Below are 56915 nucleotides of genomic sequence, written 5' to 3'. Positions count from 1 at the left end.
CGGTACGACCGATGCGGTGCACGTAATCTTCCGGCACGTTTGGCAGCTCGTAGTTCACCACGTGCGGCAGCTCAGAAATATCAATCCCACGCGCGGCGATATCCGTCGCCACCAGCACGCGAATTTTGCCTTCTTTAAAATCGCTCAGTGCGCGGGTACGAGCGCCCTGGCTCTTGTTACCGTGAATCGCTGCGGCTGTGATGCCGTCTTTGTTCAGCTGTTCAGCCAGGTGGTTAGCACCGTGCTTGGTCCGGGTGAACACCAGCACCTGCTGCCAGTTATCACGGCCAATCAGGAAGGAGAGCAGTTCCCGTTTACGCTTTTTGTCGACGAAATGCACGTGCTGCGTAACCTGCTCGGAAGCGGTGTTACGACGGGCCACTTCAACCTGCTCAGGGTTGTGCAGCAGTTTTTCCGCCAGGCCTTTAATCTCATCAGAGAAGGTGGCCGAGAATAGCAGGTTCTGACGCTTCGCAGGCAGCTTGGCCAGCACGCGACGGATATCATGGATAAAGCCCATATCCAGCATACGGTCGGCTTCATCCAGCACCAGAATCTCCACCAGGGAGAGATCCAGCGCGTTCTGATGCTCCAGATCCAGCAGGCGGCCAGGGGTGGCAACCAGCACATCCACACCGCCACGCAGCTTCATCATCTGCGGGTTGATGCTGACGCCGCCGAACACCACCAGCGAGCGCAGATCGAGATATTTAGAGTAATCGTGGACGTTTTCACCGACCTGAGCCGCCAGTTCGCGGGTGGGGGTCAGGATCAGCGCACGAACCGGACGGCGCCCTTTCGGGTGCGGGTTCGCGCTGCTGAGCAGCTGCAGCAGAGGCAGCGTAAAACCGGCCGTTTTACCGGTACCGGTCTGCGCGCTGGCCATCAGGTCGCGGCCCGCCAGCACCACAGGAATAGCCTGCAGCTGGATTGGCGTTGGCTCGTTATAACCCTGTTCTGCAACAGCACGCAAAATGTCGGCGTTCAGGCCGAGAGAATCAAATGACATAAAATTGACTGACTCCGGATCCGCCCTGACCGCAATAAGCGGTGTAGTTTCCAGGGGGAGAATATGACGCCAGGCTTCGCCTGACGTTTGAAAGGGAGCACAAACCACGGTGCGTAAGGAGCGGATTATAACAGACATTACATCAGCACCGGGAGTGTTTCTTTTGGCGGGGGGAAAATCTCTCTTTTACCAGCGAGGGAAAAGCGATTCCGTCACACAGCCTCCGCAAGATTCTGAGCCATCTCCCGCAGTTGCCCGGCACTGCTATGACCAATCAGCATAAATTTGTAGTGCTGCTGCCGCCAGTAAACCACGTTCATCCCGCGCCGCTTTTCCTGGCTGAAGGCGGTATCTTCAGGTTGTGAAGCGGCAGTGATACAAAGCGCCAGCGGGCCGGACTGCCGGTCCTGCCAGACAATCTGCGCAATCGACACGCCGTCATAGTCGAGCATTCTCGCTCCTTTGAATTCGCTGTCTGAGAGGGTTAATACTGTGGCATTCAACTGCAGGCCAAGGCGCTGGCTGACCAGAGCGAGCTGTTCATTCGCAGCAGCAGGTGTCAGGCTGCTGCCGCTCAGCGTTTCACGGGTGTACAGCGCCATATATTGCGCCACGGTATCACGCCAGCCATCGTCGTTATCGAACAGGCGCCTGCCTTTCATTCCCCCCACCAGGCCGATTGCCAGTGCGGAAACGGTAGCGGCAATCAGCGTGCGGCGGCTGATCCCCTGTGGGGCTTGTTGCGGGTGGATTGTCAATTTTTCCTGCATCGATTTGAGCGGAGCCTCATCCAGCAGCGGGGAAAACGCCGCCGCAAAATCGACGCTGGCAGAATCCAGCTGATTCAGACGCATCACCAGCTCCGGATCTTCATTTAGCATCTTTTCAACCTGTTGCGACTGGCTGTCGTTAAGCTGATTGTCGAGATAAGCCACCAGCATTTCGTCTGAAAGCGGTGCGTTGATAATCCAGCTCATAACTGCCCTCCTTTTCTGCGCTGCTGTTGCAGCCCCGGGTCTTTTGCCAGCGCGAGGCGGGCATTCGCCAGCCTGCTCATGATCGTACCGATGGGGACGGTCAGCGTGTCGGCCGCTTCCTGATAGGTAAACCCTTCGACGTAGACCAGAAAAACCGCATTGCGCTGCGCTTCCGGCAGCCCGTTAACGCGGTCGCGCACCTGTTGCGCCCATAGCCGGTCAACGTCACTCTCCGCGACCTGAAACTCCTGCCTGTCCAGCTCGTCTATATTTTGCTGACGGGTCAGGTGGCTGGCACGAACCTGATTGATCCAGATGGAGTGCAGGATTGAGAACAGCCAGCGATCGAGCCGCGTGCCCGGCGTAAACTGGCTGCTTTTTTCCAGCGCCCGCAGGCAGGTTGCCTGCACCAGATCTTCCGCCACGTCGCGTTTGCGGGACAATACCAGCCCGTAGCGCCACAGCCGCGCCAGATAGAGAGGGAGTTCGCCACGAATATCCACGCTGTTACTCACCCGGACTCCTTAAAAGCATCCCTTAAGCCCCTTTTTTACGGTGCCCCGGGAGAAGATAAAAGCCACGTCAGCGGATTTTCAGCCCGGGGATCATTCTTCTGAGTGTAGGATCCTTCAGCGCATAGTGGTGAAACAGCGCCACCAGCGCATGGCCCCCGGCAAGGACAATAATCCCCCAGGCATTGTAGTAATGCAGGGTTCCCAGCAAATGGCGCAGAGAGCCATCAACATAAATCAGATCGGACATGTCGCCAAATCCAAAAAAGGCAAACTCTTCGCCCTGCGCCCAGCGGAACAGGAAACCGAGCACCACCTGCGCAATCAGCATCAGATAAAGCAGCCCGTGTACCGCTTTTGCCCCAATGTGCAACGCGCGTGAAGGCGTCGCCGGAGGCAGACGACGGCCTTTACTGACCCGCCAGACAATGCGCGCAATCATCAGCACTGCCAGCAGAATGCCGAAGGAGATATGCCAGGACTGCAGGCTGTGACGAAGTGGCGTGCCACGCTCCAGTCGTGACCAGACCTGAAAACTGGCAAAGAGAAAAATAACGTCGATCGCGGTCAGCCAGTGCAGCGTGATGGATAAGCGATCGTAGTGCGACGAAGTGGAAGTCTGGCGCATGGTGCGTTCCCCTGAGTGATTTACAGAGTGAACAGTTCAGAACGGGATCTTATTCAGTTTATTTTGAAAAAAAGAAGGGGGAGATAAAGAACGGGCCACCCGACGGCGGCCCGTAGTGCATCAGCGGTGACGCTGGCGAGCGCGAACAGGCTCTTTAGCCAGCAGAGAGACCACGGCGGGTCCGGTCAGCATCAGCACACCTACAACACCCAGTAGCAGGTTGTTGTGGATCACGCGGGACAAAAGATACAGCACCAGCATGGCGGCCCCAAAGTAATACGTGGTGGTGACATCTTCCAGGAAGTCGCCAACACGACGTAAACGAGGGCTGCGTTGAGTCATCAGCATCGCGGCAAATACGCTGGCATACATCGCCAGAAATACCGTACTGACCTGCAGCAGTGTCTGGTGCTTCCATCCCCACACCAGTCCGGCAATCAGCAGGAGGTGCAGCGTGATATGTACACAGGTTTGTCCGGTGACAATCTGAATACGATTAGACCATTTCATTGTTTTCTCCTGGCAGACCCAACAGAGGTCGCCCAGCCTTGTTACCACAGTAGCGTGATAACGAATTTCCTCAGACTAACGTAGTTTTCGGATAATGCCGCAAAGATCGCGGCTTGCCGACACTCTTTTGTGACAAAGACTACACTTTACTCTTTGTCTGTCGAAAAGGAGAGCGCGCACAGTATGTCACAAAACGCGCAAGGATTTTCATTAAAAGTCCTGACGATCAATACACACATGGGTTTTAACGCTTTTAACCGACGTTTTATTCTGCCTGAACTGCGTGATGCCGTCAGGGCCACCTCAGCGGATATCGTCTTTCTCCAGGAGGTGATGGGTGCCCACGCGGTCCACAAATTGCAGGTGGAAAACTGGCCCGACACGCCTCATTACGAATTTCTTGCCGACACGATGTGGCATGATTTCGCCTATGGTCGCAATGCGGTCTACCCGGAAGGCGACCACGGCAACGCCGTCCTGTCCCGTTTTCCCATTATGGAGTATGAGAACCGTGACATTTCAGTGCAGGGCACGGAAAAACGTGGCCTGCTGCACTGTAAGGTGACCATTCCCCATACTCAAACCACGCTGCATGCAATCTGCGTACATCTGGGGCTGCGTGACGCCCATCGCGCGGCACAACTGACAATGCTTTGCGAACTGATTAACAGCCTGCCTGAAAACGCACCGGTGGTGGTGGCGGGTGATTTCAATGACTGGCAGCAGAAAGCCAACGCGATCTTAAAACGGGGAGCCGGGATGGAAGAAGTTTTCAGCCGCAAGTCCGGTCGCCCGGCGCGTACCTTCCCTGCCCGCTTTCCCCTGCTGCGGCTTGACCGCATCTATGTTCGTAACGCCGGGATCAGCCACCCGCAGACCATTCCCCTGCGCCCCTGGTCACACCTGTCCGATCACGCGCCACTGGCGGTGGAGATTCACCTATGAAAATGGAATGGCGTGACGGTAACCGCCTGCGACTGCTTGCCAACGGAGAGCAGTATTTCCCGCGGGTGTTTGAGGCAATCCGTCGCTCAAAAGAGACGGTGCTGCTGGAGACCTTTATTCTGTTTGAAGATCAGGTGGGAAAACAGTTGCACGCTGTGCTGCTGGAAGCGGCTCAACGTGGCGTGAAAGTGGAAATGATGCTGGATGGCTACGGCTCCAACGATCTTTCCGACGAGTTTATCAGCACTCTGACTGCTGCTGGCGTGCGTTTCCTTTATTACGATCCCCGCCCGCTGGTGCTGGGTATGCGAACCAATATCTTTCGCCGCCTGCACCGTAAAACCGTGGTCTGCGACGGGGTGATTGCCTTTGTCGGCGGCATCAATTTTTCGTCAGAGCATAACTCCAGCTATGGGCCGGAAGCCAAGCAGGATTATGCCGTTGAGGTGCGCGGTCCGATTGTTGATGACATCACCCGCTACGTCCGCCAGGCGATCAGCAGTCAACAAGTGCCACGTCGCTGGTGGGGTGGCCGATCGCACCGCCCGGCACACAATGCCACGCCGGGCGACGCACAGGTACTGTTTGTCTGGCGTGATAACGACGAGCACCGGGACGATATCGAGCAGCACTACATTACGATGCTGCGCGAAGCCAAACAGGAAGTGATCATCGCCAACGCCTATTTCTTTCCCGGTTACCATCTGCTGCGGGAGATGCGCAGTGCGGCGCAGCGTGGCGTCACGGTGAAGCTGATTGTGCAGGGTGAACCGGATATGCCGATCGTCAAGGTCGGAGCCGAGTTGCTGTACAACTATCTGGTCGGCGGCGGCGTGGAGATTTATGAATATATCCGCCGTCCGCTGCACGCCAAAATCGCGGTGCAGGACACTCAATGGTCGACGGTTGGATCCAGCAATCTCGATCCGCTGAGCCTGTCGCTCAACCTGGAAGCAAACCTGATGATCCACGACCGCGCCTTTAATCAGGTGCTGCGTAACGAGCTGAACCGGTTACTGGCTGAAGAGTGCCAGCGGGTGGAAGAGAGCCAGTTGCCAAAGCAAAACTGGTGGCAGTTATCAAAAAGCGTGGTGGTGTTTCACTTCCTGCGCCACTTTCCGGCCATTGCTGGCTGGCTGCCCGCTCATACGCCGAAGCTGGCACAGGTGCCGCCGCCGGTGCAGCCTGAAATGGAAACCCAGGATCGTGTGGATCCCAAAGAGAGAGTGAAACCCTGATGGCTGAAGGACATTCCCACTGGAAGTGGGTAAAGAAAGCCCTCACCTGGCTGTTTTTTATTGCCGTGATTGTGCTGCTGGTGATTTATGCCCGCAAAGTGAACTGGCATGACGTGATCAACGTGATCGGCAACTATAACCGCGTGGCGATTTTCGGCTCCGTGGCGCTGGTGGTGGTCAGCTATCTGACTTATGGCGTCTACGACTTGATTGGTCAGGCGTACTGCGGTCATAAACTGCAAAAACGTCAGGTGATGCTGGTCTCGTTTGTCTGTTACGCCTTCAACCTGACGCTGAGTACATGGGTTGGCGGCGTGGCTATGCGCTACCGGCTCTACTCCCGTCTGGGGCTGGAGGGCAGCACCATTACGCGGATATTTTCACTGAGTATCGCCACCAACTGGCTGGGCTATGTGCTGGTGTCCGGTGTGGTATTCAGCGCCGGGATGGTACCGATACCTGCCGGATGGTTTATCGGCGAGGGAACGCTGCGCACCATTGGCGCGGCGCTGCTGTCCTTCGTGGTAATTTATCTGGCGCTGTGTGCCTTCTCCAGGCGCCGTCGCTGGACGGTCAAAGGCCACAAACTGGCGCTTCCCTCGTTTCGTATGGCGCTGCTGCAGTTTGCCGTTTCCAGCGCTAACTGGCTGGTGATGGGCGCGATTATCTGGCTGCTGCTGGCAGAGAAAGTCGATTATCCGCAGGTGCTGGGAGTGTTGCTGATCAGCAGTATCGCCGGGGTGATTATCCATATTCCGGCGGGGATTGGCGTGCTGGAGGCGGTATTTCTGGCGCTGCTGAGCGGCGATCATCTGTCGCACGGCACTATTATCGCTGCCCTGCTGGCTTACCGGGTGCTCTATTTTATCGCCCCGTTGCTGCTGGCGCTGGTGCTCTATCTGTGGCTGGAGAGTCGGGCCAAAACCCTGAAGCAGAAAAATCAGCGGAAGATGCAGAAATCTTAAAAAAAGGCGGAATAAATTCCGCCATATCGATTCGTACCAGTCATTGGCCGGCCGGAATAGATTCCTCCCCGGCCCTTCGTGCATGCCCTTACAGCGGGCGAACTATTCGCCCGCCAGTTCAGCACCTAGCGGCGGTTACCGAAGATACGCAGCAGCATCAGGAACAGATTGATGAAGTCCAGATACAGCGTCAGCGCTCCCATAATGGAGTAACGACGCAGGTTCTCTTTATCATCAGTATTGATGTTCTCACCGATGTTTTTCAGCTTCTGCGTGTCGTAAGCGGTCAGGCCCACAAACACCACCACGCCGATATAGGTCACCGCCCACATAAGTGCCGTACTTTTCAGCCACATGTTAACCAGTGAAGCCAGCACAATACCGATCAGCGCCATAAACAACATGCTGCCCATGCCGCTCAGGTCACGCTTGGTGGTGTAACCCCAGAAGCTCATCGCACCGAACATCCCGCCGGTGACCAGGAAAGTACTGGCGATTGAAGAGTAGGTGTAGACCAGGAAAATGCTCGCCATGGTCAGCCCGGTGAGCGCCGAGTAGAGCATAAACAGGCCGGTCGCCGCCGCGCCGCTGAGTTTATGCACCATGCCTGACAGCACAAAGACCAGCCCAAGCTGGACGATGATCAGGCCAAAGAAAGTGATGCGGTTAGCGAAAACCAGCTCCATCACCGCCGGTGTGTTAGCGGCAAACCATGAAACAAATGCAGTCAGTAACAGACCACAGGTCATCCAGCCATAGACCTGAGCCATATAGGTCTGCAGCCCGGTACCAGCCTGCGAAACAATTGAACCGTTGGAACGTGGATATCGATCCATGATGCTCCCCTTATAAAGGTTAAATTTAACGTTGGTAGCGATAAGTCTGGCACATTCAGGTCTGGTTAAGCCAGCCCTGCAGACCGTTTTTCGCAGGCAGTTAGCCTGAGGTTGAAGTCCGGTACGCAAAAATGGTTCAGCCGGAGATAAAGATTGGGCGGTTGCTGCCGATAGTCAGAATACAGGGAGACCGCCTGACAGGAAGTTCTATAAACGTAGCACCTCCTATTACACCGGGGAATCCTGATGAACAGCCAGCCACGCCGCACGCGGAAAATGAGCACCCGCACCCTGATGCTCCTGACTGGAGCGCTTACCATCACTCTTGGTTTCACCGTTACCATTGGTTTGCTGAGTTGGCAGTCCAGCCAACAACAGCGCATGCTGGCCGAAGAGTACCTCGGACAAATCGCCGAAAGTAACGCGCTGGGAGTGCAGAAAGATCTGGAGTACGCCCGCACCGTCGCTAAAGATCTGGGACAGAGCCTGATTGCCCTTCCCGGTGCCGGGATCGCCGACCGTAAGGTCGCTGAAGACCTGATGAAATACTCCCTCAAACAGAACCCGGATTATCTGTCGATGTCGGTGATTTTTGAAGCCAACGCTTTCGACGGCAAAGATGCGGAAATCGCCCAACAGCCGGGCGCAGCGCCACAAGGCCGATTTGCGCGCTTCGTCGACCGCGACAAAAACGGCAATTTTGCCCTGCATAACCTCGACTCATTCCTGACTCCGGGCTAGGGAGACTACTATCTGATCCCGCAGAAGCTGCAGAAAGACGTGCTGATTGAACCCTACAGCTATGCCTATAACGGCGTGGATACGCTGCTGACCTCGGTGGCTGCGGTGGTGATTGACGATAACAAACTGAAAGCGGTGATTACCTCCGATATTTCCCTCGCTTCGCTGCAGCAAACCGTTGGAGCGATCAAGCCGTGGAAAGGCATTGGTTATGCTCTGCTGCTGTCGAATAAAGGCCTGGTGGTTTCCAGCCCCGATAAAGCGCAGTCGGGTAAACCTTATCCCGGAGAAACCGACAAATTCAGCCAGAACATTACCGAGCACTACGACAGTGTACTGGGTGAAAACGTGCTGGAAACCTGGCGTCCTGTGAAGATCGGCAACAGCGAACTGCCGTGGTATCTGGGTATTGTCACGCCGGTTAAGGCGGTGATGGCCATCGCAAACCGCCAGCTGATGAGCGCGCTGATTATGATGGTGCTGAGCATTGTGATTGTCTGTGCCGTTCTGGGCCTGCTGTTCAGCCGGAAAGTTGCCCGCCCTATCGGTGGTGAACCAGCTCGGGCCGCCGAGATCGCCCTTGGCGTGGCGGAAGGCGATCTGACGGCAGAAATCCCGGTTGGCGCAAACGACCGCCAGAGTATTTTCTTTGCCATGCAGACCATGCAGCAGCAATTGCGCACCATGGTTGGCGAAATCATTTCCGCCAGTGATTCAGTGCGCCAGGGCGCTGGCGAGATTGCCTCGGGCAACCTTGATCTTGCTTCGCGAACTGAGCAGCAGGCAGCCGCGCTGGAACAAACAGCCGCCAGCATGGAGCAACTGACCGCCACGGTGAAGCACAACGCCGACAATGCGCATCAGGCAAATTCACTTACTGAAAATGCCACTGATATCGCCAGACGCGGCGAGCAGCTGGTGCAGCAGGTGGTGACGATTATGCAGCAGATCGATGAGAGTTCGCGCAAGATCGGCGCAATCACCAGCATTATTAACGGTATTGCTTTCCAGACCAACATCCTGGCACTGAATGCCGCGGTTGAGGCAGCACGGGCCGGTGAACAGGGTCGTGGCTTTGCCGTAGTGGCAGCAGAAGTGCGCAGCCTGGCTCAGCGCAGCGCCAATGCGGTGAAAGATATCTCCGCACTGATCAGCGAGTCCACCCAACGTGTTGATCAGGGCGTCACGCTGGTTCAGGATGCCGGGAAAACCATGCAGGAGATGACCTCGGCGGTGAATTCAGTGAAAACGATCATCGGCGAGATTATGCACGCTTCTGACGAGCAGTCGCAGGGAATTGGTCAGGTGACGGTAGCAGTTAATCAGATGGATGGCGCCACTCAGCAGAACTCCGCGCTGGTGCAGCAGATGTCGGCCGCCGCCGCCTCGCTGGAAGACCAGGCGCAGCAGCTGGCACAGACCGTGCAGTTGTTCCGGCTGGATGGCGCGTAACATAGCCCCCGGATATTGCGTAGTGAAACGACCCGGATCGCTGGATTATCAGGCGCGGGAATTGTTCAGGGATAGCCGTTCCCCGTCCGCCAGCCTGTTTATGAAACTCAATGCGGATACGCAGTGGCTGCAGCCCGGTCAGATTCTGATTGTTGCTGACCCGGACACGCCAGCTCAACTTACCCTGCAAATGCTGAACGCGCTCAGGCAGGCGAAGCAAAAAACCAATGCGGCTTTTATCGGCGTAAATGCCGAAGAGGCCGGTGTTATGCGAAAGCATTACGGGGCGATTGCCGCGCTGACCAGCGTCGGGGATAAGGTTTTCAGTACAGCCGGAGATGCCGGTGAAAAATATTTTAATACTATTGAGCAAACCCTTAAAAAAATCGAGGCCAGCTATCAGAATCAGTTCCGCACCCAGGGGACGCTGATCAGTCAGCAGTTCTTTATTGAACGTAATCAGCTGCTGAATCAGTTAAAGGGTCTGGTTAACAAACCGCTGTTAAAATCACTTTCCCGCCATACGGTGAAATTCCGGGAGTATGAAAATATGAAGCGGGCGTTAAATCTCTCCAGCCGTTCGATTGTGCATGAGTAGTCCACTGTGGGGATGGGTGGGATACCAGGATATTCATACTATGTTGGCAATGCGGCCAAAGCGGCTCGTTTCCTCAAGGCCGGAGGCTATATTGGTATTGGTTTCTCTTTTGCGGGAACGACTAATGACGTGGTGGATGCCTGTAGTAAAGGGCGTGAAGATGAATGCAAGAAAGTGGCTTACAGAGAATATTCAAAGTTCGGTACAGGAACTTTAGCAGGATTAGGCACTGGAGCAATAGGTGCTGCTGCTGGACTGGGAGTATGTGCAGCAATTGGTATCGCCACAGCAGGTGTGGGAGGAGTTGCATGCGCAGCAGTCGGTTCAATAGCCGCGGGCTATGCGGGTAGTCAGGTAAGTGATTCTCTGATTGATGCTTTTTTTGACTATTTCGAGAAATAAAAAATGAAATCCATAGCAATGTTTATTGCCATTATCCCATTAATTTGTTTGATTGCGTGCATTTTATTATATAATTTAAATAGAAAAAATTATCATAACCTGCTCAATGAATTACAAAAGGAAAATGTCCTGCCTGTTTTTTATTCATATCATTCAAGTATGGGTTTTTTTGGCGCACCCGTAATGGCTTATTTATTCCTGAGAATAAAAAACAACAAAAAAATATTTTTCATTAATGAGGGTAATGATATTTATAACTTTACCAATAAAAATAACAACAAGGATCTCATTAATGGAATAATACCGTTTTACTACACTTTCCTGACAGGATTAGGATTCACCTGCATCCTGTGTTTTATTGGCCTGATGATTAAATTACAAACTGCGTTTATCTCGTAGTGCGCGCAATCTTAAGGGCGGCATACAACCGCCCCGCTCTCTTATTTCCCGCGGGCCAGACAGCTCTGATAGCGCCCCTCAACCCGCTGGGCAAACCAGGCTGTGGTCAGATTTCGGGTGATTTTGGGGCTCTCCAGCTTGATGCCCGGCAGCATCTCACGCGGCTGCTGCTTCCCGGCATTTTTATCCGCCAGCGCAAACACCTGCCGCCATAAATCCGTTTTCTCAAAATCCTGCGTCTGCCCTTTCTCCAGTGCTCTGCGGATCGCGCTGTTACTCATATCCAGACGTTTACCCAGCGTCCGGACCGCCAGCTCGGTTGAACCGGCCACATCCGAACCGTACTGGATCAGATCGCCATCCAGCGCCAGTTTGATTCCACTCAGACGGGCAACGGCAGCCTGGAACGCGGCGTTACGGCTGGAGTACCACCCTGCGTTGTAATCGGCAAAGCGGTATATAGCCCGGCTGTAATCCGCCGGATAGCCAAGCAGATGCATAGTGCCAAACCAGACGCCGCCCCGGCGGGTGAACACTTCACGGCGGATGCTACCATCAACCGGATACGGATAGCCTTTGGCGTGCGCTTCGGCGAAGTCGATGCTGACCTGCATCGGGCCACCGGTATGAATCGGATTAAGGTTGCCGAACAGCTTCTTCCCCATCGGCACCATGTTGATGAAATCATCAAAAATAGCGCTAAGCTCTTTTTCGCTCTTCACGTGATCCAGCCGATCGGTATAGCTCTTGCCGTTAGGGGATTTGATCATCAGCGCGGTGCGCACCACAAAAGAAGGGATATGCAGCTTACCGGCACGACGGTCAATCTCGCCCCATGCAATTTTCGGCAGCCCCGGAATCGTGGCATCGGCGTTGAAACCGGATTCCTGATCGGTGATGGCGATGACCGAGCACAGATTACTGGCTGAAGGGTCGATACCCTGGCCGTTAAACGCCACAAAGAGGGCTTCGGTCCAGGCCTGGCGATCGCTGACCTTCGCCGGCAGCATCTGGTTTATCTGCGATTTTACATCAGCTGGTCGTCGTTCCGGTGCCTGTGAAGTGGGCTTGCTGCTACAGCCTGCCAGCACCAGTAGCCCCAGCAGTGACAGACGCTTAATTGCGGAGTAATTCATTGCTTTCCATGTTATTCAACAGCGCTCGCCGCCTGGTACAGATACGCGCGCGTCAACGCAACCAGCTGCAGGCGGAAAGCGTCTTTATCTTCCAGCTCAAACCGCCCTTCGAGGAACAGACGCACCGGGCCGTAGATAGCGCCCAGCGTCATTAATGACACCATCGACAGAGCCTTAAACTTGCCATCGCTGGCGGTCTCCAGCAACGCAGAAACCGACATCAGCACCCGCTTCTGCGGTGACTTAATCAGCTCGGGTGCCGCATAGTTCTCAGCAATGGCATACAGCGCCCGCGACAGCACCGGATCGCCGAACTTGGACTTCAGCCAGCCCGCCACCAGCCCCTGCGCCATCTCATCCAGCGACAGATGATGACAGGCTACGCAGGATTCATCGACATCGTCCGCCACCGCGTGCAGATGGCGCACCAGCACCGCCGTCAGCAACGTTTCCCGGTTGGGATAATACTGGTAGAGCGTGCCGACGGAGACGCCAGCCCGTTCAGCTACACGGGTAGTGGTGCAGCGGTCGATGCCCTCACGCAATAAAACCTGGATGGTGGCATCAAGAATGGCGTCCACGGTGGCAATGGATCGCGCCTGAACCGGGGATTTACGCGGGATATTCAGGTCTGGCTGCTGGCTCACTGGCTACTCCCAGCGTGAGGCGGCCTGCTGGTCGCTGTCGCGTGGTTCCACCCAGCGATCGCCTTCAGGGGTCGCTTCGCGCTTCCAGAAAGGTGCTCGGGTTTTCAGGTAATCCATAATAAATTCGGCTGCGGCAAACGCGCCTGCCCGATGAGCTCCGCTGACACCAACCATCACAATTTCATCACCGGGAAACAGTTCTCCGATGCGATGGATGACCGTGACTCGTTGCATTGGCCAGCGTTCCCGGGCTTCAGCGACGATCTCTTCCAGCGCTTTTTCGGTCATGCCCGGATAGTGCTCCAGGGTCAGAGCGGCCACCTGGTCACCCAGATTATGATTACGGACTTTGCCGGTGAAGGTTACCACTGCACCGTCTTTATCACAGGCCGACAGCCAGCGGTACTCACTGGCCATATCGAATGGCGCAGATCCGACGATAATTTTCGTTTCCAGGTTATCCTCCGGTCACCGGCGGGAAGAAGGCGACTTCATCCCCGGATTTAAGTGGATGCTGAGGAGAAACCAGCGTCTGGTTTACCGCAGCCAGCAGCTTGCCGGACTCCAGCGCCAGCGCCCAGCGGTCGCCTTTGGCAGCCAGGGCGGCACGCAGGGCTTCCACCGTGGCGTACTCTTCCGTCATGGTGACGCTGCCGGTCCCCACCAGCTCACGCACCTGGGCAAAAAACAGCACGTTAATCATGATCTGCCGCCCGGAAATCGCCAGACTTGCCACCGCTTTTGCTCAGCAGGCGACAGTGCTCGATGCTGATGTCTTTCTGCACTGCTTTACACATGTCATAGATGGTCAGTGCTGCAACAGAGGCTGCCGTCAGCGCCTCCATCTCCACACCGGTTTTTCCGGTCAGACGGCACAGCGATTCAATCCGCACCCGGTGATGTTCCACTTCGGCAGCCAACGTCACTTCCACTTTGCTCAGTAGCAGCGGATGGCACAGCGGGATCAGTTCCCAGGTACGCTTGGCCGCCTGGATACCGGCAATTCTCGCGGTGGCGAAAACATCACCTTTATGATGGCTGCCGTCGATGATCATCTGCAGAGTTTCCGGATTCATCACCACGAAGGCTTCCGCCCGCGCTTCACGGACGGTTTCATTTTTAGTCGAGACGTCCACCATGTGGGCCTCGCCTGCGGCATTGATATGGGTCAGTTGCGACATCAGAGTTTCTTCACATGCGAAACAAAGTTACAAGGTCGGGTGCGGGCATCCAGCTGCTCCTGAATGACCCTTTCCCACGCGCTCTGGCAGGCTCCGGTCGAACCGGGCACGGCAAAAATCAGCGTCTGATTAGCCATTCCGGCCACCGCGCGAGACTGCAGATTTGCACTGCCAATCTCTTCATAAGAGATCATACGGAACAGCTCACCAAATCCTTCGATCTCGCGATCAAACAGCGGCACCAATGCTTCAGGGGTACTGTTTTTGCTGTTGAATCCGGTGCCGCCATTGACGATCACCACCTGCACATCCTCACTGGCAATCCAGCTGGAGACCACCGCGCGGATACGGTAACGGTTATCTTTTACCAGCGCATGATCCAGCACCCGGTGGCCTGCTTCCGTCACTGCCTCACGCAGATAGTCACCGGAGCTGTCGCTGGCCGCATCACGGCTGTCAGAAACGGTCATTACCGCCACGTTAAGCGGCACAAATTCGGCCGTCGATTTTCCCATTATTTGCGTCCTTAGCGTTAACCGCCGATATAAGAGAGATTCTGGGTAATGCCAGTGTTGCCCTGATGCAGGAAGTGCGTCTGCTTTTTGCTGTGCAGGCAGGCGGCAATGCGCTGCTGCAGCTGCTCCTGCTGGCTGTCATCCGCCAGTAAATCCCTCAGCGACACGCCACCGTCGCCAAACAGGCAGAGATGCAGTTTACCGGTGGCGGAGACGCGCAGGCGGTTGCAACTGGCGCAAAAGTCCTTTTCATAAGGCATAATCAGGCCGATTTCACCCTGATAGTCAGGATGGCGGAACACCTGCGCCGGGCCGTCGCTACGCCCACGGGGCTGGCGGATCCACCCCTGCAACAGCAGGCTGTCACGGATCACCGAGCCGGAGATATGGTGTTTACGGAACAGTTCGCCACCGTCACCGGTTTCCATCAGCTCGATAAAGCGTAGCTGGATTGGGCGCGAGCGGATCCAGTCAAGGAAAGTTTGCAGGCTGTTATGATTGATATTGCGCATCAGCACAGTATTAACTTTGACCTTGCTGAACCCGGTTTCAAAAGCGGCGTCGATACCGCTCATCACCTGCTGAAATTTATCCTGGCCGGTGATGGCATGGAACTGACGGGCATCAAGACTGTCGATACTGACGTTGAGAGCAGTCAGACCTGCTTCGCGCCAGTGAGCGACATCGCGGGCCAGCCGGTAACCATTGGTGGTCACCGCCAGCTGGCGGATGGCAGAATTTTCGCGTACGGCGGCGATAATGTCGGTAAAGTCACGCCGCAGCGAGGGCTCGCCGCCGGTCAGGCGCACTTTTTCTGTGCCCGCAGCCGCAAAGGCACGGGTCACACGCCGGATCTCATCCAGCGAAAGGAAGCTTTTGTTGGCTACGCCCTGCGGTTGGTAACCATCAGGCAGACAGTAGTTGCAACGAAAATTGCAAACATCAGTGATCGACAGGCGCAGGTAATAAAAGCTGCGGTCGAAGCTATCGGTAAATTGTGGCACCAGAACACCTTTCCAGAGACGGGAGATGCAGGCATTTCTTTCTGCACCCTGGCAACTCAAAGGTTGCGGCCAGGGTACCGTATCCGCAGACTTAGGTACCAGGGCTAAGTGTGACTTACCGCACATCGGTAAATCATGGTGACAAAATTCTACCGCTATTGTGAAGCCGTTACCAGAACGAAGTTTCGCTATACATTTTGATATATAACGAATTTTCACCACATTTTCGCCACACGTTAGCGTAAAGTAAGCAAAAAATGCCAGACCAGTTTCCGGAATGGCCTTAACCTCTGAAAGGAATTTTATGCGCAATCGCACATTGGCCGATCTCGATCGCGTCGTCGCTCTCGGCGGCGGCCACGGCCTGGGCCGCGTGATGTCGGCTCTTTCCCCTTTGGGTTCCCGCCTCACCGGTATCGTCACCACCACCGATAACGGCGGGTCGACCGGGCGTATTCGTCGCTCCGAAGGCGGGATTGCCTGGGGTGATATGCGCAACTGCCTGAACCAGCTGATCACCGAACCGAGCGTGGCCTCAGCGATGTTTGAATACCGTTTTGCCGGGAATGGCGAACTGGCCGGGCACAACCTGGGCAATCTGATGCTGAAAGCGCTGGACCACCTCAGCGTCCGCCCGTTTGAAGCGATTAATTTGATCCGAAATTTGCTGAAGGTGGATGCTTTTTTAATCCCGATGTCCGAACAGCCGGTTGACCTGGTCGCCATCGACAGCGAAGGGCATCTGGTTTATGGCGAAACTGAAATTGACCAGATGCAGCAGCCGCCGCAGGAGCTGATGCTGTCGCCGGTTGTTAACGCCACGCGGGAAGCGGTTGAAGCCGTCGGGGAAGCGGATCTGATCCTGATTGGGCCGGGCAGTTTTTATACCAGCCTGATGCCGGTGCTACTGATGCCGGATATGGCACAGGCACTTCGTCGCACGCCCGCCACCATGGTGTTTATCGGCAATCTGGGGAAAGAGTTAAGCCCGGCTGCGGCGCAGCTGTCACTGGCTGATAAGCTGGCGATGATGGAGAAATACATCGGGAAGAAGGTGATTGACGCGGTGGTGGTCAGCCCGCTGGTGGACACCCGCAACGTCACTGACCGGTTGATTATTCAGGAGCCGCTGGAGGCTGCCGATATCAAATATCGCCATGACCGTCAGCTGCTGCATATCGCGCTGGAACACGCCATTCAGTCAATTGGCTGATCAAACGGGGGACGAATAAATTTGCCCCCGACAGCGGCCTGCCAAACAGAATGACCTCAGGAAGCGGCGATAAACAGCTCGCGCATCTGATGCAACTGATCGCGAACATGAGCCGCTTCTTCGAACTCCAGGTTCTGCGCGTGCTCCTGCATTTTCGCTTCCAGCTCGTGGATTTTCTTCTGCAGCCCTTTGGGTGACATATCCATTGGCACCGCATCGTCTTCCACGATGCTGCGAGGCCCTTTGCCGCGAGTTTTGGTTTTGTTCTTGTTGATCCCCTGCCCCAGCTCAAGAATATCGGCGATTTTCTTGTTAAGCCCCTGCGGAACGATGCCCCGCTCTTTGTTGTAGATCTCCTGCTTCTCCCGACGGCGTTCGGTTTCGCCAATCGCCCGCTCCATCGACGGCGTGATCTTATCGCCATACAGGATGGCTTTGCCGTTAACGTTACGCGCTGCACGCCCGATGGTCTGGATCAGCGAGCGCTCGGAGCGCAGGAAGCCCTCTTTATCCGCATCCAGAATGGCCACCAGCGACACCTCCGGCATATCCAGCCCTTCCCTCAGCAGGTTGATCCCCACCAGCACGTCGAACTCGCCCAGCCTCAGGTCGCGGATAATCTCCACCCGCTCGACGGTATCAATATCCGAGTGCAGGTAACGAACCCGTTCGCCGTGTTCTTCCAGATATTCGGTCAGGTCTTCCGCCATGCGCTTGGTCAGCACCGTGACCAGCACGCGCTCGTTGATCGCCACCCGCTTGCGGATTTCCGACAGCAGATCGTCCACCTGAGTACCCACCGGCCGGACCTCAATCAGCGGATCGAGCAACCCGGTCGGGCGCACCACCTGGTCAATCACTTCGCCACCCGACTTCTCCAGCTCGTAATTGCCAGGCGTCGCGGAAACATAAATGGTCTGCGGTGCCAGCGCCTCGAACTCTTCAAATTTCATCGGGCGGTTATCCAGCGCTGAAGGCAGGCGGAAACCATACTCCACCAGTGTCTCTTTACGCGCCCGGTCCCCCCGATACATGCCGCCAATTTGCGGGATAGTGACGTGCGATTCGTCCACCACCAGCAGGCCATCGGCAGGCAGATAGTCAAACAGCGTTGGCGGCGCTTCACCCGGACCACGGCCAGAAAGGTAGCGCGAGTAGTTTTCAATCCCCGAGCAGTAGCCCAGCTCATTCATCATTTCAAGATCGAACTGTGTACGCTGCGACAGGCGTTGCTCTTCCAGCAGCTTGTTGTTCTCCAGCAGTACCTTGCGGCGATCCACCAGCTCTACCTTGATCTCTTCCATCGCCTGCAAAATCCGCTCGCGAGGGGTAACGTAGTGCGTTTTGGGGTAGATGGTGTAACGCGGGATCACCGAATCAATTTGCCCGGTCAGCGGGTCGAAAATCGATAATCGCTCCACTTCCTCATCGAACAGCTCAACGCGCAGCGCATAGTCATCTGATTCTGCCGGGAAGATATCAATCACTTCGCCACGCACCCGGAAGGTGCCACGCTGGAAAGCCTGGTCGTTGCGGGTGTACTGCAGCTCAGCCAGACGACGCAGAATCGCCCGCTGATCGATCACCATGCCGCGCGTCAGGTGCAGCATCATCTTCAGATAGAGATCGGGGTCGCCCAGACCATAAATGGCCGATACCGAAGCCACCACAATCACATCCCGCCGCTCCAGCAACGCTTTGGTGGCCGACAGACGCATCTGTTCGATGTGTTCGTTAACTGAAGCATCCTTTTCAATAAAGGTGTCCGAGCTTGGAACATAAGCTTCCGGCTGGTAGTAGTCGTAATAGGAGACGAAATACTCCACCGCATTATCCGGGAAGAACTCCTTCATCTCACCGTAAAGTTGAGCTGCCAGAGTTTTGTTTGGCGCCAGTACCATCGTCGGGCGGTTCAGGTCGGCAATCACGTTAGCCACGGTAAAAGTTTTACCGGAGCCGGTGACCCCGAGTAGCGTCTGATGAGCCAGCCCATCCTCCAGTCCCTCTTCGAGACGACGGATTGCCTCCGGCTGGTCACCGGAAGGTTTGAAATCGGAGTTGAGTTTAAAGACTTTGCTCATTGAATGGCTACCTGCTGATGGATCACACAAACCGGACTCTAATTTTACTCCGCCGCGTCGATTTTACCAGCAAAAAATACTGGATATAATCACAGTAATTTTGCATGATGCTTCGGTAAATGGCAACAACGCACTTTTGCAGGACCAGCCGGAACTAAAAGTCAGAGTCTGCAGGAGGTTATCCCCAGACAGGGTGAAACTTTAACATTTGTCAAGAAATCCTGACAAAATACGCGGCCCGAATTATGGTGACAATTTCAGTTGCTTGATTTTCATTAACTAGTTGATTTTTATATTATTGCCTTCCGAGCCGAGTTTCGCATCAACTCGTGCTCAAGCCGCGCCCGCTCTCGTTTCCTGCAGGTTTTCAGCCGCTCATGCACATGGTTATCCACAGGAATGGTGGATAACTGATTTCAGCGCCCGAGCCGTCTGATGTGTATAAATCATCCCTGACCTGCGATCGGACCCGCAAATAATTTTTTTGGAATTATTTTCGCTTCTTTCCTGAGTATTGGCGGGCCTGAAATGCATATTTTCTGCATTGCGGCTACCCTTTTTAACCGTTTTTTTTTCAGGTTTTTGCCAGGCTTCTCTGCCTCTGTGACAGGCAACTGCACCAGAAATGATTAACCCGCAGCACTGACAAAGTGCACCAGGAAATACCCTGGGGCAATTGTTTAACATTTCTGACCAATCACTGGCAGCGTTCGCCTGCTCTTTCACCTTGTTAAGCGAAGTGGCATAAGTTGGCCCACGAATTGCAAGATAATCTTTAACTGCCTCTCGCTACTGTTCGCATAGCGGGAAGCAAAGGCCGCAGGCGTTTCGAAGGTATAACCGTTTGCCACACAACTGAGAGCGGATGCAATCAGGTACGATCAATTGTCTGGAGGAGAGTGTCAGATGCTCAGCTTACGTTCGATTAACCAGTTTTACGGGCAAAATCATATCTTGTGGGATGTCGATCTCGATTTGCCACCCGGCACCTGTACCGGCGTGCTGGGCAGGCCCGGCATGGGAAAAACCACACTGGTCAACTGCATCATGGGTCACCTGCCAATTAACAGCGGGTCGATGATCTGGCAGGAAGCTAATCTGCCACCACAGGATTTGCTGCTGCAGCCGGTGGAGCAGCGTGCCGCGTTGGGGATTGGCTATGTGCCACAGGGAAGGCAGATTTTCTCGCAGCTGAGCGTGGAGGATAACCTGCAGATTGCCCTGCTGGCAGGCGCTGGTCTTGAGCGCCACCGTGCAATCCCCCAGATGGTCTATGACCTGTTCCCGGCGCTCCATTCCCTGCGTCACCAGCGCAGCGGCGAGCTGACCATCGATCAGCAGCAGCAGCTGGCACTGGCCCGTGCGCTGGTGCTGCAACCAAAACTGCTGATTCTGGACGAGCCTACCGAGGGCATGTCACCCTGGCTGGAGGAAGAGATGGGCAATCTGATCCACCGGCTGAATCACGATTTTGGCCTGACCATTCTGCTGCTTGAGCAGCGCATCTCGTTTATTCGCAAGGTGGCTGATTACTTTCTGCTGCTGCACCGGGGAAGGAACGTGGCGCATGGCAGGGTCGCGCTGCTGGATGAGAGCATGGTTAATACCTGGCTGACCGTATCGTAATTTACACGGGAAGCTGCACATACTTGCCCAACTGGTCAAACTGGGCGCTGTCGGTGAGGTAAGGGATCTCACCCAGCATCGGGGCCGGAAGCCGCTTTTGCAGCGTGGCCAGATAGTCAGCATGCCGCTTACCGGGTGGCAGAATATCGTTGGCGATCCAGCCAGCCAGCCGCAGTCCGCTGGCCTGAATGGCCTGCGCCGTCAGCATCGCGTGATTGATACAACCCAGCTTAATGCCCACCACCAGCACCACCGGCAGCTGTTCCTGCAACACCCAGTCCGCAAAAGTTTTCTCTTCCGACAGCGGCGTGAACCAGCCGCCAGCCCCCTCGGCCAGTACCCAGTCGGCCTGGCTTGCCAGCTCCGCCAGCCCGGCAGAAAGCTGTGAGAAATGAATCGGTCTGCCCTCTTCCGCGCTGACAATGTGCGGAGAAGTGGGTTCCAGAAAGGCTAACGGATTGATGCAGTCATAAGGCAGTGACAGCACGCTGTTGCGCTGCAAAGCCAGCGCATCACCGTTACGAATGCCTTCCGCAGTCATCTCACTTCCGGAAGCTACCGGTTTGTAGCCCACGCTGCAAAAACCTGCTGCTTTCGCCGCCTGCAGTAGCGCGGTGCTGGCAACAGTTTTCCCGACTTCGGTATCAGTGCCGGTAATAAACCAACGTTCACTCACAATCAATCACTCCATAAACCAGATGATAACTCAGCAGAAAACCCCGCTGATCCTGCGGCCAGTGCAGCTTAAGCTGCTGCAGATGACGGCGACTTAATAACCCCCCGCTGCGCCCCTGATGCAGGTGGGTTGCCCCAATTCCCTTCAGCGAGCGCAGCGCACTGAGCACGTCCGGGAAACCCAGCGTCAGCGTTTGCTGATGAAGCTGAACGCCCACCGGCTCTCCGGCTTCCGCTATCGCGGCAACGCTGAGAAAGCGGTTCACCGGGGCGGGAAGATCCAGCGTTTGCCAGGCGATATTCAGTTCACTCAGCGATCCGGCAGCCAGCGTTGAGAACAGAACCTGCCCGCCTGGCAGCGTCACACGCCGCAGCTCCATCAGGGCCACACTTAACTCGCTGCACCACTGCACCGCAAGGTTGCTCCAGCACAGATCAAACATTGGCTCCGCAAAGGGTAATGCCTCGATATCGCCCGGCTGATAGCGGTCAGCAGTCTGCTCCATCCGGGCCTGACTCAGCATTTCTGCTGACAGATCCAGAGCGGTAACGTGATTTCCGGCGCTGCGCCAACGCCGGCTGAACCAGCCAGGACCACAGCCTGCGTCGAGTATTTTCTGGCCCTGCTGCCGTCTGGCATGAAAAGCCAACTGTTCTCCACTCATACGTTGCAGTTCGGCATGCTGGTTATAACTCTGCGCTGCCCGCCCGAAGGCCTGGGCAATCGCCTGCTTATTGACGGTTTGCATCATCCAGCCCCTCCAGAAGTCGTGCAATATCTTCCTGCTGGTGTGCCGCACTCAGGGTAATGCGTAATCTGGCCGTTCCCGGCGGCACGGTTGGCGGACGGATAGCCGTCACCCAGCATCCCCGCTGCCGTAGCGCCTCAGCCATCTGCAGCGCCCGGTTTTCTTCACCGACGATCAGCGGCTGGATAGCGGTAGCGGAGGGTGATATCGCCAGCCCCAACTGCTCAGCTCCCTGACGAAACTGGGCAATATTGCGTTGCAGCAGCTCACGCTGTTCATCACCTTGCTGAATACAGGAGAGCGAGGCCTGCAGTGCGCAGACCTGAGCCGGAGGCATTGCCGTGCTGTAAATCAAATGGCGGGCGAACTGCAGCAGATAATCTGCGGTTTCATCGCTGCAAAGCACTGCCGCACCGCTGAGACCAAAGGCTTTACCAAAGGTCACCACCAGCAGATCCGGCTTCACCTGCTGTTGCCAGCAGCTGCCTCTGCCCTGCTCGCCGGTGGTTCCCACGCCATGAGCATCGTCCACCATCAACCAGCCACCGTGCAGCCTGGTCAGTTGATGCAATTCGGCCAGCGGCGCACTGTCCCCATCCATGCTGAACACGCCCTCGGTGACCACCAGTTTTTCGCCGCCCTCTGCTGGCGCACTGAGCAATTTTGCCAGCGAATCTGGCTTATTATGGCTGAAACGCCGAAGCGTAGCCGGGCTGAGTGCCGCAGCCTCCAGCAGCGAAGCATGGGCCAGTTTATCGGCGAAGATACGCTCATCTTTCCCCAACATTGCGGCGATAATCGCCTGATTCGCGGCAAAACCGGAAATGAATAACAGCGCTCTCGGATAGCCGAGCCACTTCGCCATCTGCTGTTCAAAAGCCTGGTGTACGGCGCTGTAACCTGTCACATGCCCGGAACCGCCCGCGCCCACGCCGTAACGTTCGGCCCCTTTTTGCCAGGCGCTGATAATGCGTGGATCGTGGCTCAGGCCGAGATAGTCATTGGCAGAAAAATTCAGGTATTGCCGGCCCTCAACCTGCAGAGTGCGGGCATCGCCCTGCTGATTCACCCGTCGCTGGCGAAACTGACCTTTCTCACGGCGCTCATTCAGTGCCGCGTTGATACGTTGCTGCCAGCTCATTTATACGGCCGCGTTGTAGAACATGTCGGTGTCGGCATGTAACAATTGTCCGGCCAGCGCCTGCTGCTGTTCGTTATCACCCGCTTCGGTGGTGGTCTGCTGCGGATTCAGACCCAGCTTGCGGAACAGCTGCAAATCTTTGTCTTCTTCCGGGTTCGGCGTGGTCAGCAGCTTGCAGCCGTAGAAAATGGAGTTGGCACCGGCCATAAAGCACATCGCCTGGGTCTGCTCGCTCATCGACTCACGCCCCGCGGACAAACGTACATGCGAGGCTGGCATCATGATGCGCGCCACGGCAATGGTGCGGATAAAGTCAAAGGGATCAACGTCTTCGTTATCCGCCAGCGGCGTGCCCTTCACCTTCACCAGCATGTTGATTGGCACGCTTTCAGGCGGGGTTGGCAGGTTAGCCAGCTGTACCAGCAAACCGGCACGATCGTTGACGGTTTCACCCAGACCAACGATCCCGCCTGAACAGACTTTGATTCCCGCATCACGCACTTTGCCCAGCGTATCCAGACGTTCCTGGTAGCTGCGGGTGGTGATGATGCTGCCGTAAAATTCCGGCGAGGTATCGAGGTTATGGTTGTAGAAATCCAGCCCGGCATGCGCCAGACGCTGCGCCTGATCGTTGCTCAGCGTGCCCAGCGTCATACAGGTTTCCAGCCCCATCGCCTTCACGCCCTGGACCATCTGCTCAAGGTAAGGCATATCGCGTTCATGAGGGTTTTTCCATGCAGCTCCCATGCAGAAACGGTCTGAGCCTGCAGCTTTGGCTTTACGGGCAGAACTCAGCACCTCTTCCACTTCCATCAGACGTTCGGATTCCAGCCCGGTTTTGTAACGGGCGCTCTGTGGGCAGTATTTACAGTCTTCCGGACAGGCTCCTGTTTTGATCGACAGCAGCGTGCTGACCTGTACCTGACGGGGATCAAAATGCTGACGGTGGATCTGCTGCGCTTCAAACATCAGTTCGAGAAAAGGTTTATCAAACAGGGCCTGAGCCTGTGCGGTTGTCCAGCGATTTGCCATTGCTTGCTCCAAAAAAATCTGTCGTTTATCGTCTCTGCCTGGTTATACTTGTAAACTAAATTTTTTAAAATTGGTTTACAAGCACTTTATGACCCCTTCCGACCTGGCGTTTGACCGTGACCATATCTGGCATCCCTACACCTCGATGAGCAAGCCGTTGCCAGTTTATCCGGTGGTGGCTGCGCGGGGAACTTCACTGCAGCTCGACGATGGCCGCGAACTGGTTGATGGCATGTCTTCCTGGTGGGCAGCGATCCACGGTTACAACCATCCGCGCCTGAACCAGGCGCTGAGCACACAGATTGAGCAAATGTCACACGTGATGTTTGGCGGTATAACCCACCCTTCGGCCGTTGCGCTTTGCCGTAAGCTGGTGACGATGACGCCGGAAGGGCTGGAGTGTGTATTTCTGGCAGATTCGGGGTCGGTAGCCGTGGAAGTGTCGATGAAAATGGCGCTGCAATACTGGCAGGCTCGTGGCGAACGCCGCCAGCGTTTCCTCACCCTGCGCAACGGTTATCACGGCGATACTTTTGCGGCGATGTCGGTCTGCGATCCGCAGAATTCGATGCACAGCCTCTATCAGGGGTATCTGCCCAGCCATCTGTTTGCCGTGGCCCCCACCTGCCGCTTTGACGCCGACTGGCAGGAGAAAGACATTGACGATTTCGCCCGCTTAATCCGTCTGCATGCCGGAGAACTGGCTGCGGTTATTCTTGAACCTGTCGTACAGGGCGCGGGCGGGATGCGTTTTTACCATCCAGATTATCTGCAACGAGTGCGCGAGCTTTGTGACCAGCACAATGTGCTGCTGATCGCCGATGAGATTGCCACCGGCTTTGGCCGTACCGGTAAGTTATTTGCCTGCGAGCATGCAGGTATTTCACCTGACATTATGTGCGTGGGCAAGGCGTTAACCGGCGGTACCATGACGCTCTCCGCCACCCTGACCACCCGTGAAGTAGCTAACACGATCAGCAACGGCGAAGCAGGTTGCTTTATGCACGGTCCGACATTTATGGGTAATCCGCTGGCCTGCGCGGTCGCCAGTGAAAGCCTCGCTATGTTGCAGGAAAATCACTGGCAGCAGCAGGTTGCCGGCATTGAAGCCCTGCTGCGCTCGGCCCTGCTGCCTTTAAAGGATAAAACGGAAGTGGCCGATGCCCGCGTGCTGGGGACCATTGGGGTAATTGAGACCCGCCGCCCGGTAAATATGGCTGAGCTGCAGGCCTTCTTTGTGCAGCGGGGCGTGTGGATCCGTCCCTTTGGCAAGCTGATCTATCTGATGCCGCCTTACATCATCCAACCGGAAGCGCTGACCAGACTGACCGATGCCATAGCCGAAGCCGTGGAGCAGCCAGCGTTGTTTGATCAGTCATAATCAAAGTAGAGGGTAGCCGTCGCCACCACCGTTCCCGGGCGAAGGTTACTTTGGTCATAGATTTTATAAGCGGCATTCAGATTGATTGCGCTGTTGTTAATTCCCGCGCCGCTGGAAATAGTCAACAACGAAGTTGCCCCTGTTCCGCTGGCGGTGCTGTCAGAGAGCGTAATCGGCAAGGCCGCACTGGTGCTCAGCACAATGCCCACACCGGAAGAGCTGGAAGCGTTGTTGCGCATAATTTGTTTGTTGCTGTCGACCAGATCGGCACTGGTTAACCAGGCATTAACCGCACGTGTTGCCACACCGGCAAGAGTATTTGAACAACTGACCGGTAACTCAACAGCGGTGCGGCCCACATCGCGGCCATCCCGCAAATCGGTTAACGAAACTCTGGGCATCGTCACCGTCTGGTCAGGCATTTCGCAGGTGGTTTCCTTTGGGTTAAAGGTCACAGTCAGTGACTGATAGCCCAGATAGTCATTGTTCCAGCTTCCGGAGGTGACAACTCCGGCTGCGGTATCTTCCGATGGAGTCGCGCCAAAGATATTGGCGTTATGCAGTACCATAGTCACAATCGATGCACTGCCGCTCTCCGTCACGGTATAATACTTACTGTCAGTTACGCCGGGATCTGCCGGGAGCAGCGTGGCAGTCAGCGTATAGCTCAGGTTACCGCCGCTGAGTGTGGTATCGCCGTTACCATAGTTGACCACATCCGTATAACCACTGGTCTGAAACTTTACCCAGCGTGCCGCCCCCGCCACATTAATAAACTTCACGTAGAAGCCATTTTTAATCGGGCTGACAAAGTGCACGGCATTCGAAAAAGTGAGCGCAAAGCAGCCCACCGGGATCGTCCAGGTACCGGTGCGGGTCTCTGCATAGCTGCTTTGTGTGTTCAGCAGGGTGGAAATATCAATCGTGTCCGTGGCCTTCACGGTGGATCCGCTTTTCAGTGAACAGCCCGCCTGTACAAAAGCCGGGAAAGCTGCCAGCAGCAGTAACAGCAGAAATCCTGCTTTTGCACTCATTTCTCTCTTTCTCCTCCGCGCTGACTTTTCTGTATCAAACACAGGTTGTCACTGTCTGTTTTTGGTGAGTGGATGCGGCATGCTTCACCTTCGGCCAACTGGACTTCCAGCCACTCTGGCAGTTGGTCAGCCTTCACATACAGCTGGCTGCCCTGTGACACATAACCCATCTCATTGCCTGAATGGTCTTTCACATCTGCGCCAAAGGGCAGTGGTTGACCATTGACCTGATGCGCGCTCAACGTGAAGACTTTGCGGGTGTCGGTCTGGTAACGGATATAGCTGATGCTGCCCGCCCAGGGGGCGATATGGCCGATATTGCCTTTCAGTTCGCCGCTGCTGGCACTGTTCTGGTTGTTTTCCAGACGGTAATTATTCATACGATAAGGCGTGACGGATGGCACCAGCACCACTCCTGAAGCATTGGTCCGCATCTCGCGGTTACCGTTGACCGTCGCCCCGGCAATACCGGGCGCATCGAGGATCACAAAGGTATTTCCGGCATTACCGGAAGCCAGCACTCCACCCCGCCACAAAACCGCGCTGCCGCTGACGCTTCCGCCCAGTTGGCGGTACTCTGAAGACTGGCTGTAGTTGCCGGTGAACCGCGCCCAGGGCGTTCTCCAGGCTCCATAGCCGCCAAATACCGAGTCGTTCCCGTCGTAGTCATGGCTGTAGTTGAGACTGTAATCAAGCGGTCCGGTGGTACCGTTAGCCCCAACTTCAGAACCACCATATTTCCCGTCCCGGAACGCGCTGCGCACAGTCATATTGGCGTTGTTACCCAGCAGGTTGAACGGCAGGGTCAGCATCAGCTCAATACGGTTTTCATCGTAGCTTTTACGGTTACCATAATTCTGTTCATCGTATTCGTTGCTGCTGTTGTTGCTGTCGTATTCATAGTGATTACGGCGAACCGACAGGCTCCAGGTGGCTCGATGAAAATTGTTGCTGTAGGTCAGGCTGTACTGTCGCGAAGATTGCTGGCTGTTCCAGTACTGCTGCCAGTAGCCATCCAGCGCAATGCGCCCCCAGCCTTCAGGCAGAGTTTGATCGAGGTTGATGTTAAAGCTCTGCTTGCTACGTTTATAGACCTGTGCGCTCTCCTGCTTGCGGGCGATGTTGTTCATCTGCACCGCGTCATAAAAGGAGAGATAACCCGAAGTGTCGTAATAAAACGTCGCTAAAGTCAGGTTAGTTTTGGTGGCAAAGTAGCGGCTGAAGGAGAGCTTCCAGCGCTGCCCCTGAAAAGTTTCACCGTTTTGCTGACGGGCGCTGGCTATATCCACGTTGCCAGAAAAAGACCCAAGGCCGGGAATGCTGATCGCGCTGCCCACCAGCGCGGAATAGTAATCAGGGCTTAGCGTCGTTCCGCTGTACAGCGTCAGGTAGTTATTCATCCCGTGCGAGATATCACCCTGAACAAACGCCGGATGTTCATCAATCCCCTGCATCTGCACTTTACCGGCAGTCAGCAGCCATTCTGAAGTTCCTTCGCGCAGCATATCGGAGACCGTGGAATAAGGGACAGTGAAGCGCTCTGTAGATCCTCCGCCGTTCACTACTTCAACAGTTAAATCGTTTCGCGAGCCAGTTGGCATCATGTCATCAATTTCAAACGGACCTGGCGGTACGTTAAGCTGGTACACAATAGTGTCGTTCTGATAAATCCTGACGACTGCATTGCTGGTAGCCACGCCCCGGATCACCGGCATATAGGTCCGGTATGAATCCGGATACATTCGCTGTTCCTGCTTCAGCGTCACTCCGCGAAAACGCAGGCTATCGAACCAGGGGGAGCTGGTGTAGCTGTCCCCAACACGCACCACCGAGCGTAAAGCAGGAAGCGCCCTCTCGACATAACGTGAATTGTTGACCCACTGGCCGTCGGTGGCACGATTTTTCAGAAAGTTCGAATTATCAATAAACTGCCAGCCAGTAAGATTGATGCCGCTGTTCAGGGACAGAAAGACATTGTTCGCATCGCCATAGCCGTCCTGCCGGTGGGAATTGTAGTAGCTGAGGTTGTAATTGGTGAAGGCACCATTAATCCCCGAGTTCCACAGTTCCGGCGCGATCCAGCTACGATCTTTGTTGTAAATAAAAGCCTGGGGAATCGTCAGATTAAGACGTAACTGCCCGGCATTAAGGTTCGCCTGGCCCCCGTGAATAATCTGGCTGACCGGCGTCCAGTCGCCCTGCCTGTCACCCTGCGGAAGTTTATCCATTTTGATTGAGAGAATGCTGATCGAACTGTCATTGAGATAAAAGGTGCTCTCATCCACCACCTTTACCGGCAGATTGCCGCGCCAGTCACCATTGATGTAAACATCAAGATCGTAAATGCCTGGTGCAATGGTCTGGTCCGCGTTATTCCAGCCAGCCTGTGCGGAATCGCCAGCCATCATGCTGGTATTAAAGTTTGCAGCTGCAGCCATGCAGGGCACCATCAGCGTCACCAACCCACTGGAAAAGATCGCCCTGCTGACGACAGCTGAAAGCAAATTCCGCCTTGCTTCCATCATCTCAACCTTCAACATCCTGTCGATTATTTTAACGTCACGGTCAGGGGAATGCGGCTGCCGTAATCATCGATGTACACTAACTGATACTTTCCGTTCTGCGGGGCAAATGACCCGCCAGCGGGAGTCTGGCAGCTGAAAGGAGGGATAAAGACCGCCTTGCTGATTAAATTATCCTGCTTTTTGCCCTGCTGAACCCGTGTGCTTTTACCATCCCATTTCATCATCTGGATCAGCGTGATGTAGTAAGGAGTGGCATTGTCAATGCAGACGGTTGAACCGTTATTTTTCAAGCCCAGATGGCTGGGAATATCGGCAGTCGATATTTTTAATGACGACGGACGCCAGAAAAGCTTGATGCGATTTCTGATTGCCATCTGCAAATAATCTATCCCCGCGTCCATTTTTTCGGGAACGGGTGGAATGTCAAGAATATTAATCCAGAAAACAGTTTCCCGATCGGTGGCAAAACGGGTGACCTGATCTTTGCGGTTAATCCGCAAAATCTGCCCGTCGTTACCGTTAATTTTAACTACCGGTGGCACAACAGTGAACGGGGTAATAATGTTTTCCGGTTTTTCATTCTGTCGCCCGTCATCAATCCACGACTGAATAAGGTGTTGCTCGCGACTTTTGTTGATCAACTGTACTGACACACTTTTAGCATCGGAGGGAAAGACAACGCGCGTGGTATTAATCACCACGTTAGCTTCCGCACTCAGACTCAATAGCATCCCTGAAATAATGAGAAAGATTTTTCCCACAACTGCTCCTGAACTTAAACTAAAAAAGACAGGAAAGCAGCGCCTTCCTGTCTGTCACTTATTCGTAACTAAAGGTATAGGTAGCCGTAGTCACAACCGAACCGGTTGAAGCACTGGCGCCACCGTAGTTGTAGTAGTTTGCGTACAGGTTAATCACGCCTTCCGCACCGGTATCATAAACCGTGCTGCCGGACTGAGTCGTTTTCAATCCAGTGGCCATTGCAGTGCCCATATTCACCACCTGAGAACCGTCGGAGGTGATAGCAATACCCACCCCCTGCGCAGTACCGGATTCATTTTTCAGGTATTTCATATCATCTGAAACGTTAGAACCGCTGAAAGCGATATCCAGTGACTGCGCCGCAGTGCTGGTCGCATCGAAACCAGTACAACCTGAAACGTTCAGAGTAAACGGTGTGGCGCTGGCACTGACCACACCCACAGTGGTACCCAAATCGCTTTTAGCAACGGGGGCTACGTTCACGGTAAAGTCAGCACCGTTATTGGTGGTGACATTACAGGTGGTATCACTGACTGCTCCGTTAAAGGTAACGATGCCACCTGCTACTGGTGCGCTGGTTGCAGCAACCGCATTGCCTGCGGTAAAAACAGCCACGATAGCTGAAACTGCAAAAAACTGATTGACCTTGTTCATTTTCATCCCTCTGTCCCGCACGCTTAGCGGGAACCATTCACCAACATTTCATCCTGTAAAATCGCGACTGGGAAAGATTAAAACTCCACACAACCCGATTTTCGACAATATTCTCTATCCTTCAGTTGGAACAAGTAAATAGCATTAATTTGCTTTAAAGCGCCGGTTAACTGAATGATTTCTGGTGCGGATAGCATTTACATTTGGCTTAACATTACTAATCAGGCGGTTAACAACAATCAAAAAAGAATGAATGTAAAAAACAATCAACATGTAACACAATAAGAGTCTATAAATAATAAAGCCACTGCATAAAAACCTCCCTAACTCCCATTTACTTCCGGGACTTACGTTAACCCAACTAAATTAAATGGAAAAAAAATAATGAACCAATCATGTTATTTAAATATATTTAGCACATTCTTTCTGGATTGAATGTTATTTTTACCTGTTACGTGCCAGGCAAGACGGATGCGAATGCACTACTCTTTTACAGGGATCCGTCCCATAAAGGAGGATAAAATGCCGCAAGATAAACAGACAAACCGACGCATTGTGCTGGCCTCACGACCGCATGGTGCGCCAACGGAAAACAACTTCCGTTTTGAATCACAACACCTTCCCGTTCCCGGGAAAGGACAAGTCCTGTTGCGTACCGTCTGGCTTTCGCTGGACCCTTATATGCGTGGCCGCATGAGTGATGCCCCCTCTTATGTTCCCCCGGTTCAGATCAATGAGGTAATGGTCGCGGGTACGGTAGCAATTGTCGAACAATCAAATCATGAGGACTACACCGCAGGCGACTGGGTGGTCAGTAATAGCGGCTGGCAGGATTTTGCCCTGTCGGATGGCAAAGACCTGTTTAAACTCAGTGGTCCGGAGCTGAAACATCCCTCGTGGGCGCTGGGGATGCTGGGGATGACCGGTTTCACAGCTTATATGGGACTGCTGGATATCGGTAACCCGCAGCCGGGCGAAACCGTCGTAGTCGCCGCTGCAACCGGCGCAGTGGGATCGATGGTCGGCCAGATTGCCAAGCTCAAGGGTTGCTATGTGGTTGGTATTGCCGGTGGCGCAGAGAAGTGCCGCCATGCCGAACAGGTTCTGGGATTTGACCGCTGCCTGGATCACCGCTCTGGCGATCTGGCCGAAGCACTGAAACGCTACTGCCGTGACGGCATTGATGTCTATTTCGAAAGCGTGGGCGGCAAGGTGTTCAATGCCGTGCTGCCGCTGATGAACACTAAAGGCCGCATTCCGGTCTGCGGCCTGATCGCCGACTACAACAGCACTGAACTGCCGGCGGGCCCGGACCATCTGCCGCCATTCCAGAGCGCTATCCTGCGTAAACGCCTGCGCGTTGAAGGCTTTATCATTACTCAGGATTACGGCCACCGCTTTGGAGAGTTTTTCAGCCAGATGAGCCAGTGGGTGGCGGAAGATCGCTTCGTTTTCCGCGAAGATATTATCGACGGACTGGATAACGCCCCGGAAACCTTTATCGGAATGCTTGAAGGCAAGAATTTTGGCAAGGTGCTGATCAGGGTCGCTGGCGATAAACCTTAAGGAGGACAGCATGAAAGTATTAATGGTGCTGACGTCGCACGATCGGTTAGGGGATACCGGGAGAAAAACCGGGTTCTGGCTGGAAGAGTTTGCTGCACCTTATTACGTGTTCCGCGACGCTGGCATGAATGTGGTGCTGGCTTCTCCGGCTGGCGGCCAGCCGCCGCTGGATCCGAAAAGTGACGAGCCTGACGCACAGTCCGTGGATACCGAACGTTTCCGCAAAGATATTGCCACCCAGCAGTTACTGGCAAACACGCAGCAGCTGGAAACCATTGACAGTAGCAAATTTGATGCGGTGTTTTATCCGGGCGGACATGGCCCGCTGTGGGATCTGGCGGAAGATAAAAAAAGCATTGAACTGATCGAAAATTTTTATGCCAACGGCAAGCCCGTGGGTGCAGTCTGCCATGCTCCAGGCGTGCTGCGTCATGCCAAAAAACCGGATGGCAGCGCGCTGGTCGCCGGGAAACGGGTCACCGGCTTCAGCAACAGCGAAGAGCGCGCAGTCGGGCTGACAGATGTGGTACCTTTCCTGGTTGAGGATGCGCTGACTGCGCTGGGGGCCGAATATGAAAAAACCGATGACTGGGGCGTTTACACCCTGACCGACGGTCATCTGGTCACCGGACAGAATCCCGCATCCTCCGCCGCCGCAGCCGAAGAGCTGCTGAAACTGCTTCATCAATAACACCAGGAGGTGGAATGAAACTGTTAAGCCAGGATTTCAACGATGGCGCTAAGCTGCCAGAGCGCCAGGTCTTTAATGGCATGGGTTATACCGGCGACAACCTCTCCCCGCATCTGGCGTGGGACGATGTACCGCCAGGCACCAAGAGTTTTGTCGTAACCTGCTACGATCCCGATGCGCCGACCGGCTCTGGCTGGTGGCACTGGGGCGTGGCTAACCTGCCAGCTGACACGCGCGTGCTGCCACAGGGTGCGGGTTCCGGCGTGGCCGAACTGCCTGCCGGTGCGGTGCAGACCCGTACCGACTTTGGCAAAGCAGGCTACGGCGGTGCGGCTCCACCAAAAGGTGAAAGCCACCGCTATATCTTTACGGTCTATGCGTTAGACGTGAAAAAACTGGAAGTGGATGAGAACGCCAGTGGCGCTTATCTCGGCTTTAACGTGCATTTCCATCAGTTAGCCAGCGCATCCATTACTGCGATGTACAGCTGAGTAAGAACAGCGTCCCGCGCTCTGAGCGGTGCGGGACGTATTGTCAGGGGAGATGTTTTTGGCGTCGCCCCTTCCCTTCAGGCTTTCACTCAGATTTCAGCAATCACTACCCACATCGGACCCTGCCCAACGGCATAGCGAGCCAGCGGCTGCAGTAATCCCTGCTCCCCTTTGATTTTATAGACTTCAATATGGTGTGATTTCTGACCTGCCGCCACCAGATAGTTGCCGCTGTTATCAATGTTAAATCCGCGCGGCTGAGTTTCCGTCGGCTGATGGCCTTCCACCGTCAGCAGGCCGCCGTCTTCGCTGACGCTGAACACGGTCAGGATGCTGCCGGTACGATCGCAGCTGTAAAGATGGCGGCCATCCGGCGTCAGGTGGATATCAGCTGCCCAACGGGTATCACTGAAATCTGCTGGCATCATGTCCAGGCTCTGCACGCGCTCCACTTCACCGCGGGCGTTATGCAGCTGCCAGACGTCAACGGTACTGTCCAGCTCGTTCACGCAGTAGGCGTACTGTTTGCCCGGATGGAACACCATATGGCGCGGACCAGCCCCTTCCACCGTAGTGACCTGGGTCTGTTTGTGTGGCTGCAGTTCACCATTTTCCTGCAGATCGAACAGGCAGATGCGGTCCTGCTTCAGCGCCGGGACAAACAGGGTTTTGTTATCCAGATCGATGTTGGCCGAGTGACAACCATCAAGCCCTTTAATCACCTGCAGCGGCTCACCAGGCAGGCCATCTGCACCCACCGGCGTCACGCTGACGCAGGCATCGTTATAGGAGCCAACGAAGATAAAGCGCCCCTGACGATCGGTGGAGATATGCGTCGGGCTGCCCGGAAGCGATGCGTGCCCCGCTTCCTTCAGCTTGCCCTCGCCATCAATTTTATAGGCCACAACGCGGAATTCAGGTCGCACGCCAACATAGAGAAAACGCTTATCGGGGCTGACCACCATCGGCTGAACCTGACCTGGCGCATCCACCACCTGCAGCAGAGTAAGCGCACCTTCATCATTGAGCTGCCAGGCGTGGATCTGCTGGCTTTCCGGACTGGCGGTATAAACGACTTGTTTCATGAATTCTCCTTTTTCGGGGTAATCTTTTGCCCAAAGCGTAGCGCGTTTTTCCTCTCCGCGTAGGGGGATTTGTGAGAGCAATGTTGTCCGCCGTGCCACAAGGTGTACACTCGGAAATTCTTGTTCAGCTACTTTCGGAACTGTTTATGAGTTATCGCATCATTGCTTTGGATCTGGACGGCACCCTGTTAACGCCGCGTAAAACCATTCTACCTGAGTCGCTGGAAGCACTGAAAAAAGCCCGCGAGGCTGGTGTGAAGGTCGCCATCGTCACCGGCCGTCACCATGTTGCTATTCATCCTTTTTATCAGGCACTGGCGCTGGATACACCTGCAATCTGCTGTAATGGCACCTATTTGTATGATTATCATGCAAAAAAGGTTTTGAAGTCCGATCCGCTGCCGAAAGAAAGGGCCCTGCGCGTGATTGAGATGCTCGACGAAGCGGCGATCCACGGCCTGCTGTATGTTGATAACGCCATGCTTTATCAGACCGAAACCGGCCACGTTACCCGCACCATCAACTGGGGGCTGTCACTGCCCGAGCATCAGCGCCCGGTGTTTAACCAGGTAGAGAGTCTGGCAAAGGCCGCTGAGCAGGCTGACTCCATCTGGAAATTCGCCCTGTCCCATCCTGACACCCGGGCGTTGCAGCAATTTGCTGAAAAGGTGGAAAAGGAGATGGGCCTGGCCTGCGAATGGTCATGGCACGATCAGGTGGATATTGCGAAAGCGGGCAACAGCAAAGGCAAACGTCTTGCGGAATGGGTCGCTTCTGAAGGGCTGCAGATGAGCGATGTGCTGGCCTTCGGCGATAACTACAACGACCTGAGCATGCTGGAAACGGTCGGACTGGGCGTGGCGATGGGCAACGCCGACGACGCCATTAAAGCGCGCGCCGGTCGGGTTATTGGCACCAATCTGGAACCAGGCATTGCGGAAACGATTTATCGCGAAGTGCTGTAATACGATCAGGGCGTGATTGCCACGCTCTTGATCTGCGCATAAAGCCACATTCCCGGCTTGATCATCAGTTCATCGCGAGCCCAGGGCGTGATCCGCGCCCAGATTTCGCTTTGTCCCACCAGCAGCTTCACCTCAATCTGATCGTCAACATCCACCAGCTCCATCACCTGCGCCGGGATCACATTGCGGATACTGCTGTTGACCGGTGGCTGCAGCACCAGCGACACATCGGCTGACTGAATTCGGATGCGCAGCGGCGTCTTCTGCGGCGCATCGACACGGCTGACCCAGATGTGCTGATCGCCCAGCGACAGGGCCGTCATTGCATAGTGCGGATGCTGCTCAAGCACCTGAACCCGCAGCACGCTGCTCAGCTCCGTTCGTGGCAGCCACGGCCGCATTGTGCTGCTGGCCCACACCTTCTCCAGCGTACCCAGCGCTTTCACTTCTCCGTTATCCAGCACCAGTACGTTGTCCGCCAGCTGCAGAATTTCATCAAGGCTGTGGCTGACATACAAAATCGGGCTCTCCACCTGGCTGGCCAGTTTCTGCAGATACGGCAGCAGCTCACGCTTTCGCGGCAGATCCAGCGAGGCCAGCGGCTCATCCATCAGCAGGATTTCCGGCGCGGTAAGCAGCGCACGGCCAATCGCCACACGCTGTTTTTCGCCGCCGGAGAGTGAAACCGGAAAGCGGCTCAGCAGCTCTTCAATACCCAGCAGCCGGACCAGAGAATCAAACTGTGGGCGCATACTTTTCGCCATGCCATATTCAAGATTCCCCCGCACGCGATAGTGCGGGAATAACCGGGCATCCTGAAACACATAGCCAATCCGCCGCTTTTCCGGCGGCAGATTCAGCCCGCTTGCAGCATCAAACAACGACCTGCCATTCAGTGAAATCTGGCCTTCCTGCGGCAGAGTTAAGCCGCCGATAGCATTAATCAGCGAGGTTTTCCCCGCGCCGGAGACGCCGAAAATTGCGGTAATCCCCTTTGCAGGCAAATTAGCCTTGATCTTAAGGCGGTGGTCACCAAGATGCTGGATGAAATTTAACTCTAACATCAGGCCCCCAGCCGTTTACGGCCCCAGCGGGCCAGCCATTCAGAAGCCCACAGTGAACCGAGCGCCAGTAAAATAGCAATCACGCAGAGACGCGCCGCCGCGTTTTCCGCGCCGGGCGTTTCAATCAGGGTGTACATGGCAGAAGGAATGGTGCGCGTTTCGCCCGGAATGTTGGAAACGAAGGTGATAGTCGCGCCAAACTCTCCCAGCGAACGGGCAAAGGCCAGCACCGTACCAGCGATGATCCCCGGCAGGGTCAGCGGCAGAGTAATGGTGAAAAAGACCCGCCAGCGTCCGGCTCCTAAAGTGCGTGCGGCCAGTTCCAGCTTGCTGTCCACCCCTTCCAGGGCCAGGCGGATTGCCCTGACCATCAGCGGGAAAGCAATCACCGCCGAGGCCAACGCCGCACCGCGCCAGCTGAAGGCAAAGGTAAAGCCGAACCAGTCGTAGAGGTATTCACCAATAAAACCGCGACGACCAAAGCCAATCAGCAACAGATAACCCACCACTACCGGTGGCAGCACCAGCGGCAGGTGGATCAAACTGTCCAGCAGGGTTTTGCCGGGAAAGCGGCAGCGGACCAGGATCCATGCCATCAGGATCCCGAACGGCAGACTGAATAAAACCGCCACGGTGGAGACTTTCAGGCTCAGGGCGACGGCCTGCCATTCGGGGTCACTGAGGATCATGATTCAGGTGTAAATCCATAACGTTTGAAAATGGCAGCCGCTTCCGGCCCTTTGAGATAGTTATAAAACGCGGTGACGGTGGCAGAGTTACGATCTTTGATCATCGCCATCGGGTATTCGACCGGCTTGTGGCTGTCGACAGGGAACGATCCCACCACGGTGACTTTTTTACTGGCAACCGCATCAGAACCATACACAATGCCATAAGGCGTTTCATTGCGCTCAACCAGCGCCAGAGCCGCGCGGACGCTGTTGCCGCGTGCCAGGACCGGTTCCAGCTCTGTCCAGGCACCCAGATTCTGCAATGCTTCTTTGGCGTATATCCCGGCCGGAACGTGGTCCGGATCCCCTACTGAGAGGCGCTGACCTTTCAGCAGACTTTTCCAGTCGGTGGTTTTCGAAATAGTCACCGGCTGCGGCTTGCCTTCAGCAGGTGCAACCAGCACCAAATCGTTGCCCAACAGGGTATAGCGGCTGGGCTCGTCGATAGTTTTCTTCTGCGCAGCGTAATCCATCCACTGCTGGTCAGCAGAGATAAACAGATCGGCAGGCGCGCCCTGCTCAATCTGACGCGCCAGAGTGGAAGAAGAAGCAAAAGAGGAAACAACTTTCACCTCTTTGCCTTTCTGATACTGCTCAGCAATGTCCTGCAGCGCATTGGTCAGGGAAGCCGCTGCAAAAACGGTAATATTTTCTGCCGCAACGGCATGGCCGGCCACGCTGACGCTGAGTACAGCACCGGCGAAGAAATGGCGTAATTTCACAGACATGGTGTTCTCCAGAGGGTATCGTTATGTAACCGCTACTATAACGAGACAAAAAACACTGTCATAGAGTTTATCGGCAGAAACAGCAAGAAGTTGAGGCAGCGCAAGAAAACAAACGCCCGGAAGGAGCCGGGCGCGAAGAGAACGTGCTTTACTGGCGGTTTTTCGCCGGCTGGTCGTTGCGGTGACCAATTTTAGAGATGACGTTAAAGACTTCACCCAGTCCGTAAATCAGGCCCAGGATGATCGCCATCACCACAGGAACCATGAGGATTGCTTCCCCGAGACCCAACAGTAAATCCAGCATGGTAGCCTCCAATGCCTTTTTCAAAAAAGCCATTGTATCCACAGCGAAAAAAAGTGCACTGACCTTTTGTGCGTTTTACTCGTTTTTACGTACAAGCCCCACGACAGTGTACAATTCAGGGAACACTATTTTTCCGGAGCAACTATGCAGGCAGAACTCTCCCTGATCCTGAAATTACAGCAGCGGCTGTTTGCCGATCCACGCCGCATTGAGCTGCTAAAACAGATCCGACACACTGGCTCCATCAGCCAGGGCGCCAAATTGGCAGGCATCAGTTACAAAAGTGCCTGGGACGCGGTCAATGAGATGAACACGCTGGCCGATCGCACGCTGGTCGAACGGGCCACGGGCGGTAAAGGCGGCGGTGGCGCAGTAGTCACCCCTTATGGCGAAAGGCTAATCCAGCTGTTTGCGCTACTGGAACAAATCCAGCAGAAAGCTTTTGATGTGCTGCAGGACGATGTGCCGCTGGGCAGCCTGCTGGGAGCAATTGCCCGCTTTTCATTGCAGACCAGCGCCCGTAACCAACTGTTTGGCACCCTGGTGCAGCGTGATGAACAGTCAGTCCAGCAGCATGTGGAAGTCTTGCTGGCGGACGGTAATACCCGGATAAAAGTGGCGCTGACCGAGCAAAGCGCCAACCGTTTGTCGCTGGAGACGGGCAAAGAAGTGCTGGTGTTGATCAAAGCGCCATGGATTGACGTCACGCACGCCACCTCTGCGGCAGATAATCAGCTGAGCGGGATTCTGAGCCATCTGGAGCAGGGTGATTCGCACAGCGAGGTGCTGATTGCCCTGCCAGGCGGTGAGACTTTGTGCGCCACCCTGCCCAACGAGCGGGTGGAAGCCCAAAAACTTCAGGTCGGGCAGGCTGTCACAGCACATTTTAATGCTGACCGGGTGATTATCGCCACGCTGCTCTGAAAACTGGGGCAGGATTTGACATTGCGTTCCGGGAAGATTAATAGTTTGGGTACAATGCATAAAATGGAATAAACAATGTCGACGTTGCATATTTCGCAAGGCACGTTTCACCTGAGCGATACCCGTACTCTTACTCTGAACGATCTGACCCTGCATTCCGGCGAGAGCTGGGCCTTTGTGGGTGCCAATGGCAGTGGCAAGTCCTCGCTGGCGCGTGCGTTGTCCGGCGAGCTGAAACCTGCCAGGGGCACAGTGGACAGCCAGTTTATCCGCCCTGCCCGCCTCTCGCTTGAACAGCTGCAAAAGCTGGTTTCCGATGAGTGGCAGCGCAATAACACCGACCTGTTAAGTCCTGGCGAAGAAGATACCGGACGCACCACCGCTGAAATTATTCAGGATGAGGTGAAAGACAGTGCCCGCTGCCAGCGGCTCGCCGACATTTTCGGCATCACCCGTCTGCTCGATCGCCGCTTCAAATACCTTTCCACCGGTGAAACGCGCAAGACCCTGTTATGTCAGGCGCTGATGGCCCAGCCGGATTTATTGATACTTGATGAACCGTTTGACGGGCTGGACGTGGAGTCGCGCAGCAACCTGGCCCAGGTACTGTCAGAGCTGCATCAGCAGGGTTTTACCGTGGTGCTGGTGCTGAACCGTTTTGACGATATTCCTGATTTTATCGGCAAGGTTGGCGTGCTGGCCGAATGTACGCTGACCTACGTCGGCCCCCGCAGTGAAATCCTCGCGGAAGCCCTGGTCGCGCAGCTGGCACACAGCGAACGTTTAGAGGGAATGACGCTGCCGGAATCTGATGATGCCAGCCTCAAACCGGCACTGCCTCCGGATGCGCCGCTGATCGTACTGCGCAACGGCGTGGTGTCATATAACGACAAGGCGATCCTGAACCAGCTGAGCTGGGAAGTGAAACCGGGCCAGCACTGGCAGATCGTCGGACCAAATGGAGCTGGCAAATCAACCCTGCTCAGCCTGGTCACCGGCGATCATCCTCAGGGCTACAGCAACGATCTGACGCTGTTTGGCCGTCGTCGCGGCAGCGGTGAAACCATCTGGGACATCAAGCAGCATATTGGTTACGTCAGCAGCAGCCTGCATCTGGATTATCGCGTCAGCAGCAGCGTGCGCAATGTGATCATCTCCGGCTACTTCGATTCCATCGGCATCTATCAGGCCGTTTCCGACCGCCAACACTTCCTGGCGGGTATGTGGCTGCAGCGGCTCGGCATGGATGGAGCGCTGGCCGACGCCCCGTTCCACAGCCTCTCCTGGGGACAGCAACGCCTGGTGTTGATTGCCCGCGCACTGGTCAAGCACCCTGCATTGCTGATCCTCGATGAACCGTTGCAGGGGCTGGATCCGATTAACCGCCAGCTGGTGCGCCGTTTTGTTGATGTGCTGATCGGTGAAGGGGAAACCCAGCTGCTGTTCGTCTCGCACCACGCGGAAGATGCGCCACAGTGCATCACCCACCGCCTGACATTTGTTCCGGATGGGGACACTTACCGCTATCAGCAGGACGACCTTCGTTGAATCAAGCGGGAGTTCCGGGTTTCGCTTAACGCGGGCCTGGCGCTTCCCTGCCCCACAGTTCCATATACCTGGCAACATATGCCACCAGCATATTCAGGAGAGTTTTATTATTAGTGTAACCGCTACCACTATTTTGCAATGTGGCGACCCCATTCATGGATTATTTTGTCGTTTATCCTGATACTTCGGAATTTTCAGCTTGTGTAAACGATTCCATTTATCCAGACTCGATCACGCTTTGTTTTCCCGCACTGTGCTATTTTTCTTTAAGGCTACCAGGGCATAAAGAAGGTTATCAGGACTCAACATGCAAAAATTTAATCCGGTCGATCACCCGCATCGCCGTTATAACCCATTGTCCGATCAGTGGATTCTGGTTTCTCCTCACCGCGCTAAACGCCCATGGCAAGGCGCGCAGGAGACCGCATCACAAGAAAAATTGCCGGCACATGACCCGGACTGCTTCCTGTGTCCTGGCAACACGCGCGTTACCGGTGATAAAAACCCGGACTACACCAGTACCTATGTTTTCACTAACGATTTTGCCGCGCTGATGACCGATACGCCGGATGCGCCAGAAAGTGCAGACATTCTGATGCGCTGCGAAAGCGCACGCGGTACCAGCCGGGTAATCTGCTTCTCACCAGATCACAGTAAGACGCTGCCTGAGCTTAGCGTTTCCGCACTGGAAGATGTGGTGAGAACCTGGCAGGAGCAGACCGCCGATCTCGGCCAGCACTACCCCTGGGTGCAGGTTTTTGAGAACAAAGGCGCAGCGATGGGCTGCTCTAATCCCCATCCGCATGGCCAGGTCTGGGCCAACAGCTTCCTGCCGAATGAGGCGAAGCGCGAGGACGATTTACAGCGTGCTTACTACGCTCAGCACCAGTCACCGATGCTGGTGGATTACACCACCCGCGAGCTGAAAGATGGCAGCCGCACCGTGGTGGAAACCGAACACTGGCTGGCCGTGGTGCCGTGGTGGGCAGCGTGGCCATTTGAAACGTTGCTGCTGCCGAAAGCGCACATCAAACGCCTGGTCGATCTCACTGGTGCCCAACGCCAGGATCTGGCGCTGGCACTGAAAAAATTAACCAGCCGCTATGACAACCTGTTCCAGTGCTCCTTCCCCTACTCGATGGGATGGCACGGCGCACCATTCAATGGTGAAACCAACGATCACTGGCAGCTGCATGCCCACTTCTACCCGCCGCTACTGCGTTCCGCCACGGTGCGCAAATTTATGGTCGGCTATGAGATGCTGGCAGAAACCCAGCGCGATTTAACGGCGGAGCAGGCTGCAGAGCGCCTGCGTTCCGTCAGTGATATTCATTTCCGCGAGACGGGAGCATAACAATGACTTTAAAGACCTCTACCCAACAGATTTTTGCCGAGAAGTTTGGCTATGCCGCTGACCATACCTTCCAGGCCCCTGGCCGTGTGAACCTGATTGGCGAACATACCGATTACAACGACGGCTTCGTTCTGCCGTGCGCTATCGATTACCAGACGGTGATCGCTTGTGCCAGACGTGACGATCGTCAGGTACGTGTTATCGCCGCTGATTACGATAATCAGCAGGATATCTTCTCGCTGGATGAACCTATCCTGACCCATAAAGATCAGATGTGGTCTAACTATGTGCGTGGCGTGGTCAAACACCTGCAGAAGCGCAGTAAAGACTTTGGCGGCATGGATATGGTTATCGCTGGCGATGTGCCGCAGGGAGCCGGATTAAGCTCATCCGCATCGCTGGAAGTGGCTGTGGGGACTGTTTTCCAGCAGCTTTATCATCTGCCGCTGGATGGCGCAGAAATCGCGGTCAACGGCCAGGAAGCTGAAAATCAGTTCGTCGGCTGTAACTGCGGCATTATGGATCAGCTGATCTCCGCGCTGGGTAAAAAAGACCATGCGATGCTGCTGGACTGCCGCACGCTGGGTACCCGTCCGGTGCCAATGCCTGAAGATATCGCGGTGGTGATCATCAACTCTAACTTCCGCCGCAGCCTGGTGGGCAGCGAGTATAACACCCGCCGCCAGCAGTGCGAAACCGGCGCGAGATTCTTCACCCAGACTTCACTGCGCGACGTGGATCTCAATAAGTTTAAATCCGTTGAGAACGAGCTGGATCCGGTGGTAGCCAAACGTGTTCGTCACGTGCTGACCGAAAACGCCCGTACGCTGGAAGCCGCCGATGCGCTGGCAAAAGGCGATCTGGCGCGGATGGGCGTGCTGATGGCGGAATCTCATGCCTCCATGCGTGATGACTTCGAAATCACCGTACCGCCAATTGATATGTTGGTGGATATCGTTAAGGCCACGTTGGGCGATCGCGGAGGCGTACGTATGACCGGCGGCGGCTTTGGGGGCTGCGTGGTGGCACTGATGCCGCTGGATCTGGTGGACACGGTCAAGGCTGCCGTGGCGGACCAGTACGAAGCGAAATCCGGCATCAAAGAAACCTTTTACGTCTGCAAAGCCTCTACGGGAGCGGGTCAATGCTAACTATTTCTTCCCGTGCGCCGGATGGGCTGCCGTGGCATATCACCACGCTGCGTAATGCCGGAGGTATGGTGGTCACCATTATGGACTGGGGTGCCACCTGGCTGTCAGCGCGGGTGCCGATGAGAGACGGTACGATGCGTGAAGCGCTGCTGGGCTGCTCCACACCGTCTGACTATCTGCATCAGTCTGCCTATCTGGGAGCGACCGTCGGCCGTTACGCCAACCGTATCGCCAACTCGACTATCAGCGCAGATGGCAAAACTTATCAGCTGGCGGCTAACCAGGGCGCCCACCAACTGCACGGCGGGCCGGAAGGCTTTAACAACCGCCGCTGGCAAATCGTGCGTCAGGCAGAGCAGGAAGTGGAATACAAGCTGGATTCTGTTGATGGCGATCAGGGCTATCCGGGCAATCTGCTGGTGACTCTGCTGTATCGCCTGGAAGATGATAACACCCTGTCAATCAGCTATCAGGCAACCGTGGATCAGGCCTGTCCGGTGAACCTTACCAACCATGCCTACTTTAATCTGGATGCGGATCACGACGATGTCCGTCATCACCGTCTGCAGCTCAATGCCGGGCACTATCTGCCGGTAAGCAGCGAAGGCATCCCCAATGCCGACCTGAAAGAAGTGGCAGGTACCAGCTTTGACTTCCGCCAGCCGAAAACGGTCGCGCAGGATTTCCTGCAGGATGAAGATCAGCGTGCGGTTAAGGGTTATGACCATGCCTTTCTGCTGAACAGTACGGACGGGGAACAACCCGCAGCAGAGCTGTGGTCGGCAGACGGCAGACTGAAGCTCAGCGTCTTCACCAGCGCCCCTGCCCTGCAATTCTACACGGGTAATTATCTGGAAGGCACTCCTGCTCGCGAGCAGGGCGTCTATACTGCCTTTCAGGGGATTGCCCTCGAGAGCGAGTTTCTGCCTGACTCACCGAATCATCCGGAATGGCCGCAGCCCGACTGCTGGCTGCAACCAGGTGAATCGTATCAGTCATTCACGCGCTATCGCCTGACGGCGGTTTGACTAAGCGCATGAAAATCGCGCATCGCATGCGCTACAGGCTTACTTGCCGTGAAGAATTCCGTTATGGTAATGGCCAGAAAAATTGCGACGGTCTGTGTCGGGCAATTTTCAGTTTACCATTATCTAGAAACGTCAGATTATTAAGGAGTTAAGCTATGGCTGTAACTAAGCTGGTTCTGGTACGTCACGGCGAAAGCCAGTGGAACAACGAAAACCGCTTTACCGGATGGTACGATGTGGATCTGTCCGATAAAGGGCGTACCGAAGCGAAAGCGGCGGGTCAGCTGCTGAAAAAAGAGGGTTTCACCTTCGATTTCGCTTACACCTCCGTGCTGAAACGTGCCATCCACACGCTGTGGAACATCCTGGACGAAGTGGATCAGGTCTGGCTGCCGGTTGAAAAATCCTGGCGTCTGAACGAGCGTCACTACGGTGCGCTGCAGGGTCTGGATAAAGCTGAAACCGCACAGAAATACGGTGACGATCAGGTTAAACAGTGGCGTCGCGGCTTCGCAGTGACTCCACCAGAGCTGGACCGTGCAGATGAGCGTTTCCCAGGCCATGACCCACGCTATGCGTCACTGACCGCTGAGCAGTTGCCAACCACTGAAAGCCTGGCACTGACCATCGACCGCGTGCTGCCATACTGGAATGAATCCATTCTGCCGCGCATGAAGAAAGGTGAGAAAGTGATTATCGCTGCACACGGTAACTCCCTGCGCGCGCTGGTAAAATACCTGGATAACATGAGCGAAGAAGAGATCCTTGAGCTGAACATCCCTACCGGCGTACCGCTGGTGTATGAGTTCGACGAAAACTTTAAGCCGATCAAACACTACTATCTGGGCGATGCCGACGAGATTGCCGCAAAAGCCGCAGCCGTTGCTAACCAGGGTAAAGCGAAGTAAGAATACTCGTTTTTGATAAAGCCCGTTAACGTCGGGCAATTTATCAGTCAGTAATCTGAACCTGAGTTCGATATTGCACCGGACTCAGGTTTTTTTATGTCCAGCAAAAGCTGAGCATTGCAGGATAGATGCAGGGCATGCAGACGCAACAGGTGCATTATCATTATGGCGTCAGATGATAAACCCTCATGCTGCAACAAGCGCTTATTTTACTGTAAGCTACACCAATCTAGCCACTGAAAGTGAATATAGCGTTGAAGATCTAATCTCTGATATTTCAGGTTTTCATTCTGCCGTTTGTGGGCGAAATTATATGCAATATTTAAAAATAAAAAGCGCTGAATTTGCACTTAGATTATGGGACTATTATGGCCCGACAGGAAACTACAAAAACACAGAATTGAAACCTGTATTATTCGCAGATCCTCATGACCAAATGATTTCTCATCAACCTTATAAAATACCGTCACCCGATTTTCTTATCAGATTAAGACCGCTGTCTGATAAAAAACTGATCAGGGAGTCACATTAATAATCATGAATGAGAACAGAGTGAAATTTATATTTTTAAGTGTATTCTTTATCATCATTATAATTTTTACCATGTTACTTATGCTAACCAAAGAATCAAGCCACACAGAAAATAACATATTAAAATATTACCTGATGACGCCTTCAGTGATTACCAATACGCCAAAAGCGTCCGAAAATTACAGCTTTTCGTATACTCCAGATGATAACTATGGTTACGAACACTACTCTGTTGATTTCAAATCTGTTAAAAATCCTGAGCAGAAAAAATTATACTTGAAAAATATATTTGGATGCAAAAACCCGACCCGCTGAAATCAGAATCAGTGTTGAGCTTTGATGAGGTTAATCAAAGTCAGCTAAATGTGACTTTACTGCTAAATACCCAGCGGAAATAATCACGATTCCCTGGATGCTCTGGAAAGGCTTAAAAATCTGACAACCTGCCCATAGCAAAAACGTTTGCCACAGGCAGGGACTTTAATATTGCTGAGCCAGCAATCCGCGTCAAAAATACTCCGCTAGCTGTCAGAGAACACCCGGCATTTACCCACGGCGGGTTTGCACCGCGTCGGCCAGCTGGCGAAGCACCTTCTCGGTATCTTCCCAGCCGATACAGGCATCGGTGACGCTCTTGCCGTACACCAGCGGTTCACCACTTTCCAGGTTCTGATTGCCTTCCACCAGGTGGCTTTCAATCATCACGCCGATAATGGCCTTCTCGCCGCCCGCAATCTGCTGCGCCACGTCGTCCGCTACCGTCATCTGCTTCTGGAACTGCTTGCTGCTGTTGGCATGACTGAAATCAATCATCACCTGAGGCTCCAGGCCCGCTTTCTCCAGACCCGCTTTCACCGCATTGACATGGTGCGCGCTGTAGTTAGGCTCTTTACCGCCACGCAGAATGATGTGGCAGTCGCCGTTACCGCTGGTTTCAACAATCGCTGAATGCCCATATTTGGTAACGGAGAGGAAGCAGTGAGGCGCGCCGGCGGCATTGATAGCATCAATCGCCACCTTGATAGTGCCGTCGGTGCCGTTTTTAAAACCAACCGGACAGGAGAGACCTGAAGAGAGTTCGCGGTGAACCTGAGACTCCGTGGTACGCGCTCCGATAGCGCCCCAGCTCATCAGATCGGCCACATACTGCGGCGTGATCATATCTAAAAATTCACCCGCCGCTGGCAGACCTGAGTCATTGATATCCAGCAGCAATTTACGGGCAATACGCAGGCCATCATTAATCTGATAGCTGCCATCCATATGCGGATCGTTAATCAGTCCCTTCCAGCCAACGGTGGTGCGCGGTTTTTCAAAATAAACGCGCATCACCACTTCCAGCGAACCCTTAAGTTCCTCACGCAATTTCAGCAGACGCCCGGCGTATTCTTTTGCCGCCGCGGTATCGTGAATCGAGCATGGCCCGATAACCACTAATAAACGATCGTCCTTTTTTTTCAGAATATGATGAATGGCCTGGCGGGCGTGGGCAACGGTCTGCGCCGCCAGGTCCGTGGCAGGGTATTTTTCCAGTAGAGCGACAGGAGGAAGAAGCTCTTTTATCTCTTTGATTCTTAAGTCATCATTCTGATAATTCATAATATTTCCAGTGTTTTTCTTGGCCGTACTGCACACCAGGCGCATCACGCCCAATTTATCGCGTGAGGGGAGTGGTGTAAATCGACTTTGCTCAAATTCTTGCCCTGCAGAGTTGATGTTTTGTGGTTCTTAACTACACTTTTTGTTGTCAATACTTAAAAAAAACGCATAAAGATCACAAGCTTTACCTTTGTGGACATTATGCGGGGTGTTATTTCACATCCTGAGGACGTTTATTCAAACTGCTTTTTTAAAGGGTTTGATTGGGCAATATTCAAAATTTAACGGAGCATAATGATGAATAAGTTTGCAATCGTATTCCTGACAGCAGCGATGACTTTAGGCAGCGGTGCGGCAATGGCTGAGGACAGCAACAACGGGACAGCCAATCAGGCTGCTGATGCAGGTGCTGCAGGGGGTGGCTCCGTGCAGAAAATGGCCCCAAACAATGTTGATAACAGTAATATCAACAATACCGGCGACGCCACCACGCCTAAGCACCACAAGAAAGCTACGCATCATAAAAAAATGACTGCGGACCAGATCGATAAAAACACGCAGTGCAAAGATGGTAAGTGCCCGGACATTAATAAAAAAGTCGGTCCAGGCGCGGATACCAAAACGGACGGTACCTCACAGTAATATATACAGGCTTTTAGTGACGATTAAGGAGAGCTGCGGCTCTCCTTTTTATTGCCCGCCCTCTTTCTCCCGGTGACTTACTTCAGCCAGTTACGCTATTCTTAAACTCCCAGATTTTCTCCGGATAACCTGATGATTACGCTGCTGTTGATTGACGATCATCCGCTGGTGCAGGTTGCACTTGAAGCGGCGCTGGTCAATGTGCCCTTCCCTGTTATGCTGCTGGCGGCAGAAGAAAACGTTCAGGCCCGCCAGCTGCTGGAGCAGCAGCCCATTGAGGCGGTGGTGCTGGATATTGGCCTGGCGGACAGCGACGGGCTACAGTTGCTCAAGTTTATCCGACGCCACCATCCGGATATTCCGGTGATAGTCTACTCCGCGCAGGAGGAACGTCTCTATTCGCGCCTGGCTGAAGCAGCTGGCGCAGCGGGCTATGTTGCCAAGCGCCAGCCGTTGCCCCAGCTTCTCTCCGCCATCCTCGCCGTGCTGGGTGGACAGCGTGCTTTCCCTCCTGAAATGGCCCTGGACCACAGTGAGTCGCTGCTCACGGCCAAGGAACAGCAAATTCTGGCTTTACTGGCGCAGGGATTCTCTAATCTGCAAATCGCCGGGCAGCTAAATATCAGCAATAAAACGGTCAGTACCCATAAGAAAAATATTATGGAGAAAACCGGAGCCGGCTCGGTAGTTGAACTGGCTGAAATATGGAAAACCCGGCAGTGACGGCACGCCTGCTGATGGTTTTGTTGCTGTTGATCAGCCTGACGGCTGGTGCTGCGCTGCGCCCGATCAGCAGCGTTACACTGCCGCAGGAGATGATGCCGCTGGAGCAATCTGCGGCCTGGCAGGACAAAACGCTGCGTGTTGGGGTCCTGCGGGACAACAGCACGCCGTGGAATATGGTGGTCGGTCAGGATCTGTATGGCATCAACGCCGATTATCTGGTCGCACTTAGCCGCGCCACCGGGATGCGCTTTCAGATTGATGCCTTCAATAACTGGCAGGCACTGGTTCAAGCCCTGCAGCACCAGCAGCTGGATATTCTGTTTGGTGTACCACAGCATAAACTGGCTGAGGGCATGAGCGCCACTCAGCCCTGGTTTACCAGCCCTCTACGCATCTATCGCAGCCGGGACAACCTGCGTCCGGTGATGTTCAACTCTGCCGATGCTCAAATCACCCTCAGCCGTGCCGCGCTGGCTCTGGTCGATCCGGCCTTTGCTCAGCGTCATCATTTCCAGGTGGTGGAGAACGATCTGCAGGCACTGTACGCGCTACTGAACAATCAGAGCGACTATGTGATCGCCGATGAAACCAGCGCCGGTTTCCTGCTCAGCCAGCTGCAGCAGGGGCAGATTTATCAGTTGGCTTCTCCGCTGCACCCCGGCGCGCTCCACCTGCAGGCCGTTACCACCAGCCCGGCACTGACGCAGCAGCTCGACACCGCCAGCTGCCAATGGAGGTGGTCAATGGTATTCAGGGCCGCTGGAGCAGCCAGCTGCCGCGCTACCAGGACACTTTTACCGCTCACTTGTCCCCGATGGAGAGAAGCTGGATTACAGACCATCCGCTGGTCACCTATGCCGCTATCGAGGATGATTATCCCTGGAGCTACCGCGCTGCTAACGACCAGCCCGCCGGTTACAGCGTTGAGCTGCTAAATATCATCAGCCAGAACACCGGCCTGCACTTCCAGCCCTGGTGGGTTAACAATGCGCAACAGGCCCGCGAGCTGGTCGACCAGGGCCGCGCAATGATCCAACTCACCCTGCCACTCACCGGAGATGACGCCATGCGGGCGAATACCCTGCCGATCTGGCGTGCGCTGTGGGGCATTTATGTCGGCCAGATGTCAACCCCCGTCACCAGCTGGCAGGAACTGAAAGGCCGTAAAATTGGGATCCGCCGGGGAGATATCGCCCGACAGATGATCCCAACTGGCGTGGATGTGGTGGTCTTTGATGACAGCAAAATGCTTTACGACGCGCTGGCAAACGGTCAGATCGCCGCGCTGGTTGATAATGTGATTTCGGCCCGCTGGACGATCCAGTCCCGCTACAGTAACTCTTTGCGGTTGGCGTTTGCCGCCAGCGACACCGCGTGGCCCATTACGATCGGCGTCAATCCCGCTCTGCCGCTGCTGCGCACGCTGCTGAATACCAGCCTGCAGCAAATCCCACCGGACACGCAGCAGCGGATGCGTGAAAACTGGAGCAACAACACCACGGTCCTGGCAGGCGGCAGTGAGAATATGATGCGCCCCATCTCGCTGTTTGTGCTGATTGCCGCACTGTTTGCCATCGTCATCCTGCTGATCCTGCTGGGACGGCGCTACCTTGAGCAGCGCCGCGAACAGATCCAGCGCCGGCAGCTGGAGCGCGAGCGCGAAGAGGCCGATCGGGCCAACCAGATGAAGAGCCAGTTTCTGGCCACCGTCAGCCACGAGCTGCGCACGCCAATGCAGGCGATCCTCGGTCTTCTTGAGCTGGAAGTTTCACGCCAGCCTGCCGCCGGGAATCTTGCGGTGATCCACAGCAGCGCCGCCGCCCTGCTGACCCTGCTGAACGATCTGCAGGATCACGCGAAACTGGAGAGCAACAGCTTCACTCTGGTTCCGAAGCAGCTCGATCCGGCACGCTGGCTGAATCGCCTGGCCGATTTTTACCATCCACTGATGCGCCAGAACGGCCCGGTTTTCAGCGTTCGGACAGCTACGCCACTGCCAGTGCTGGTCATGATTGACGGTGAGCGGCTGCAGCAGATTGCCAATAATCTGATCAGCAATGCGATCAAATTCACCCGCCAGGGTGAAATCCGCGTCACTCTCACGGCAGACGAGTCGACTCAACTTCTGCGCCTGCAGGTAATTGACAGCGGCAGCGGTATTCCTCCGGAAGAGCAGGCACGGCTGTTTGAGCCCTGGTATCAGACGCCCTCCGGCCGCCAGCTTTCCGTTCAGGGCAGCGGGCTGGGACTGTCGATCTGTAAAGAGATTGTCTCGCGGATGGGAGGAGAAATCCTGCTGGATTCCACAGTGGGCCGGGGAACGACGGTGACGGTACAGTTGCCCTGGCAGAAACTGGAGACAGCCTCATCCGGTCAGCAGATGATGGCCTCCGCGACAGCCGCTCAACCTGACCCGCAGTTGAGAGTCGCGGTCGTGGATGACCACCCTGCCAATCTGCTGGTGATGCAGCAGCAGCTGGCGTGGTTTGGCCTGCAGGCCGACTGTTACCCTGATGGCAGAATGCTGCTGGCCGCTACCCGATCTTATGATTTGCTGTTTATCGATTACAGCATGCCGCATCCTGATGGCGTGACGCTGGCAAAAATCATTCGCCGCCGTGAGCGCCACGGGGCGACCCGCACGCGCATTGTGCTCTGTTCAGCCGACGCTGATATCCTTGCGCATCCTCGCGTGGAGGCGCTTGCCGACAACGTGCTGCTGAAACCCGTTTCACTGCGCGAGATCGAAGCCCTTTTACCAGGCGAACCTCACTCTGCTTTTGGCGATCTTCCGTCCCGGCTGGACGATCTGGCCGGTCACAACAGCGTATTTTTAAGGAAAATTATCCAGACCCTGCAAAAAACCCTGCGGGAAGATAAGGACCGGTTGCAGATCGCTTTTGTTGAGCAGGCGTGGGACAAGGCGGAAAAAGCCGTGCACCGTATGAAGGGCAGCTGGCAAATGCTGGGCTATGCTCAAGGGGAATCCCTGTGTCAGCAGGTGGCTGAACAAGCCAGATCGCACCGCTCATCCTCTTCAGCACTGAATTTATTGATAGAATTAGCGGAAAGTTTACTTAAAGAACTGGATACTTATGGCGCACACCCACTCTGAACCGAACAGCAATCGTACCCGTCTGCTGGCGGCCTTTCTGGTTACCGTTGTTTTTATGGTGGCAGAAATTGCCGGCGGGCTGATTTCCGGCTCGCTGGCCCTGCTGGCAGATGCCGGACATATGCTGACCGATGCGGCGGCCCTGCTGATGGCTCTGCTGGCAGTGCAGTTTGCCAGCCGCAGACCCAATGCCCGCCACACGTTTGGCCTGCTAAGGCTGACCACTCTTGCCGCCTTTGTGAATGCCATCGCCCTGCTGGTGATCACGGTATTGATCGTCTGGGAAGCTGTACGTCGCTTTATGCATCCTGAACCGGTTGCCGGTGGCTTTATGTTGATTATCGCCATCGCAGGCCTGCTGGCAAATATTCTCTCTTTCTGGCTGCTGCACCATGGCAGCGAAGAGAAAAACCTTAACGTCCGCGCCGCAGCGTTGCATGTGCTGGGCGATCTGCTCGGTTCCGTCGGTGCCATTGCCGCTGCGTTGATCATCATGTTTACCGGCTGGACGCCAATCGATCCCATTCTGTCGATACTGGTCTCCCTGCTGGTGCTGCGCAGCGCCTGGGCATTGATGAAGGAGAGCATTCATGAGCTGCTGGAAGGCGCTCCGGCCTCGGTGGATGTGGAAAAACTGAAGCGGGCGCTTACGCGGGGGATCCCGGAAGTGCGTAACGTTCATCATCTCCACCTGTGGCAGGTCGGCGAAAAACCGGTAATGACCCTGCATGTGCAGGTTATTCCACCTTACGATCACGATGCGTTGCTGCACCGTATTCATAATTATCTGCATGAAAACTATCAGATTGAGCATGCCACGGTGCAGATGGAATACCAGAGTTGCGAGGACGGAGATTGCGAGCTGAGCTGGGGCAAAGGTGGGCACGATCATGCTCATGCCCACCATCATCACTGAGAACGGAGATGGGGATGCTTTCCCCACCTGCACAGGTTATGACAGCGCCCGTGAACCCTGTTCGCGGGCGCTTTTGATCCACAGCCAGCAGCCATTCAGTGCAATGAGGGTAAGAATGGCGTACTCCAGCGACATGGCATAGACCCCCTGGCGGGCGAAAATCATCACGCTGATCACGTTGATAATCACCCACAGCAGCCAGTTTTCAACGTATTTGCGCGTCATCAAAATCATCGCCACAATCGACAGCACCATCAGGCAGGAGTCCCAGAACGGGAAAGCATCCGGCTGCAGTTCCGGCATGGTGACCAACAACCCAAGCCCCTGCATCAGCGACACCGCAACGTGGGTCAGCCACGCAAACACCGGGTTGATATACAGCGTCATCAGCCCAATCGCCACCACGCAGCCTGCCGCCCAGCCCAGTGCTTTTGGCAGACTCATCCAGCGAATTTGCAGCGCGTTCAGGTTATCTGCCGTCTGCCTGCTCCACGCATACCAGCCGTAGATATTGGCGACAAAGAAGAACACCTGCAGCAGCAGGCTGGCATACAGCTGGATCTGGAAGAAGATCACCGCAAACAGCGTGACGTTGATCAACCCGAAGGCATAATTGATGATTTTTTCAAGGCTGGCGAGCCAGATGCAGAGCAAACCCGCCACGGTGCCAATCGCTTCAATCCATGAGAGATCGTAGCCACCGGCACCAAGAGGGATGTGAACCAGAATGTTATGCGTGCTGAAAAAATCCATATTGGCACCTCAGTCCTGAGCAGCAAGGGGTCAGGCGTTACCCTTTTAAACTTGCAGCAAAGGTTAGCATACGATTCAGCGGTATCAATGCGCCTTCACGCAGCGCAGCATCAACATGGATTTCATGCTGGCTGCCTCCCTGCTCCAGCCCTTCGGCAATCGCCTTCAGGCCATTCATCGCCATCCATGGACAGTGCGCACAGGTGCGGCAGGTTGCGCCTTCGCCCGCCGTTGGTGCTTCCAGCAGCTCTTTATCCGGGCAGGCCTGCTGCATTTTGTAGAAAATGCCGCGATCGGTTGCCACGATCATTTGCGGATGAGGCAACGTTCTCGCCGCCTGAATCAGCTGGCTGGTTGATCCCACTGCATCGGCAAGATCCACAATGGCCTGCGGCGATTCAGGATGAACCAGTACCGCCGCGTCAGGATAGAGCGCCTTCATCCGTTGTAGTGCCTGGGTTTTGAATTCGTCATGTACGATGCAGGCTCCCTGCCAGCAGAGAATATCCGCGCCGGTCTGGCGGGTGACGTACTGGCCCAGATGGCGGTCGGGTGCCCAGATGATCTTCTCACCCAGACTGTCCAGATGTTCAATCAATTCCACCGCAATGCTGGAAGTGACCACCCAATCAGCCCGCGCTTTTACTGCTGCGGAGGTGTTGGCATACACCACCACGGTGCGGTCCGGGTGCTGGTCGCAGAAACGGCTGAATTCGTCAATCGGACAGCCCAGATCCAGCGAGCACTCTGCCTGTAGCGTGGGCATAAGGATGGTTTTTTCCGGGCTGAGGATTTTAGCCGTTTCCCCCATGAATCGCACGCCAGCCACCAGCAGTGTGGAGGCCGCATGCTGGCTGCCAAAACGGGCCATTTCCAGCGAGTCTGCCACGCAGCCACCCGTCTCTTCTGCCAGAGCCTGGATCTCCGGGTCGGTATAGTAGTGCGCGACCATCACCGCATTGCGCTCTTTCAGTAAGCGCTTGATTTTCACCCGGTAGAATTGCTTCTCTTCACCGGAAAGGCGTGCGGGTTTTGGTGGAAAAGGATAAACGGCGGTTTCAGGATCGAACAACATCATGCTCATATCACGACTCTCGTTTTTTTAACTTAACAATTTTGCGGAAGTTATCGCATCCGCACCGGTTTACAGGCCGGTTTGTTTTGTATGCTAAACAAGATAGCCGAAATAGTCGCCTGTGTCGCTCAATTTTTCACTCGCCGCTCAGAATATGATGGCGATCACCTGAGAATAAATTCAGCAGGTTCGCTGGCTTCAATGTTGAGCAGAAAGGCTTTAACTTCCAGCCCGCCCGCAAAGCCGGTCAGTTTCCCGTTCGCACCGATAACCCGGTGACAGGGAGCAATAATCGAGATGGGGTTTCTGCCGTTTGCCGCGCCCACAGCCCTGACGGCGGTAGGATGGCCGATTTCGCGGGCTATTTCGCTGTAGCTGCGGGTTTCACCAAACGGAATTGCCACCAGTGCCCGCCAGACTTTTTTCTGGAATTCAGTGCCTTTGAAGTCCAGTGTCAGGGTAAAGCGCTGACGTTCACCGGCAAAATATTCATTCAGCTGCTTTTCAGTTTCCAGCAGCACCGGATGCTGAGGATCTTCCTGTGGGTTAAGCAGTCGCACACGTTTGGGATCTTCGTTCTCCCACAGGATCGCGGCCAGCCCCCTGACGCTTGCGACCAGTTTCAGCTCACCAACCGGTGAAGGTAGCATTTTGTAGAAATAGCCCATCACTCTTCTCCCTCTGTCACGCCTTATCGCATGGATAAGGCTTATTATCCGTAATAATGATCTTCGTGCTAGCCGTTTTCGGACACCGGTACCGGGCAGTTATCTGTCCGAAAACAGCCAGCGCTGCGGATAAAATGCACTTAACCTGTCAGAAAATCCAGTCCACAGGAACCGATGATGATCGATGCAAAAGCAGCGTACCGGGCACTCACCTCCCGGGATGTCAGGTTTGACGGCGTTTTTTACGTTGGTGTGACCTCGACCGGCATTTACTGCCGACCGGTCTGCCCGGTTAAACCCCCTCGCGAAGAGAACTGCCTGTTTTTTGCCAGCGCGGAAGCGGCGGAGAAAGCGGCGTTCCGTCCCTGCCTGCGCTGCCGTCCTGAGCTTGCGCCGGGCAATGCGCCTGTCGACAGCAGCCATCGGGTCGCGGATCTGTTGTTGCAGCGAATTGAAGAGGGTCTGATTGAGGACGTTGCCAGTCTGGAAGAAATCGCCGCTCAGTTTTCACTGAGTTCCCGCCAACTGCGACGCATTGTGCAGAAGGAGCTGGGCGTATCGCCTGTGGAATTAAAGCAAACCCGCCGTTTACTGCTAGCAAAACAGCTGCTCACGGAAACCACCCTGCCGGTGACTGAAGTGGCTTATGCCAGTGGATTTGCCAGCCTGAGGCGCTTTAATGATGTGTTCAGCGCCCGATACCGGATGCCGCCCAGCCGGTTGCGCAAAGAAGCCAGCCATACAGGAAACCAGCTTACCGCTGGTGAAACGTCAACATTGCTGCTGAGCTACCGTCCACCGTTCGACTGGAGCGCCCTGCTGGCCTTTCTGCGCATGCGTGCCATTAAGGGTGTTGAGAGTGTGGATGAACAGAGTTATGCCCGTACAGTGCGTCTGGGCGAACACAAAGGCTGGATTAAGGTGGTACAGGCCAACAATAAGCACGCTCTTAAGGTGGAGTTTTCGCATTCGCTGACGCCGGTGCTACCCGCTTTGCTTCGTCGGCTGAGGAATTTGTTCGATCTGGATGCACACCCGGATCTGATTGCCTCGCATCTGCAAAAAGATCCGCTATTGCAGAAGAGCCTGGCAAGTAATCCGGGACTGAGGGTACCTGGCGCGTTCGAAGGTTTTGAGATGGTGGTCAGGGCAATTCTCGGGCAGCAGATTACGGTTAAAGCAGCCACGACTATTGGCGGACGTTTCGCAGCGGCTTTCGGCGAAGCCTTTGCCACACCCTATCCGGAACTGACGCATCTCTCACCACAAGCTGCCAGAGTGGCTGTGGCAACGCTGGACGACGTGGCCAGCCTCGGTATCGTCAGCTCCCGTTCGAAGACGCTGCTGGCCGTTGCAGAGGCCTGTGTGCAGGGAGAGTTGCAGCTTGAGGCCGCTGTGCATCCTGAAGAGGCTATTTCGCGGCTCATCAGGCAACCCGGTATTGGCGAATGGACGGCGCATTATATCGCTATGCGCGCCCTGCGCTGGCCGGATGCCTTTCCGAAAGAGGATGTGGTGGTAAGAAAGAATCTGGGGGGCGTGACGGCAAAGCAGGCGGAGGTGATTTCGCAGGCCTGGCGGCCGTGGCGCAGCTATGCGGTGATGCATATCTGGAAAAATATGACACCTGACAAGAAGTAATCTCTGAACCCTGCCCGAATTGCAGACAGCAAAAAGGCGCCTTTAGGGCGCCTTTCTACATTGGTGGGTCGTGCAGGATTCGAACCTGCGACCAATTGATTAAAAGTCAACTGCTCTACCAACTGAGCTAACGACCCGCTACG

52 protein-coding genes, 1 tRNA gene, 3 pseudogenes and 1 riboswitch (1 of these 57 running past the window's edge) are annotated in these 56915 nt (G+C 55.0%); of the genes and pseudogenes, 24 read left to right on the top strand and 32 right to left on the bottom strand.

The window, feature by feature from the left end:
* The 5 genes from rhlE to AC3Y5R_RS21640 form a co-directional block, all read right to left on the bottom strand.
* Positions 1 to 1009, bottom strand: the 5' portion of a protein-coding gene (gene rhlE, locus AC3Y5R_RS21660) for an ATP-dependent RNA helicase RhlE (RefSeq protein WP_489923045.1). 389 nt of this gene lie to the left of the window's left edge; 1009 of the gene's 1398 nt are visible here — the first part of the coding sequence; it begins with the start codon at positions 1007 to 1009; its stop codon lies off the left edge, out of view.
* Positions 1010 to 1221: 212 nt separating this feature from the next.
* Positions 1222 to 1986 carry an anti-sigma factor family protein gene (locus AC3Y5R_RS21655; protein WP_489923044.1) on the bottom strand — a complete coding sequence of 255 codons (765 nt, stop codon included), beginning with the start codon at positions 1984 to 1986 and terminating at the stop codon, positions 1222 to 1224.
* Positions 1983 to 2501 (bottom strand): sigma-70 family RNA polymerase sigma factor, encoded by a 519-nt coding sequence (locus tag AC3Y5R_RS21650; RefSeq protein WP_489923043.1) that lies wholly within the window; start codon positions 2499 to 2501, stop codon positions 1983 to 1985. Before AC3Y5R_RS21650 ends, AC3Y5R_RS21655 begins: the two co-directional genes overlap by 4 nt.
* A 67-nt stretch (positions 2502 to 2568) precedes the next feature.
* Entirely contained in the window at positions 2569 to 3126 is a 558-nt protein-coding gene (locus AC3Y5R_RS21645) for a cytochrome b (RefSeq protein ID WP_489923042.1), read from the bottom strand.
* Positions 3127 to 3246: 120 nt separating this feature from the next.
* Positions 3247 to 3636, bottom strand: a complete 390-nt coding sequence (locus AC3Y5R_RS21640; RefSeq protein WP_158783262.1) for a YbhQ family protein — start codon at positions 3634 to 3636, stop codon at positions 3247 to 3249.
* A 183-nt stretch (positions 3637 to 3819) separates the two neighbouring features.
* Here AC3Y5R_RS21640 and AC3Y5R_RS21635 point away from each other — a divergent pair, with 183 nt between their 5' ends.
* From AC3Y5R_RS21635 to AC3Y5R_RS21625, 3 genes are read left to right on the top strand one after another with little or no spacing between them, the layout of a single operon-like run.
* Positions 3820 to 4581, top strand: a complete 762-nt coding sequence (locus AC3Y5R_RS21635; protein WP_489923041.1) for an endonuclease/exonuclease/phosphatase family protein — start codon at positions 3820 to 3822, stop codon at positions 4579 to 4581.
* Positions 4578 to 5819, top strand: coding sequence for a cardiolipin synthase ClsB (gene clsB / locus AC3Y5R_RS21630; protein WP_489923040.1), 1242 nt, complete (start codon positions 4578 to 4580; stop codon positions 5817 to 5819). The genes AC3Y5R_RS21635 and clsB overlap by 4 nt, the downstream gene beginning before the upstream one ends.
* Entirely contained in the window at positions 5819 to 6784 is a 966-nt protein-coding gene (locus AC3Y5R_RS21625; RefSeq protein ID WP_489923039.1) for a lysylphosphatidylglycerol synthase domain-containing protein, read from the top strand. Before clsB ends, AC3Y5R_RS21625 begins: the two co-directional genes overlap by 1 nt.
* A gap of 125 nt (positions 6785 to 6909) precedes the next feature.
* Here the strand turns inward: AC3Y5R_RS21625 and AC3Y5R_RS21620 are convergent, their stop codons facing one another.
* On the bottom strand, positions 6910 to 7620 hold the full coding sequence (locus AC3Y5R_RS21620; RefSeq protein WP_489923038.1) for a Bax inhibitor-1/YccA family protein: 711 nt from the start codon (positions 7618 to 7620) through the stop codon (positions 6910 to 6912).
* A gap of 246 nt (positions 7621 to 7866) precedes the next feature.
* Here AC3Y5R_RS21620 and AC3Y5R_RS21615 point away from each other — a divergent pair.
* Both AC3Y5R_RS21615 and AC3Y5R_RS21610 read left to right on the top strand, forming a co-directional pair.
* Positions 7867 to 9813 (top strand): annotated as a pseudogene (locus AC3Y5R_RS21615) (methyl-accepting chemotaxis protein).
* A pseudogene (locus AC3Y5R_RS21610) lies at positions 9803 to 10813 on the top strand (hypothetical protein). Before AC3Y5R_RS21615 ends, AC3Y5R_RS21610 begins: the two co-directional pseudogenes overlap by 11 nt.
* 440 nt (positions 10814 to 11253) lie before the next feature.
* On the opposite strand, the gene AC3Y5R_RS21605 reads toward AC3Y5R_RS21610, so the two are convergent.
* From AC3Y5R_RS21605 to moaA, 7 genes are all read right to left on the bottom strand, one after another.
* The gene (locus AC3Y5R_RS21605; protein ID WP_489923037.1) at positions 11254 to 12348 is read right to left on the bottom strand and encodes a DUF1615 domain-containing protein; all 1095 of its coding nucleotides are present in this window, start codon (positions 12346 to 12348) and stop codon (positions 11254 to 11256) included.
* 11 nt (positions 12349 to 12359) lie between these two features.
* Positions 12360 to 12995 (bottom strand): TetR/AcrR family transcriptional regulator, encoded by a 636-nt coding sequence (locus tag AC3Y5R_RS21600; RefSeq protein ID WP_489923036.1) that lies wholly within the window; start codon positions 12993 to 12995, stop codon positions 12360 to 12362.
* Positions 12996 to 12998: 3 nt separating this feature from the next.
* A complete protein-coding gene (gene moaE, locus AC3Y5R_RS21595; protein WP_489923053.1) occupies positions 12999 to 13451 on the bottom strand; it encodes a molybdopterin synthase catalytic subunit MoaE in 453 nt (150 codons plus the stop codon).
* Position 13452: 1 nt separating this feature from the next.
* Entirely contained in the window at positions 13453 to 13698 is a 246-nt protein-coding gene (gene moaD, locus AC3Y5R_RS21590) for a molybdopterin synthase sulfur carrier subunit (protein ID WP_158784655.1), read from the bottom strand.
* Positions 13691 to 14176 carry a cyclic pyranopterin monophosphate synthase MoaC gene (gene moaC, locus AC3Y5R_RS21585; RefSeq protein ID WP_489923035.1) on the bottom strand — a complete coding sequence of 162 codons (486 nt, stop codon included), beginning with the start codon at positions 14174 to 14176 and terminating at the stop codon, positions 13691 to 13693. Before moaC ends, moaD begins: the two co-directional genes overlap by 8 nt.
* A complete protein-coding gene (moaB, locus tag AC3Y5R_RS21580; protein WP_489923034.1) occupies positions 14176 to 14691 on the bottom strand; it encodes a molybdenum cofactor biosynthesis protein B in 516 nt (171 codons plus the stop codon). Before moaB ends, moaC begins: the two co-directional genes overlap by 1 nt.
* A 17-nt stretch (positions 14692 to 14708) precedes the next feature.
* Entirely contained in the window at positions 14709 to 15698 is a 990-nt protein-coding gene (gene moaA, locus AC3Y5R_RS21575) for a GTP 3',8-cyclase MoaA (RefSeq protein WP_158785440.1), read from the bottom strand.
* Positions 15685 to 15817: riboswitch (molybdenum cofactor riboswitch) on the bottom strand. Its footprint overlaps the gene before it by 14 nt.
* Positions 15818 to 15999: 182 nt before the next feature.
* Between moaA and yvcK the strand changes: the two genes are divergently transcribed.
* On the top strand, positions 16000 to 16908 hold the full coding sequence (yvcK, locus tag AC3Y5R_RS21570) for a uridine diphosphate-N-acetylglucosamine-binding protein YvcK (protein WP_158784658.1): 909 nt from the start codon (positions 16000 to 16002) through the stop codon (positions 16906 to 16908).
* Positions 16909 to 16964: 56 nt separating this feature from the next.
* On the opposite strand, the gene uvrB is transcribed toward yvcK, so the two are convergent.
* On the bottom strand, positions 16965 to 18989 hold the full coding sequence (gene uvrB / locus AC3Y5R_RS21565; RefSeq protein ID WP_158784659.1) for an excinuclease ABC subunit UvrB: 2025 nt from the start codon (positions 18987 to 18989) through the stop codon (positions 16965 to 16967).
* A gap of 906 nt (positions 18990 to 19895) precedes the next feature.
* On the opposite strand from uvrB, the gene AC3Y5R_RS21560 reads away from it, so the two are divergent.
* Entirely contained in the window at positions 19896 to 20615 is a 720-nt protein-coding gene (locus AC3Y5R_RS21560) for an ABC transporter ATP-binding protein (protein ID WP_489923033.1), read from the top strand.
* Between the two features lies 1 nt (position 20616).
* Here AC3Y5R_RS21560 and bioD read toward each other — a convergent pair whose 3' ends face one another.
* The 4 genes from bioD to bioB are packed head-to-tail and all read right to left on the bottom strand — an operon-like array spanning position 20617 to position 24212.
* A complete protein-coding gene (bioD, locus tag AC3Y5R_RS21555; RefSeq protein WP_489923032.1) occupies positions 20617 to 21291 on the bottom strand; it encodes a dethiobiotin synthase in 675 nt (224 codons plus the stop codon).
* Entirely contained in the window at positions 21284 to 22042 is a 759-nt protein-coding gene (gene bioC, locus AC3Y5R_RS21550; protein ID WP_158784662.1) for a malonyl-ACP O-methyltransferase BioC, read from the bottom strand. The genes bioD and bioC overlap by 8 nt, the downstream gene beginning before the upstream one ends.
* Positions 22023 to 23180: an 8-amino-7-oxononanoate synthase gene (gene bioF / locus AC3Y5R_RS21545; protein ID WP_489923031.1), complete on the bottom strand. Its 1158-nt coding sequence runs from the start codon at positions 23178 to 23180 to the stop codon at positions 22023 to 22025. Before bioF ends, bioC begins: the two co-directional genes overlap by 20 nt.
* Positions 23181 to 24212, bottom strand: a complete 1032-nt coding sequence (bioB, locus tag AC3Y5R_RS21540) for a biotin synthase BioB (RefSeq protein WP_158784664.1) — start codon at positions 24210 to 24212, stop codon at positions 23181 to 23183.
* 88 nt (positions 24213 to 24300) lie between these two features.
* On the opposite strand from bioB, the gene bioA reads away from it, so the two are divergent.
* Positions 24301 to 25593 (top strand): adenosylmethionine--8-amino-7-oxononanoate transaminase, encoded by a 1293-nt coding sequence (gene bioA / locus AC3Y5R_RS21535; protein ID WP_489923030.1) that lies wholly within the window; start codon positions 24301 to 24303, stop codon positions 25591 to 25593.
* Here the strand turns inward: bioA and AC3Y5R_RS21530 are convergent.
* The 4 genes from AC3Y5R_RS21530 to AC3Y5R_RS21515 all read right to left on the bottom strand — a co-directional run bounded on the left by AC3Y5R_RS21530 (position 25584) and on the right by AC3Y5R_RS21515 (position 30574).
* Positions 25584 to 26627, bottom strand: coding sequence for a fimbrial protein (locus AC3Y5R_RS21530; protein WP_489923029.1), 1044 nt, complete (start codon positions 26625 to 26627; stop codon positions 25584 to 25586). The two genes, bioA and AC3Y5R_RS21530, sit on opposite strands and share 10 nt — an antisense overlap.
* Entirely contained in the window at positions 26624 to 29065 is a 2442-nt protein-coding gene (locus tag AC3Y5R_RS21525) for a fimbria/pilus outer membrane usher protein (RefSeq protein ID WP_489923028.1), read from the bottom strand. The genes AC3Y5R_RS21530 and AC3Y5R_RS21525 overlap by 4 nt, the downstream gene beginning before the upstream one ends.
* Before the next feature lie 110 nt (positions 29066 to 29175).
* Positions 29176 to 29913: a fimbrial biogenesis chaperone gene (locus AC3Y5R_RS21520; protein ID WP_489923027.1), complete on the bottom strand. Its 738-nt coding sequence runs from the start codon at positions 29911 to 29913 to the stop codon at positions 29176 to 29178.
* A gap of 58 nt (positions 29914 to 29971) precedes the next feature.
* On the bottom strand, positions 29972 to 30574 hold the full coding sequence (locus tag AC3Y5R_RS21515) for a fimbrial protein (RefSeq protein ID WP_489923026.1): 603 nt from the start codon (positions 30572 to 30574) through the stop codon (positions 29972 to 29974).
* Between the two features lie 516 nt (positions 30575 to 31090).
* Between AC3Y5R_RS21515 and AC3Y5R_RS21510 the strand changes: the two genes are divergently transcribed.
* From AC3Y5R_RS21510 to AC3Y5R_RS21500, 3 genes are read left to right on the top strand one after another with little or no spacing between them, the layout of a single operon-like run.
* On the top strand, positions 31091 to 32134 hold the full coding sequence (locus AC3Y5R_RS21510) for an NADP-dependent oxidoreductase (RefSeq protein ID WP_489923025.1): 1044 nt from the start codon (positions 31091 to 31093) through the stop codon (positions 32132 to 32134).
* 10 nt (positions 32135 to 32144) lie between these two features.
* Positions 32145 to 32825 (top strand): type 1 glutamine amidotransferase domain-containing protein, encoded by a 681-nt coding sequence (locus tag AC3Y5R_RS21505; protein ID WP_489923024.1) that lies wholly within the window; start codon positions 32145 to 32147, stop codon positions 32823 to 32825.
* A gap of 14 nt (positions 32826 to 32839) precedes the next feature.
* Entirely contained in the window at positions 32840 to 33316 is a 477-nt protein-coding gene (locus AC3Y5R_RS21500) for a kinase inhibitor (RefSeq protein ID WP_489923023.1), read from the top strand.
* Between the two features lie 89 nt (positions 33317 to 33405).
* On the opposite strand, the gene pgl is transcribed toward AC3Y5R_RS21500, so the two are convergent.
* Positions 33406 to 34401, bottom strand: a complete 996-nt coding sequence (pgl, locus tag AC3Y5R_RS21495) for a 6-phosphogluconolactonase (RefSeq protein WP_489923022.1) — start codon at positions 34399 to 34401, stop codon at positions 33406 to 33408.
* A 146-nt stretch (positions 34402 to 34547) separates the two neighbouring features.
* Between pgl and AC3Y5R_RS21490 the strand changes: the two genes are divergently transcribed.
* Positions 34548 to 35366 carry a pyridoxal phosphatase gene (locus AC3Y5R_RS21490; RefSeq protein ID WP_489923021.1) on the top strand — a complete coding sequence of 273 codons (819 nt, stop codon included), beginning with the start codon at positions 34548 to 34550 and terminating at the stop codon, positions 35364 to 35366.
* A gap of 5 nt (positions 35367 to 35371) precedes the next feature.
* Here AC3Y5R_RS21490 and modC read toward each other — a convergent pair whose 3' ends face one another.
* From modC to AC3Y5R_RS21470, 4 genes are all read right to left on the bottom strand, one after another.
* Positions 35372 to 36430, bottom strand: coding sequence for a molybdenum ABC transporter ATP-binding protein ModC (gene modC, locus AC3Y5R_RS21485; RefSeq protein ID WP_489923020.1), 1059 nt, complete (start codon positions 36428 to 36430; stop codon positions 35372 to 35374).
* A complete protein-coding gene (gene modB, locus AC3Y5R_RS21480) occupies positions 36430 to 37119 on the bottom strand; it encodes a molybdate ABC transporter permease subunit (protein ID WP_489923019.1) in 690 nt (229 codons plus the stop codon). Before modB ends, modC begins: the two co-directional genes overlap by 1 nt.
* A complete protein-coding gene (gene modA / locus AC3Y5R_RS21475) occupies positions 37116 to 37889 on the bottom strand; it encodes a molybdate ABC transporter substrate-binding protein (protein ID WP_489923018.1) in 774 nt (257 codons plus the stop codon). The genes modB and modA overlap by 4 nt, the downstream gene beginning before the upstream one ends.
* 148 nt (positions 37890 to 38037) lie before the next feature.
* Complete coding sequence (locus AC3Y5R_RS21470; RefSeq protein WP_158784681.1) at positions 38038 to 38193, bottom strand: AcrZ family multidrug efflux pump-associated protein; 156 nt, start codon at positions 38191 to 38193, stop codon at positions 38038 to 38040.
* 144 nt (positions 38194 to 38337) lie between these two features.
* Here AC3Y5R_RS21470 and modE point away from each other — a divergent pair, with 144 nt between their 5' ends.
* From modE to AC3Y5R_RS21435, 7 genes are all read left to right on the top strand, one after another.
* Positions 38338 to 39117: a molybdenum-dependent transcriptional regulator gene (gene modE / locus AC3Y5R_RS21465; protein ID WP_489923017.1), complete on the top strand. Its 780-nt coding sequence runs from the start codon at positions 38338 to 38340 to the stop codon at positions 39115 to 39117.
* A 75-nt stretch (positions 39118 to 39192) separates the two neighbouring features.
* The gene (gene modF / locus AC3Y5R_RS21460; protein WP_489923016.1) at positions 39193 to 40665 is read left to right on the top strand and encodes a molybdate ABC transporter ATP-binding protein ModF; all 1473 of its coding nucleotides are present in this window, start codon (positions 39193 to 39195) and stop codon (positions 40663 to 40665) included.
* Between the two features lie 307 nt (positions 40666 to 40972).
* Positions 40973 to 42019 carry a galactose-1-phosphate uridylyltransferase gene (gene galT / locus AC3Y5R_RS21455; protein WP_489923015.1) on the top strand — a complete coding sequence of 349 codons (1047 nt, stop codon included), beginning with the start codon at positions 40973 to 40975 and terminating at the stop codon, positions 42017 to 42019.
* A 2-nt stretch (positions 42020 to 42021) separates the two neighbouring features.
* Positions 42022 to 43170 carry a galactokinase gene (gene galK, locus AC3Y5R_RS21450; protein WP_489923014.1) on the top strand — a complete coding sequence of 383 codons (1149 nt, stop codon included), beginning with the start codon at positions 42022 to 42024 and terminating at the stop codon, positions 43168 to 43170.
* The gene (galM, locus tag AC3Y5R_RS21445) at positions 43164 to 44198 is read left to right on the top strand and encodes a galactose-1-epimerase (RefSeq protein ID WP_489923013.1); all 1035 of its coding nucleotides are present in this window, start codon (positions 43164 to 43166) and stop codon (positions 44196 to 44198) included. Before galK ends, galM begins: the two co-directional genes overlap by 7 nt.
* Before the next feature lie 155 nt (positions 44199 to 44353).
* The gene (gene gpmA / locus AC3Y5R_RS21440) at positions 44354 to 45106 is read left to right on the top strand and encodes a 2,3-diphosphoglycerate-dependent phosphoglycerate mutase (RefSeq protein ID WP_158784698.1); all 753 of its coding nucleotides are present in this window, start codon (positions 44354 to 44356) and stop codon (positions 45104 to 45106) included.
* A 73-nt stretch (positions 45107 to 45179) separates the two neighbouring features.
* Complete coding sequence (locus tag AC3Y5R_RS21435; protein WP_489923012.1) at positions 45180 to 45638, top strand: hypothetical protein; 459 nt, start codon at positions 45180 to 45182, stop codon at positions 45636 to 45638.
* A 545-nt stretch (positions 45639 to 46183) separates the two neighbouring features.
* On the opposite strand, the gene aroG is transcribed toward AC3Y5R_RS21435, so the two are convergent.
* Positions 46184 to 47236, bottom strand: coding sequence for a 3-deoxy-7-phosphoheptulonate synthase AroG (gene aroG, locus AC3Y5R_RS21430; protein ID WP_158784699.1), 1053 nt, complete (start codon positions 47234 to 47236; stop codon positions 46184 to 46186).
* A 294-nt stretch (positions 47237 to 47530) separates the two neighbouring features.
* Between aroG and AC3Y5R_RS21425 the strand changes: the two genes are divergently transcribed.
* The 4 genes and pseudogenes from AC3Y5R_RS21425 (at position 47531) to zitB (ending at position 52635) form a co-directional block, all read left to right on the top strand.
* A complete protein-coding gene (locus tag AC3Y5R_RS21425) occupies positions 47531 to 47878 on the top strand; it encodes a protein YbgS (protein WP_489923011.1) in 348 nt (115 codons plus the stop codon).
* Positions 47879 to 48010: 132 nt separating this feature from the next.
* Positions 48011 to 48601 carry a LuxR C-terminal-related transcriptional regulator gene (locus tag AC3Y5R_RS21420; protein ID WP_489923010.1) on the top strand — a complete coding sequence of 197 codons (591 nt, stop codon included), beginning with the start codon at positions 48011 to 48013 and terminating at the stop codon, positions 48599 to 48601.
* Positions 48583 to 51719 (top strand): annotated as a pseudogene (locus AC3Y5R_RS21415) (hybrid sensor histidine kinase/response regulator). Before AC3Y5R_RS21420 ends, AC3Y5R_RS21415 begins: the two are co-directional and overlap by 19 nt.
* Positions 51700 to 52635 carry a CDF family zinc transporter ZitB gene (gene zitB, locus AC3Y5R_RS21410; protein ID WP_489923009.1) on the top strand — a complete coding sequence of 312 codons (936 nt, stop codon included), beginning with the start codon at positions 51700 to 51702 and terminating at the stop codon, positions 52633 to 52635. Before AC3Y5R_RS21415 ends, zitB begins: the two are co-directional and overlap by 20 nt.
* A 36-nt stretch (positions 52636 to 52671) precedes the next feature.
* On the opposite strand, the gene pnuC is transcribed toward zitB, so the two are convergent.
* From pnuC to AC3Y5R_RS21395, 3 genes are all read right to left on the bottom strand, one after another.
* Positions 52672 to 53388, bottom strand: coding sequence for a nicotinamide riboside transporter PnuC (gene pnuC / locus AC3Y5R_RS21405; RefSeq protein ID WP_489923008.1), 717 nt, complete (start codon positions 53386 to 53388; stop codon positions 52672 to 52674).
* 37 nt (positions 53389 to 53425) lie between these two features.
* A complete protein-coding gene (gene nadA, locus AC3Y5R_RS21400; RefSeq protein WP_489923052.1) occupies positions 53426 to 54466 on the bottom strand; it encodes a quinolinate synthase NadA in 1041 nt (346 codons plus the stop codon).
* A gap of 161 nt (positions 54467 to 54627) precedes the next feature.
* A complete protein-coding gene (locus AC3Y5R_RS21395; protein WP_489923007.1) occupies positions 54628 to 55131 on the bottom strand; it encodes a methylated-DNA--[protein]-cysteine S-methyltransferase in 504 nt (167 codons plus the stop codon).
* A 177-nt stretch (positions 55132 to 55308) separates the two neighbouring features.
* Between AC3Y5R_RS21395 and AC3Y5R_RS21390 the strand changes: the two genes are divergently transcribed.
* A complete protein-coding gene (locus AC3Y5R_RS21390; RefSeq protein WP_489923051.1) occupies positions 55309 to 56772 on the top strand; it encodes an AlkA N-terminal domain-containing protein in 1464 nt (487 codons plus the stop codon).
* A 61-nt stretch (positions 56773 to 56833) separates the two neighbouring features.
* Here AC3Y5R_RS21390 and AC3Y5R_RS21385 read toward each other — a convergent pair.
* Positions 56834 to 56909 (bottom strand) — tRNA-Lys (locus AC3Y5R_RS21385).
* Positions 56910 to 56915: the final 6 nt, after the last annotated feature.

The organism is Erwinia sp. 009765445, assembly GCF_058137865.1.
This window is presented reverse-complemented; position numbering and strand designations above follow the sequence as displayed.

Bases quoted from the DNA above. Each gene is read 5' to 3' on its own strand.
- AC3Y5R_RS21655 (WP_489923044.1), bottom strand. From the start codon at position 1,986: ATGAGCTGGATTATCAACGCACCGCTTTCAGACGAAATGCTGGTGGCT.
- AC3Y5R_RS21645 (WP_489923042.1), bottom strand. From the start codon at position 3,126: ATGCGCCAGACTTCCACTTCGTCGCACTACGATCGCTTATCCATCACG.
- AC3Y5R_RS21640 (WP_158783262.1), bottom strand. From the start codon at position 3,636: ATGAAATGGTCTAATCGTATTCAGATTGTCACCGGACAAACCTGTGTA.
- AC3Y5R_RS21635 (WP_489923041.1), top strand. From the start codon at position 3,820: ATGTCACAAAACGCGCAAGGATTTTCATTAAAAGTCCTGACGATCAAT.
- clsB (WP_489923040.1), top strand. From the start codon at position 4,578: ATGAAAATGGAATGGCGTGACGGTAACCGCCTGCGACTGCTTGCCAAC.
- AC3Y5R_RS21625 (WP_489923039.1), top strand. From the start codon at position 5,819: ATGGCTGAAGGACATTCCCACTGGAAGTGGGTAAAGAAAGCCCTCACC.
- AC3Y5R_RS21620 (WP_489923038.1), bottom strand. From the start codon at position 7,620: ATGGATCGATATCCACGTTCCAACGGTTCAATTGTTTCGCAGGCTGGT.
- AC3Y5R_RS21605 (WP_489923037.1), bottom strand. From the start codon at position 12,348: ATGAATTACTCCGCAATTAAGCGTCTGTCACTGCTGGGGCTACTGGTG.
- moaD (WP_158784655.1), bottom strand. From the start codon at position 13,698: ATGATTAACGTGCTGTTTTTTGCCCAGGTGCGTGAGCTGGTGGGGACC.
- moaC (WP_489923035.1), bottom strand. From the start codon at position 14,176: ATGTCGCAACTGACCCATATCAATGCCGCAGGCGAGGCCCACATGGTG.
- moaB (WP_489923034.1), bottom strand. From the start codon at position 14,691: ATGGGAAAATCGACGGCCGAATTTGTGCCGCTTAACGTGGCGGTAATG.
- yvcK (WP_158784658.1), top strand. From the start codon at position 16,000: ATGCGCAATCGCACATTGGCCGATCTCGATCGCGTCGTCGCTCTCGGC.
- uvrB (WP_158784659.1), bottom strand. From the start codon at position 18,989: ATGAGCAAAGTCTTTAAACTCAACTCCGATTTCAAACCTTCCGGTGAC.
- AC3Y5R_RS21560 (WP_489923033.1), top strand. From the start codon at position 19,896: ATGCTCAGCTTACGTTCGATTAACCAGTTTTACGGGCAAAATCATATC.
- bioC (WP_158784662.1), bottom strand. From the start codon at position 22,042: ATGATGCAAACCGTCAATAAGCAGGCGATTGCCCAGGCCTTCGGGCGG.
- bioF (WP_489923031.1), bottom strand. From the start codon at position 23,180: ATGAGCTGGCAGCAACGTATCAACGCGGCACTGAATGAGCGCCGTGAG.
- bioB (WP_158784664.1), bottom strand. From the start codon at position 24,212: ATGGCAAATCGCTGGACAACCGCACAGGCTCAGGCCCTGTTTGATAAA.
- bioA (WP_489923030.1), top strand. From the start codon at position 24,301: ATGACCCCTTCCGACCTGGCGTTTGACCGTGACCATATCTGGCATCCC.
- AC3Y5R_RS21530 (WP_489923029.1), bottom strand. From the start codon at position 26,627: ATGAGTGCAAAAGCAGGATTTCTGCTGTTACTGCTGCTGGCAGCTTTC.
- AC3Y5R_RS21525 (WP_489923028.1), bottom strand. From the start codon at position 29,065: ATGGCTGCAGCTGCAAACTTTAATACCAGCATGATGGCTGGCGATTCC.
- AC3Y5R_RS21515 (WP_489923026.1), bottom strand. From the start codon at position 30,574: ATGAAAATGAACAAGGTCAATCAGTTTTTTGCAGTTTCAGCTATCGTG.
- AC3Y5R_RS21510 (WP_489923025.1), top strand. From the start codon at position 31,091: ATGCCGCAAGATAAACAGACAAACCGACGCATTGTGCTGGCCTCACGA.
- AC3Y5R_RS21505 (WP_489923024.1), top strand. From the start codon at position 32,145: ATGAAAGTATTAATGGTGCTGACGTCGCACGATCGGTTAGGGGATACC.
- AC3Y5R_RS21500 (WP_489923023.1), top strand. From the start codon at position 32,840: ATGAAACTGTTAAGCCAGGATTTCAACGATGGCGCTAAGCTGCCAGAG.
- pgl (WP_489923022.1), bottom strand. From the start codon at position 34,401: ATGAAACAAGTCGTTTATACCGCCAGTCCGGAAAGCCAGCAGATCCAC.
- AC3Y5R_RS21490 (WP_489923021.1), top strand. From the start codon at position 34,548: ATGAGTTATCGCATCATTGCTTTGGATCTGGACGGCACCCTGTTAACG.
- modC (WP_489923020.1), bottom strand. From the start codon at position 36,430: ATGTTAGAGTTAAATTTCATCCAGCATCTTGGTGACCACCGCCTTAAG.
- modB (WP_489923019.1), bottom strand. From the start codon at position 37,119: ATGATCCTCAGTGACCCCGAATGGCAGGCCGTCGCCCTGAGCCTGAAA.
- modA (WP_489923018.1), bottom strand. From the start codon at position 37,889: ATGTCTGTGAAATTACGCCATTTCTTCGCCGGTGCTGTACTCAGCGTC.
- AC3Y5R_RS21470 (WP_158784681.1), bottom strand. From the start codon at position 38,193: ATGCTGGATTTACTGTTGGGTCTCGGGGAAGCAATCCTCATGGTTCCT.
- modE (WP_489923017.1), top strand. From the start codon at position 38,338: ATGCAGGCAGAACTCTCCCTGATCCTGAAATTACAGCAGCGGCTGTTT.
- modF (WP_489923016.1), top strand. From the start codon at position 39,193: ATGTCGACGTTGCATATTTCGCAAGGCACGTTTCACCTGAGCGATACC.
- galT (WP_489923015.1), top strand. From the start codon at position 40,973: ATGCAAAAATTTAATCCGGTCGATCACCCGCATCGCCGTTATAACCCA.
- galK (WP_489923014.1), top strand. From the start codon at position 42,022: ATGACTTTAAAGACCTCTACCCAACAGATTTTTGCCGAGAAGTTTGGC.
- galM (WP_489923013.1), top strand. From the start codon at position 43,164: ATGCTAACTATTTCTTCCCGTGCGCCGGATGGGCTGCCGTGGCATATC.
- gpmA (WP_158784698.1), top strand. From the start codon at position 44,354: ATGGCTGTAACTAAGCTGGTTCTGGTACGTCACGGCGAAAGCCAGTGG.
- aroG (WP_158784699.1), bottom strand. From the start codon at position 47,236: ATGAATTATCAGAATGATGACTTAAGAATCAAAGAGATAAAAGAGCTT.
- AC3Y5R_RS21425 (WP_489923011.1), top strand. From the start codon at position 47,531: ATGATGAATAAGTTTGCAATCGTATTCCTGACAGCAGCGATGACTTTA.
- AC3Y5R_RS21420 (WP_489923010.1), top strand. From the start codon at position 48,011: ATGATTACGCTGCTGTTGATTGACGATCATCCGCTGGTGCAGGTTGCA.
- zitB (WP_489923009.1), top strand. From the start codon at position 51,700: ATGGCGCACACCCACTCTGAACCGAACAGCAATCGTACCCGTCTGCTG.
- pnuC (WP_489923008.1), bottom strand. From the start codon at position 53,388: ATGGATTTTTTCAGCACGCATAACATTCTGGTTCACATCCCTCTTGGT.
- nadA (WP_489923052.1), bottom strand. From the start codon at position 54,466: ATGATGTTGTTCGATCCTGAAACCGCCGTTTATCCTTTTCCACCAAAA.
- AC3Y5R_RS21395 (WP_489923007.1), bottom strand. From the start codon at position 55,131: ATGGGCTATTTCTACAAAATGCTACCTTCACCGGTTGGTGAGCTGAAA.
- AC3Y5R_RS21390 (WP_489923051.1), top strand. From the start codon at position 55,309: ATGATCGATGCAAAAGCAGCGTACCGGGCACTCACCTCCCGGGATGTC.